We start from the raw sequence: 57671 nt of genomic DNA, 5'->3' as shown, positions 1-57671 counted from the left end.
TCTCGTGCGCGGCCGCCAAGATCGCATCGGCATTGAGGTACGAGCGGTCCAGTGCAGCGGGGCCGATGCAACAGCTCTCATCTGCCTCTGCGACGAACGGAGCCTCCCGGTCCGGCTCGGCCCATGCGGCCACCGTGCGCCAACCCAGCCGACGGGCGGTGGCGAATACCCGGCTCGCAATCTCTGCGCGGTTGGCTACCAGCAGCTTCACGTCATTGATCCTCGTGCCGATGCAGCTGGGCTACATCCGGTAGACGATGCCGCTGCCGGGAGCCGGGGCATCCTGGCGTGCCGCCAGCGCGAGGCACAGACCGAGCGTGTCGCGGGTATCGGCGGGGTCGATGAGCCCGTCGTCCCACAGGCGGGCAGTGGCGTAGTACGGGTCGCTCTGACGCTCGTACTGGTCGGCCACCTCGGCTCGCATGGCGGCGATCTCCTCCTCGGTGGTCTCGGTGCCGCGCATACCGGCCAGCCGGATGTCCACCAGCACGGTCTGGGCAGTCTCGGCCGACATCGTGGCGATGCGGCTGTTCGGCCAGGCGAACAGGAATCGGGGGTTGAAGCCCCGCCCGCACATGCCGTAGTTGCCGGCGCCGTAGGAGCCTCCGATGAGCACCGTGTAGCGGGGCACAGTGGCGTTGGCGACTGCGGAGACCATCTTCGCTCCGTGCTTGGCGATGCCCGCCGCTTCAGAGTCGCTGCCCACCATGTAGCCCGTCGTGTTCTGCAGGAACAGCAGCGGCACCCGGCGCTGCTCGCAGAGCTCGATGAAGTGCGTGGCCTTCAATGCGTCGGAGGAGAAGATGATCCCGTTGTTGGCGATGATGCCGACTTGGAAGCCCCAGATACGGGCGAAGCCGCAGGTGATGTGTTCGCCCCATTCGGGCTTGAACTCGCCGTAGCGGGAGCCGTCGACGAGCCGGGCGACGATCTCGCGGGCGTCGAAGCCGATGCGGTCGTCGGCGGATATCACGCCGTAGATCTCGTCCGGATCGAAATGCGGCGATCCCGGCTCGGTCCACGACAGCCAGTTCTCACGATGATCGACAGCTCGCTGGTTGGCGGCTGCGCACAGCTCCCGGAGCTTGCCGTAGGCAGACCGCTCATCGGGCGCCATGTAGTCGGACACACCCGAGATGCGCGTGTGCAGCGCTGCCCCGCCCAGGTCGTCGGGCTCGATGATCTCGCCCAGGGCAGCCTTCACGATCGGCGGGCCGCCGAGGTAGATGCGCCCGATGCCCGACACCATGATGACTTCGTCGCTCAGCGCCGGCACATACGCCCCGCCGGCAGTGCAGCCGCCGAGGACCACCGAGACCTGCGGCAAACCCTGGGCGGACAGGCGAGCCTGGCGGTAGAAGCTCCCGCCGAAATGGTCCTTGTCGGGGAAGATGTCGTCCTGCAACGGCAGGAACGCCCCGCCCGAGTCCACCAGGTAGATGACGCCGAGGCCGTTCTCGGCGGCGATGTCCTGGGCTCGCACGTGCTTCTTGATGCTGATCGGCAGCAGCGAGCCGCCCTTCACCGTGGCGTCGTTGGCGATGAACATCCACGGCACGCCATGGACCACGCCGATACCGGTGACGATGCCGGCGCCGGGGGCGCTGTTGTCGTACATGTCCCATCCCGCGAGCGTGGAGAGCTCCAAGAACGGCGTGTCGGCGTCGCACACCAGATCGATGCGCTCGCGCGGCAGGATCTTGCCGCGGCTGTGATGGCGCTCGATGGAGCGCTCGCGGCCCGCACCGCCCGAGATTGCGAACTGCTGGCGATCCCGCAGCGTCGCGAGCAAGTCGGCATAGGCAGCCGCGTTCTTCTCGAACTCGCTGCTGCCAGTATCGATACGGCTCTCGAACTGTCTCATCTGCGGGCGGTGTCCCTCAGCCGGGGCGTTTCCGTCGCCGAAGATCGTACGGGGCGCGCCGGTGCGCGTCCCCTTCTCCTAGAAGTTGGGATCGTTTGAGTCGAGGCCGAGGAGTACGCGGCCGGCGGTGTCCATCTGGTAGCTGCCGACCATGAAGTGGCCGGCGACGGCCCTCACGTCGTTCAGCAAGCCGCCGAGCGGCGACGAGGTGTAATTGGCGGTGCTGCCAGTGGCCGTCACCAGCGTCTCCACTGCAGCGATGCAGTTCTGCACGCTCCATGAGCACGCGAGGCGCGCACGGGCATGCTGCGCCGGCGTCACGTTGCCGCAGGCAGAAGCGGTCTCCCAGATCTCCGACAGCACCTCGGCAACGAATGCCCGGCCGGCACCGGCGAGTGCGGCGGCGCGGGCCATGGCCGTCTGGGCGTCGGGCCGATTGGCCAGCGCCGAGCGGTTGTACAGCGGGGTCTTGGCCGTGGCCAGGGCTGCGAATTCGTCGATCGCCCGATCCGCGATGCCCGATGCCACACCGGTCTTGGGGAACGGGAATCGCAATCCCGACGGCAGGCGGTAGTAGGGGTGCTCGTTGGGCTTGGGCAGCGAGTAATTCTCGACGACCGAGGCCCGCTCATCGGGCACGAAGTGCTCATTCAGCACGACGTCGTGGCTGCCGGTGCCCCGCAGGCCCACGGTGTGCCAGGTGTCGTCGATCAAGGCTGCATCGGCCGGAATGAGCACGAAGCACAAGTTCCTCGGCCGGGTGCCGTCGACGATGTTGGCCAGGATCCACCAGTCGGCGGCGGTGCATCCGCTGACGAATGGCCACCGGCCGTCCACGACCCAGCCGCCGTCTGCAGGCCGTGCCACTCCCTTGGGCACCCCGGAACCGGCGATGACTGCGCCTGGGTTGGTCGCGTAGAACCCAGTCACCGTGTCGGGCTCGAGGTAGGCGGCAAAGATCTCGGCTTCCTCATTGCAGGTCATGGCCACCCAGCCCGTTGACGGGTGCTCGTAGGCAACTCGACGGCTGAACTCGATGAACTCGGCGGGATGGCGCCCACCGCCTCCGAGCTCGGAGGGCACCAGCAATCGCATGAGGCCGAGCTGCCCCAACTCGGCGATGATCTCGGCGTCGGGGTTGCGCTCGGCGTCGCTCTGCTGGCCGCTGGCACGAACCCGCGCCAGCAACTCGTCGGTGAGTTCGGACGGAGGCGGGTGCCGCCACGGCGACGGGCTGTCGGCCATCTGGGCAAGCTAACCGCCGCGCAACAGCGAGCGCCTGCGTATCGTCGTACCGGCCCGCACTGCGCAGGACTCGTTCCGGCGCAGCGCCAGACACATCACGAGCGTGAGTTCAGGGACCCACATGACGGCACTCGAAGCCTCCCAGCACACGGCATCCACGCCGCTTGCGGGCATGACCGTTCTGGATCTCACCGATCACCGCGGCGAATTCGGGCCGTGGTTGCTGGGCGAGCTCGGCGCCGATGTGATCAAGGTCGAACCGCCCGGCGGCACTGCGGGCCGGGCGGCACTGCCTTTGCGGCCGCAGCAGGGGCCCGTCGGCGACCTGCGCAGCTGGCAGTTCTGCGCGTACAACTCCAACAAGCGCTCCATCGTGCTGGACTTGGACGACCCCGACGACCGGCAAGTGTTCGAGGGCTTGGTCACCCACAGCGACTTCATCTACGAGTCGGGTGTGCCGGGGGCGCTGGCTGCAGCCGGGTACGGCCACGGCGACCTCGCAACGCTGAACGAGCGGATCGTTCATGTTCAGGTCACTCCGTTCGGACTCGACGGACCTCGCAGCGGCGACCCGGCCTCAGAGCTGTCGCTGGCGGCACTCGGCGGACCGGCGAACATGCAGGGGATCTTCGAGCGGGCGCCCGTGAAGGCCTCGATCGCACAGGCGTGGCGTCATGCGGGTGCAGAATCCGCCGCGGCGGGGCTCATGGCCCAAGCCCGCATGCGCGTCACCGGTTCGGCACAGCACGTCGGCGTGTCGGCCCAGGCGGCGATGACCTGGACGCTGCTCAATGCCATGGAGACCCACGCGATCTGCGGGCGCGACTTCAAGCGCTCGGGCACGGTCGCGCAGCTGGCCGTGCCGCTCGAGATGCGCTACCGCACCCAGGACGGCTGGGCGATCGGTGTCGCCCGGGGCGTGGCGACGGGTCGGCTGCTCGACTGGTACATCGAAGAAGGCCTCGCAGACGAGAGCTGGCGAGCCGAGGAGTGGGACACCTACGACCTGCGTGCCGCGGCCGGCGAACCGATCAGCCGGACGTTCGACGAGCTCTACCAGGCGATGGTGGGGCTGTGCGAACGGCACACGAACGGCGCACTCCTGCAGCGTTCGATGGTGCTGAAGGAGACGATTGCGCCAGTCCACACCGTGGCCGACCTTGTCGAGTTCGAGCACCTGCGCGTGCGCGACTTCTGGCGGCCGATCCAAGAGGGGGACGCGGCGGGAGTCGAGCTTCCCGGCGGCCCTGCGACCATCGACGGTGTCCGTGTCGGCACGAAGCGGCAGCCGCCGCGCCTCGACGAGCACGGCGCCGAGATCAGGGCGCAACTCGCTGAGGTCAGCGCCGATCCCGTGCCGCCGGCCCAGGCGCCCGCTCAACCGACAGCGTGGAGCGTGGGTGATGCCGATCTGCCTTTCGCCGGCCTGCGCGTAGCGGACTTCAGCTGGATCGGCGTGGGGCCCATCACGGCGAAGGCGCTCGCCGATCACGGCGCGACCGTGGTGCGGATCGAATCCAGCTCTCGACTCGACGGCCTGCGCGCCAACCCGCCGTTCAAAGACGACGTCATCGACATCGACATGGCCCACTTCTTCGGCACGTTCAACACGTCGAAGCTGAGCATCGACATCGATCTCAAGACGGCTGCCGGCGTCGATATCGCCCGCCGGATGATCGCGTGGGCAGATGTGGTGGTGGAAGCATGGACACCGGGCACCTTTGCGCGCACCATCGCCAGCGACGAACTGATCGCCGAGCTGAACCCGAAGGCAATCGTGGTGCACACATCACTGCTGGCCAGCGGCGGGCCGATGTCGGCGCTCGGCGGATTCGGCTATCACGCGGCCGCCATCGCGGGCTTTTACCCGGTCGTGGGCTGGCCCGATCTGCCGCCCGACGGCCCCTACCTCGCCTACACCGACACCATCTCCCCGCGGATCATCACCACCACACTGCTGGCGGCGCTGGATCGCCGTCGCCGAACCGGCGAGGGCTGCGTCATCGAAGCAGCGCAGCTCGAGTGCGGCTTGCAGTTCCTGGCTCCCGAGCTGGCGGACTACGGGGAAAGCGGCACCGTGGCCACCCGCATGGGCAATCGCGACCCCGACATGGCCCCGCAGGGGGTGTACCGGTGTGCGGGGGAGGACCGGTGGTGCGCAATCACCATCGCCGACGATGAGCAATGGACAGCACTGGTGAAGCTCATGGATGCTCCGCAGTGGGCCCTCGCACCTGAGCTGTCGACGGTGGAAGGGCGCCTCGCAGCCCACGATGCGATCGACGATGAGATCGCGGCGTGGACCGCCGATCAGGATGCAGCCTCGCTGGAACGGCAACTGCTCGATGCCGGGATCGCGGCAGGCATGGTGCAGCGCAGCAGCGACCTGCTGGCCGACCCGCAGTATGCGCACCGCGGCTTCCATCGGTGGCTGGAGCATCCCCGGATGGGGAAAGTGCCCTATTCGGGCCACCAGTACAAGATCGCCGGGTACGACCATGGACCGAGGTTTGCGGCGCCCATGATCGGGCAGCACACCTACGACGTGCTCAGCGGCGAACTGGGCCTCAGCGATGACGAGATCGCAGAAGCCGCTGCAGCCGGCGCGCTGGGCTGACACCTCGGGCCACGGCTTCGCCCTGTGCTTCCCGCTCTTGTTCGCTTCGCTCACGGGCCGCTCGGGCCCGGGGCTCAGCCTCTTAGCCTGACGCCGTGAGTGCTGCGGAACCCCTGCCGTTGGGTGTGCTGGATCTGGCGACGGTGTCGCACGGGGCGACCAGTGCGCAGGCGCTGGCAGAGACCGCTGAACTGGCTCGGGCTGCAGACCGGCTGGGGTACCGGCGGTTCTGGGTCGCTGAGCATCACAACATGGACACGGTGGCGAGCACGTCTCCGGCCGTGCTGATTGCGCACCTGGCCGCGCAGACCGCCCAGATCAAGCTCGGTTCGGGCGGGGTGATGCTGCCCAATCACAGCCCAGCAGTCATCGCTGAGCAGTTCGCCATGCTCGAGGCACTGCATCCGGGCCGCATCGACCTCGGAATCGGCCGGGCGCCCGGCAGTGACAGGCTCAGCGCGGCCGCCGTGCGCTCGGGCGGCTCGCCCGCGGACGGGCCCGTGGCTGACCCGTGGCAGGTTGATGACTTCCCGTCCAATCTCATCGACCTGATGGGCTATCTGGGCGATGCGCGTACTACTGACGGCCCGTGGTCCGACTTCGCCGCCACGCCGGCCGCTGAGACCATGCCACAGGTGGTGTTGCTGGGTTCGAGCGGCTACTCGGCGCAGCTCGCTGGGTATCTCGGGCTGCCGTTCGCCTTTGCGAACCACTTCGGCGGCGGCGGAACGGCCCAAGCCGTCGAGCTGTACCGGCAGCGGTTCGAACCGTCGGCCGTGCTCGATGAGCCGTACGTCATCGTGAGCGTGGCGACGGTGGTGGCTGAAGACGCGGAGCGTGCCCGCTATCTGTCGGCACCGGGACGGCTGCGACGCTGGGGCATCCGCACCGGCCGCTTCTGGCCGCTGTACTCGCCCGAGGAGGCTCAGGCTCATCCCGAATGGGAGCGCGCAGCCGCCATGCCCGGCAACTCCGTGGTCGGCGATCCCGACGAGGCGGTTGCCGGGTTGGAGCAACTCGCTGCCGAGACCGGTGCAGCCGAGCTGATGGTGCACACCACCACGTTCGGTCTGCCCGAGCGCATCGAGAGCCTCGAACTGACGATGCAGGCATGGCAGCGGCGGGCAGTCGACGCAGCGGTGCGGGACGAAATGGCAGAGCCCGCCATCTCGGACGTCTCGGTCTCCGTCCCATGAGCAGGCAGGGCGGCGTAACGGCGCCCGACGTGCGCACGACGGCCATGGGGACGCACTTCGGGTCGTTCCTGGTCGACTCGCGCGACGGCGAAGTGGTGGCTGTGCGCGGCCATCCGACCGACCCCGAGCCGTCCCACCTGGGGGAGTCGCTGCGCCACTTCGCGGAGAACCGGGTGATGCGGCCCGCCGTGCGGCGGTCCTGGCTGGCCGACGGGCCCGGCGCGGCCACTCACCTGCGCGGTGAGGAACCTTTTGTCGAAGTCGACTGGGACACCGCACTCGACCTCGTCGCCGCCGAGCTGACCCGGGCGCGCGACAACCATGGCAATGCGTCGATATTCGGCGGTTCCTACGGGTGGGGTTCTGCAGGGCGATTCGGTCTGGCGTCGAGCCAGCAGCACCGCTTCATGCGCTTCTTCGGCGGCTGCACCGACCAGAAGGGGACGTACTCATCGGCCGCTGCCGAGGCGATCTTCCCCTACATGGTCGGCACGGGCTATCACGCCGGACTCGCACGGCAGACATCGTGGTCGGTGATCTGCGAGCACACGGACCTGTTCGTGTGCTTCGGCGGCATGCGTGCCAGCAACAGTCACGTGACCTACGGCGGTCAGGGACCGCACCATCACAACGACTGGGTCGCCCGTGCGAGCAGAGCAGGGGTGCAGTTCGTCAACGTCGGACCTCTGCGCGACGACTTCGACAAGTCGGCCGACGCTCGCTGGCTCCCCATCCGGCCCGGCACCGATGTCGCGCTGATGGCGGGAATCATCCACACGCTCGTCACCGATGGGCTCGCCGATGAGGACTTCCTGGCAAGCCACTGCGAGGGCTGGGACCGGCTGCGCGCTCACATTCTCGGCGAGGGCCTCGCCGCCGCCTGTGGCGACTGGCACGGCCCCACGCCGTGGGCCAGCGCCGTCGACTACGACACACCCAAATCGGCACAGTGGGCGGCAGAGGTGACCGGCATCGACGCCGATGACATCGTCTCGCTGGCGCACGAGATGGCCGCCAAGCGCGCGCTCGTCAACCTCTCCCTGTCCACCCAGCGGGCCCACCACGGCGAGCAGCCGTACTGGATGGCGCTGGCCCTGGCGTGCGTGCTCGGCCAGGTCGGCCTGCCCGGCGGGGGATACGCCTTCAGCTTCGGCACGCAGGGAAACACCGGCGCAGGGCAGACGCGGGCGCGCATCCCGGGCCTGCCGGTGCCGATGCGCCAGCCCGGGCCTCCCACCATTGCCGTCTCGCGCATCACCGAGATGCTGGAACGGCCACTCGAGCCGTACGACTTCGACGGTCGCAGGGGTCGCTTTCCCGACATCCGGCTCGTGTACTGGTCGGGAGGGAACCCTTTCCACCACCACCAGGACCTCAACCGCCTGATGCAGGCGTGGCAGCGGCCCGAGACCATCGTGGTGCAGGAACCGTTCTGGTCGCCGGTCGCCCGGAGGGCCGACATTGTGCTGCCAGCAACGACGCCGCTCGAGCGCAATGACATCGGCGGCGCCGAGACGATGCTGATCGCCATGGCGGCCGTGAGCGAACCGGTGGGGGAGTCTCGCGACGACTACTGGATCTTCGCCCGCCTCGCAGAGCGCCTCGGCTTTGGCGAGCAGTTCACCGAGGGACGCACGGCCGACGAGTGGATCGAAGTCATCTACGAGATTCACCGTGCTGCTGATCCACAGGCTCCGACGTACGAGGAGTTTCGCGCCGAGGGCTACGTGATGGCCCCCGGCAAAGTGCTCATGGGGGAGCCCACGCAGGTCTATCTCGAGGCGTTCCGCGCGGACCCGACAGCCAAGCCGCTGCGCACCCCGAGCGGGCGGATCGAGTTGTGGAGTGAGACAATCGCTGGCTACGGCTACGGCGACTGCCCGCCGCATCCGGCCTGGATGGAGCCCTTCGAGCGGCTGGGCGGTGCGCGAAGCGAGCGATGGCCATTGCACCTGGTGTCGAATCAGCCTCGAGCCCGCCTGCACAGCCAATACGACCACGCCGCGCCCAGCCAGGCGACGAAGGTGGCGGGCCGTGAGCCGGTGCGCATGCACCCGGTCACTGCCGCGGCCCGCGGCATCGCCGACGGTGATGTCGTACGGCTCTACAACGATCGTGGCGCATGCCTGGCAGGCGCGGTTCTCGACGACTCCGTCATGCCCGAGGCGGTTCAGCTCTCGACCGGTGCCTGGTACGACCCCGCACCCGACGGCACCTGCCGTGCCGGCAACCCCAACACGCTGACCGCCGATGTCGGGACCAGCCGATTGGCGCAGGGACCGTCGGCACACACGTGTCTCGTCGAGATTGAACGGTACGACGGCGAACCGCCTCCGGTGGAGTCGTATCTGCCGCCGGAGATCATCCCGCTCAACCAAGGCTGACTGCTGATCTAGAAGTCCAGTCCCACGGCCCCGCAGAGGAATGCCATGAGCGGGCGCGTCTCGTTGCACCATGCCGTGATCACCGATGGGAACTCTGGCTTGAGTGCCACATCGTGGTCGAAGTCGCGCACGGCGATGAAGCTCTTGCGCTTGAGATCCTCGATCATCGGGTGATCGGCGGACCAGTCACGGGGCGAGCGCTTGAGCCGCTCGCCTTCCATGCGCCAGCCATCGGACTGGCAGGTGTCCCGGGCACCGATCCACGCGGCAGATCGCTCGTCGATCGCAACCCGGTAGGCCGCCAGCGCGTCTCGGTCCGGCATCCAGCTGCCGGCACCGAAGAAGCAGTTCTCGGTGTCCAGATGCACGTAGTAACCAGGCGCGTGCACATCGCCGCCCCGCACATGGCGGAACTGGATGCCCACGTTGGTCTTGTAGGGCGTCCTGTCGGCGGAAAAGCGCGTGTCGCGGAAGACGCGCATCAGCGAGCCTCCGACCTTCGTGTCGCGTGCGGTCATGTGCGGTGAGATCTCGCCCAGCAAGGCGCCCATGGCACGGATGAAGTCGAACGCAGGCTCGCGCACTTCCTCCTCATAGCGCTCGCGGTTCTCGTTGAACCACTCCCGGTTATTGTTCGCTTCGAGCTCTTCGAGAAACTCGAACAGCTCGGGTCCGAAAATCCCCTCGTCGCTCATCGGTGTCCTTTCGGCTGCGGATGCCAACTGCCGGGTCCGCACCGTAGCGATCCAACGGGAGCGGGAGAGCCTGAATTGCCCGCAACGGCGCGGTCCGCCAAACGTACGCTGTGGCGATGAGCGACGAGACGGGTTCCGGACCGCCGGGCACGACGGCGCAGGAGTGGCTGGCGGGGTTTGCCGAAGTGATCGGTGCTCCTGCTCCGGGCGAGAACATCACCGAGGCGCTGCTGAACCTGGCTGGCGCGGCAGCCCACGACTCGGAGCGGATAGCGGCACCTATCGCCTGCTGGATGGCCGGCGTCGCCGGTGTGGGCCCGGCGGAGGCCCTCGAACGTGCTCGGCGGTACGTCGAGAGCCGGGCCGGCTAAGAGGCTTCCCACAGTTACTGCAGCGGCCGACCTCGGCGCGGGAGGCGCCCGTCGTAGGCTGCTCGCGATGAGCGACCACCAGTTCGGCTTCCGCACCCGCGCACTGCACGCGGGCGGCCGGCCCGACGCCACGACTGGGGCTCGTGCGGTCCCCGTGTACCAGTCCACGAGCTTCGTCTTCGAGGACGCGGCGGACGCTGCCGACCTGTTCGCCCTGCAGAAGTACGGAACCATCTACACCCGCATCTCGAATCCCACCGTCAACGCGTTCGAGGAGCGGGTGGCAAGCCTGGAAGGCGCGATCGGAGCGGTCGCAGCTGCCTCGGGAATGGCTGCTGAGTTTCTTACTGCCGCGGCGCTGTGCGAATCCGGCGACAACTTGGTCACGTCCTCGGCGCTGTACGGCGGCACACACACCATGTTCGACGTGACCCTTGGACGGTTCGGCATCGAGGCCCGCTTTGTGGACGGTGACAGCGTTGACGCATATGCCGCCGCCATCGACGACCGCACCAAGTTCTGCTACACCGAGATTGTCGGCAACCCGTCGGGATCCATCCCCGATCTGGCCGGCATCGCGGAAGTGGCGCACGCTCACGGACTCCCGCTGGTCGTCGATTCGACATTTGCTACGCCCTATCTGTGCCGGCCGATCGAGCACGGCGCGGACATCGTGATCCACTCCGCGACCAAGTTCATCGGCGGGCACGGCAACTCCATCGGCGGGGTCGTGAGCGAGTCGGGCCGCTTCGACTGGGGCAGCGGGCGTTTCCCGAACATGACCGAGCCCGTGGCCAGCTACAACGACCTCCGGTTCTGGGAGAACTTCGGCGAGTACGCCTTCTGCACCAAGCTGCGCGTCGAGCAGCTCAGGGACATCGGGGCCGCCATGTCCCCGCTCAATGCCTTCCTCCTGCTGCAAGGCCTCGAGACGCTGCCCCAGCGCATGGACGAACACGTCGCCAACGCGCAGGCCGTGGCCGAGCATCTCGAAGCCCATCCGGCCGTGAGCTGGATCAGCTATGCGGGCCTCGAGTCGTCCCCCTACCGGGAGCTCGCCCGCACCTACATGCCTCAGGGCCCCGGCGCCATCTTCACGTTCGGCGTCAAGGGCGGCCGGCAGGCCGGCGCCGACTTCATCGAGGCCCTCCAGATGATCAGCCACCTCGCGAACGTGGGGGATGCCCGCACGCTCGTCATTCACCCGGCCTCGACGACGCACCAGCAGCTGTCCGACGAAGCGCTGGCTGCGGGTGGCGTGAGCGCCGACATGATCCGGCTCTCGGTCGGCCTCGAAGACCTCGACGACATTCTCTGGGACCTGGACCAGGCCCTCGCGAAGGCGGTGCCCTCATGACCATCACCCATGAACCTGTCGACGGCTGGACCGAGCCCAGCGCAGCCGACCGGCTGGCGCTCATCCAGCGCACCAATACGGTGGCGATGGTGGGCGTCTCGGCCAATCCGGCTCGCCCATCCAATTTCGTCGCCACCTACCTGCTCAGCTCGAGCACCGATTTCGATGTGTACTTCGTGAACCCGGTGGCCGACGAGATCCTGGGCAGGCCGTGCTACCCGAGCCTCGCCGATCTGCCGGTGGTGCCCGATCTGGTGGATGTCTTCCGACGGCCAGCAGACCTGCCCGGTGTTGCTGAGGAGGTCATCGACATCGGCGCCAAGGCGTTCTGGGTGCAGCTCGGCTTGTGGAGCGCTGAAGCCGCACAGCTTGCGAACGACGCCGGCCTCGACGTTGTGATGGACCGCTGCCTCAAGATCGAGCACGCCAGGTTCCATGGCGGCCTGCATCTCGCCGGATTCGACACGGGCGTAGTGGACTCGCGCCGCACCGTAGGCAGTCGCTAGCCGGCGACCGGCCGGTACCGATGCAAGCATTCGAGCGGGGGACCGGCCGGCGACGGAGACGCGGCTTCGGCCTGCTCGCGGCACTCCTGCTAGCGGCCGCCTGCTCTTCGCCCGAGGTGAGCGAGCCGGCGACCGCGTCGAGTGAGGCCGCTGTGGCCGACGCTGATCCTGCAGCGGCGGTCGCGGCCACGGCCGACGACGACCAGGTTGCGACAACTGACGGAGCTGGAGACAGCGAGGAGACTGCCGTCGAGCCGGTCGAGTTGACCTTCGAGGGCGGCCCGGCGGCCCCAGAGTTCCCGGCCGGCTACGACTGGTTCAACGTGAGCCGGCCGCTGTCGATGAGCGGCGACCTGCGCGGCAAGATCGTGCTACTCGACTTCTGGACTCAGGGCTGCATCAACTGCATCCACATCATCCCGGATCTTCACCGGCTGGAGCAGGAGTATCCCGACGAAGTGGTGGTGATCGCAGTGCACTGGGCCAAGTTCCCCAGCGAGCGCGAATCCGAGGCGGTGCGAGAGGCATCGATCCGGTACGGCCGCCAGCACCCGATCGTGAACGACGATCAAGAACTGCTGCGCCGGGCGTACGGCATCAACGCCTGGCCGACCGTCGTCGCGATCGACCCGTTGGGCCGGGTGCTGGGTCCCGTTGCTGGCGAGGGCGTATACGAACGGCTGGCACCCGCGATCGGCGTCATGGCCGATGAGTACGGCCACAACGGCCTCATCGATCCGACGCCGCTCGGTGAGCTCCTTGAGATCGAGCCGGCGCTGCCGACCGTGTTGAGCTTCCCCGGCAAGGTGCTGGCCGACGAGGCCGGCGACCGGCTCTTCATCGCCGACACGGGCCGTCACCGGGTGCTCGTGGCCACGCTCGACGGCGAGCTGGTCGACGTGATCGGCACGGGCGCCGAAGGCCGGACCGACGGCGGCTTTGCCGAAGCGTCGTTCCGGCGCCCGCAGGGCATGGCCCTGGCGGGTGACGGCAACACCCTGTACATCGCCGACCGTGAGAACCATCTGATCCGGGCTGCAGATCTGCGCACTCGCGAGATCACCACGATCGCCGGGACCGGCGAACCGGTCACGGTCTTCCAGGCCGGGCCTGCTGCGCAGACCGCCATCGCCTCGCCGTGGGACCTGCACCTCGAAGGCGAGGTGCTGTACATCGCGGGAGCGGGCCGCCATCAGCTCTGGCTCATGAACACCGCGAGCGGGGTGCTCGACTTCTTCGCCGGAACGGGCGCCGAGGGCCTCGATGACGGCCATCGCCTCTCCGCCACGCTCTCGCAGCCCTCCGGGCTTGCGGCTGGGTACGGCGTGCTCTACTTCACCGATCCGGAGGCCAGCGCGGTACGGCAGGTCTCGCTCGGCCTCGACGGGCAGCTCGACACGCTGGTGGGCAAGCACCTGTTCGTGTGGGGCGACGAGGTGGGCAGCTTCGACGACACGCTGCTGCAGCACGCCGTGGGCATCGAGTTCGTGCCGGGTGCGCAGGGTGCAGGGCTGCTGTACGTCGCAGACACCTACAACCACCGGATCAAGGTGCTCGACCTCGACACGCAGACATCATCGGTGCTGGTGGGCGGCGGCACACCGGGACTGCAGGACGGCTTCGGCACCGACGCGCTGCTGGCCGAGCCGAGCGGGCTCAGTGCCACCGCCGACACGCTCTACGTGGCCGATACGAACAACCACCGCATCCGCACGCTGGATCTCGCCACCGGCGAGCTGACCACGCTGGCACTGTCGAATCTGGAGATCGCCACGGTGACGATGGCCGGTGTGATTGACGACAACGTGGTGCTGCTGCCCCAGCGAGTCGCCCCCGGGAATGTCGAGATCGTCCTCGATCTCAAGGTGCCTGAGGACTACAAGTTCAACACCGATGGGCTGTTCGAGTTCGAATGGTCTGCTGAGGGTGATCTGGTGAGTCCGGAAGGCGCCGCCCGCTACGAGGCTCGGGGGCCCGAGATGCCGGTCCGGCTGGTTGGCACGGTCGGCGCAGACAGCGGCACGGCGGTTCTGACGGCCACAGCGGTGGTGTTCTACTGCCCGGCGGTCGATGAGTCCTTCTGTCTGATCCGGGATGTGAACTTCACAGCACCGATCGAGGTCGACCCCGCCGGTGGGAACAGCATCCAGCTCACGCACCAACTGCTGTCTGCCGAGGAGTTGGAACAACGCCTGGGAACAGGTTGACGACCAACGGCGACAACCCGTCCGAGCCGCCGCGCGCGTCGCTGCGGTATAGGCGATCACGAATGAGACGGGTCATCTCGGCGTCGACGGCACTGCTGATCGCAGCCGGCTGGTTCGCAGTACTACCGGACGCGGCTGCACAGACATCCAGCGAGTCGGAGACCCCACCGCTCGTCACCGTCGCGCCCGACGGGGAGTCTGGGGATTCTGAGGGTGAGCCGTCCCTGCCTCGGGTCGTGGCCGTACTGCGCGGTCCAGGTGGGATCGGTTACTGGGTGATCGGCGTCGACGGCACGATCGAACCGGTCGGCACATCGATCCTGCCGATCGTGGGCGAGCGGCCTCAATTGACCGCCCAAGTTGTCGGCGCCCGTCTCGGGGCACCCGGGGCACTCGGGGTCTGGCTGCAGCTCGCGGACAACTCGGAGGTGGCCATCGGCGATCCGGGACCGACGGTCTTGACAGGAGAGGAGCGGCCCTTGGGTTGGCTCTCGGGAGTGGCGGTCCGTCAGCTGCTCTCAGGCGCGTGGTGGACCGATGTCGATCGGTGGTGCACCAGCGAGCTGACGCTGCCGGTACGGATAGGGCAGACGATCATGACGGCTCTCGGCGAACGCTCGCTCGGATTCGCTGTGGAGGAGGCACGTGACCGCCGGATCGCCGGCATCTTGGTGCAAGGGCCGGTGACCGAGCATGTCTGGCGCCGCATCGCCGAGCTGCAGGATTTTGCGGGCCGCGTTCCGCTGATCTTCGCCGTCGATGAGGAAGGCGGCCGCGTGCAGCGCCTCGCCGCGGTGGTGGGGCGCTTGCCCTCGGCCGCGGCCCAGACCGCCAAGTCGCCCGCTGAGGTAGCTGAGGTGGCCGCGGATCACGCTCGCAAGATGTACCGACTCGGTTTCACCATGAATTTCGCGCCGGTCATCGATGTCGGTGCAGGGGAAGGCATCGGGGATCGCTCATTCGGCAACGACCCGGCCACCGTCACCGAGTACGGCATGGCGACAGTGGAGGGTCTTAGCGCCGGGGGAGTGGTGCCGGTGGTGAAGCACTTCCCGGGCCATGGCGCGGCCACTGCGGACACCCACGACAAATTGGCCTCCACGGCCCCCCTTGACGAGCTGCGCCAGCGCGACCTGATCCCATTTGCAGCAGTCGTCGGGGCCACTGACGCGGCGGTCATGGTGGGGCATCTGAACGTCCCCGGCTTGACCGGGGGGATGCCTGCCTCGCTGTCGCCTGCGGCGATCGACGGGGTGTTGCGGAACGAACTCGGCCACTCGGGGCTGATCGTGACGGACTCGCTGGTCATGGGCGCGATCCGCAGCCAGTGGTCCGTGAGCGAGGCGGCGCTGCTGGCGGTGAGTGCGGGCGCGGATCTTGCGCTCGTCGGCGGCCTGGAGGACGCCGATGCAGCCTTTGCTGAGATCACCACAGCAGTTGCCGAGGGGCGATTGAGCCTGGATCGCATCGATGCCGCGGCAACCAACGTGTTCCGGGCCAAAGGCGTCTACGCCTGCACTCTCGTCGGCCGCGACGGCTTGGGCCGCCCAGTGCTGTACGACCCGACGCTGGTCGGCCGCTAGGCCGACAAATGAGACAGGGCCGCTAGGCCGAGCAGTGTGACGGTGGGCGCTAGGGGAGGGTGACGGTCACTTCGGGTTCAGGGGGCGGGGGGCCGGTCTCGAAGTTGCGGACCACCTGGCTCCAGGTGAGCTGCCATTCCTTCCAGTGGGCCCCCACATAGGCGGGATCGGGCCGGTATGGGTGCACGGTCACCCCGAACTCATTCCACTCAGGCGTGCTGACGATGTCGCTGCGGGCAGGTCTCGAGCCGAAGCGATCGCTGACGCCGAACTGGAACAGGGGCTCTCCCATGGCGTCGATGAGCCGACCCCCGAGAGAAGCGTTCTGCGCTCCCGCGACCACGCCCGCATAGAAGCCGATCCGGACGCAGTCATCGGTTACGACCGCTATGTCCAGTGACGGTGGCAGCCCTGGCTGGTACTGGGCGTACACCGACGGCAGTCCCGTCGTGCCCCAGGTCATCGGCAATCGCCCGCGCAACGATTCAAGTGTCACCGGATCAGGCTCGTCCTGGCTGATTGGTCGCTCAGCGGGCGGCTCCCCGCCGGCAAAACGTTCGAACGTGGCGAGCTCCCAGCTGGCGGCAAGCTCGACGTCCCACCTCAGCATCTGGTCGAGAACCTGGGGCCATGGCGTCGTTTCCTCGTCATCGCGCTCGGGATGCAGCCGCTCGAGCGCCACCAGCAAATACACGCCCATCCTGCTCGTTGCAGCATCCGGGATCACTGCGCTTCCCGCATGAGCCGGATCCCAGAGCGCATCCAAACCGCCAGGCACCGGCGGCGGCAAGAGCTCAGCGTCAGGCAGCTCATCGATGCGCCGTTCGGGCACGACGTAGAACGAGGGCAGGTAGTTCAGGCAGGCGTCGATGTAGCTGATGGGCGTCATCGCATGATCGCCCACCGCCAGATCCTCGACCAGCGGACCGGGTGCCAGCGGCACATACGGCTGAGTGAGCCCGCTGTCGATGACGTGTTGAAGGTCCAACGTGTCGACGCCGACCACCACGTCTGCGACCGGATGGGCTCGGCTGCGTTCGAGCAGATCGATCACGTCGTCAGGTGTGTCCTCCCGGTACACCACGATCTCGATGCCCGTCTCCTCGGTGAAGGCTTCCAGCGCGTCGACAGGCAGGTGAAAGTCACGATGAGTCAGAACGCGTACCGCGGCAGATCCCTGCCCGGTCTCGGTGCACCCGGCTGCCATGAGGGAAATCGCGCACACGACGGCGGCAAGCGGCAGCGCGATCAGGCGATTCACGAGCATGCGCGCATCGCTACGGAAGCGGCTTGCCATGTGTCTGCATCGCCAGCACGGTGCCCGATTGGACCCTGACGTGGGCCTCGGGTTCAGTGAGTTCGTTGCTCAGGCCGAGCGATGCCGCGCTGGCCAGCGGCGTTGCTCCTGTCAAGTTCCAGCGAAGCCCACTCGTGTGCAGGCTCGCGGTGCCGCCCACTGCCATCAGCGTCAGCAGGTTCCCGTCGTCGGCTGCCAATCTCATGTTCATGTCCGACGTTGCCGCCTGGACGACGCTCGCACCGATGTAGGCAGTGAGCGGCAGCGCGGCATACCGGGGCCGTGCCAGCATCGTCACCGAGATCATCATGTGGTCGAGCCGGCCGCCGCCACCGCCGGCCAACGCAATCTCGGCAGGGTCTAGCCCCCAGGCGAAGCTCAGCGCCAAGTCAAGATCACTGTGCGCTTTGTGTCGATCGTGTCGCTGGATCACCAGATCGGGCCACTGCTCGTGTGTCCGCTCGAGCGTCGCAGCGTCAACGGAGTCGAAGTCGCCGACCACAACGTGAGGCCGCAGCCCCAGCCGCAGCGTGTACGCCAAGCCACGATCCACCGCAATGACGCACGAAGGCTCGCCAGGCGGGAGCCGTCGAGGCGCCACAGGACCCCCATCGATGATCCAAACGCAACGCGCCTCAAGGTCCGCCACATCCGCGCTCACGCCACCAGTGTGACTCCAAGGCGCACGGAGCAGATGTCATAACGGGCGCACAGAGGCGCACGGCTCTGCCCGGTACCTTGCAGTTCAACGTGGACCTCGCCCGCCGGCTCGCCCGGCTGCCCCTGCTGGCCGTGATGATCGCGGTCTGCGCAGCCGTCGTGACGATCGGCGCCCGCGCCTCGGCGCCGCACGCAGCGCGCACGCTCGATGCGGTCGAACGAGACCGAGATCACATCACCATCGATCTGCGTCCCGGTGCCCAGCGAACCCAGGTCTTCGACTCCGACGGCAATCCGATCGGCATCCTGGTGAACGACGTCGACCGCGAGATCATCACGCTGGACCAGGTGCCCGATGACGTGATTGCCACCATCGTGGCGGTGGAGGACAGCAAGTTCTGGCTTCACAACGGTGTGGATCTGCGGGCGACGGCACGCGCCCTGGTCTCGAACGTGTCCGCTGGCGGGATCGCATCGGGCGGCTCCACGATCACCCAGCAGATCGTGAAACTGCGTGTGGTGGGCAGCGAGCGCAGTTTCAACCGCAAGATCCGCGAGGCGGTCATCGCTGCCCGACTCGAGGAAGACTTCACCAAGGAAGAGATCCTCGAGTTCTACGTCAACGAGGTGTATCTCGGGAACGGGGCGTACGGCCTGCAGGCCGGGGCCGAGACCTACTTCGGCAAGGACGTCTCGGCGCTCGACGTCGGCGATGCAGCTTTTCTCGCGAGCCTGATTCGCAGTCCCGGTTTGTTTGACGGGTTCGACCAGAACATCGACACGATGACGCGGCGCCGCAGCAGATCGCTGCAGCAGGCCGTCGACGCGGGGATTATCACCGAGACCCAGCGGGATGCCTTCGAGCGGAGACCGCTGCCGAGCCGCAACCTGTCACCGCGCCGCACCGACGTTGCGCTTCGGCGTGATTACTTCCTGGTCGAGGTGCGGAGGTCACTGCTGGCAAACCCGGCGCTCGGCGACACCTATCAAGCTCGCTTCAGCCAGGTGTTCGGCGGAGGTCTGCGGGTATGGACAACGCTGCGTCCCGAATTGCAGCGGGCTATGCGCACGTCGGTGGCAGAAGTCCTGCCGGAAGGCACAGGCGAGTTCGAGGTGTCCATCGTCAGCGTGGATCCGGCGACCGGAGCAGTGCATGCATTCATCGGCGGCCCTGCCTTCAGCGATTCCGAGTTCAACCTCGCTACCCAGGGACGGCGCCAGCCAGGGTCGTCGTTCAAGACGTACGTGCTCGCTGCAGCGATCGAACGCGCTGGTCTGTACCCGTTCGACACCGTCAGCGGACAGGGCCCGTGCGTGTTCCCCAATCCACCGCTCGACGATTACGAGGTGAGCAACTTTGCCAACAGCCCGGGCCGGGTGGCCACGCTGGAGGAACAGGCCACCGCCAGTTCCAACTGCGCGTTTGTCCGGTTGGGATTGATCACCGGTCTGAACGAGGTGGTCGGGATGGCGAACCGGCTGGTCGGGCGATCCGACGCAGACAGCTACCTGCCGTACCCGTCCATCTCGCTGGGAGCGCAGGAGATCACCCCGCTTGAGCAGGCTGTGGCATACGGCACCTTCGCCAACGGCGGCGTACGGATGGAGCCGTTCTATGTGACCCGCATCGAGAACAATTTCGGCGAGGTGCTCTACGAGCATGTGCCACACGGCCGGCGAGTGGTGTCGCAAACGACAGCCGACTGGGTGACATCGGTGCTGGAGGAGAACGTGCGGTCCGGAACCGGCACGCGTTCGGCGCTGGAGAGCGGTCAGGTCTCGGCAGGCAAGACCGGAACGACCCAGTCATTCCACGACGCCTGGTTCGTGGGCTTCACACCGCACATGTCGACCGCCGTGTGGATGGGCCATCCAGACGAGCAAGTGCCGATGGGAGAAATCCAGGAACGGCGGGCCACTGGCGGCTGGATACCGGCGCGCATCTGGTCTGCCTACATGGAGCGGGCGCTGACCGATGAGCCATTGCGAGGGTTCGCACCCGCGCCGCCGCCGCCACGGGCTAGCCAGTACCTCTTCCTGTCGGGGGACACCTGCTCGGTCGCCATCGCCGTGTCGCCCTCGGAGCCCCCGCTGGAGTTCAACCTGCCATGCAGCATGGTCCGCCCGACCGATGACAACGAGTTCGAGCCCCTGCCAGATGCGCTGTGCAAGGTTGCCGTCCCCGACACCGGCGGCGAGTCCAGGTTCGAATGGCTCCGCTGCACCCAGATCGCTACCGAGCTCGGGGCGCGGGCGACCGAACCCGTGGGCGATACTGACGAGTCCCTGCCGCCCGACAATGCGGACGAGACCGGTGAGGACAGCGGCGTGGACAGCACTGACGAGGACCAAACCTGAGCCCGATGCACGTTCACTCGACGGACAGACAGCAATGACGCCCGAGTCCGATGATTCTGCGCCTGGCCCCGTTTCCGGCGACGAAGTTCCCCGGACGAGCCCGCTCGAGGTTCTTGCCCAGATCGGCGATCTCGACGTGCGGCTGGACCAGATCATCCATCACGTCCGAAACCTGCCCGAACGCGAGATCCGGGCTGCTATCGAGGCCGAACTCGGCGTGCTGGCATCCGAAGCCAAGGTGCTCGACGCGCAGATCGCAGATCTGGAGCGCCAGCAGCGCAAGCATGAAGATGAAGTTGCGCGCATCGAGGCCAAGCGCGCCCACAATTCCGAGCGGCTGTACGGCAGCCACCTGACATCGCCCAAGGAAGCCGAAGCGCTCACGGCCGAGGCAGACGCCCTCGGGCGGCACCAAACCGACATCGAGGATCAGATCCTCGAGCTGATGGAGGAACTGGAGCCGCTCACTGACGCCCGGGCCGACCTCGCGCAGCGCCAATCCTCGGCCGCCGGGCGGATGGCCACCGTGGACGCCGCAATCGGGGCAGCTGAAAGCGAGGCGGGCGGCGAACGTGACGAGGTGCTCGACGAGCGGGCCGCGCTCGTTGCCTCAGCCGACCCTGCGTTGGTGTCGATCTACGAAGACCGCCTGGCTGCTGCCCGGGGCACACCCGTGCTCGGCCGGCTCATCGGCCTCACCTGCAGCGCGTGCCATCTCGAGATTCCCTCGGTCGACTACGAACGCATCACCAACCTCGATCCCGACGAACTTGCGGAGTGCCCCCATTGCGGGGCACTGCTCGTGCGCTGATCTGTTGGATCCGCCGGTGCGCTGGCGCAGGGGGCCGGGCTGATGCTGCTGTGGTTTGTGGCGACCTCGCTCGTGGCGATGCGCTGGTGCTTCGGAGATCCAGCGATCGATCATCGGCTCATCGTGGCGGGAGCCCTCCTGCCCGACGTGCTGCATGCCGCAACTGGCGGGGCACCGCTGGCTCACTCGCTGGCGCTGCCGGTGTGTGGCCTCGTTGCAGTGATGCTGCTGACCATCGGGCGCCGGCGGGCACGGCGCAGGTGGCTGGCGTTGCCGATCGGTGTTTTCTGGCACCAGGTGTTCGACGGCGCATGGACGCAGCCGGCGCTGTTTTGGTGGCCTTTCGCCGGCGATGCCGCCGAAGCAACGCTTCCGCTGGCCACACGAGGCATCTGGTTGATCTGCATCATGGAGCTCGCAGGTCTGCTTGGCTGCTGGTGGGTCTGGCGTTCCGCCGGCATGGCGCACAAGCCGCAGGTTCGAGCCGACTTCTGGCGAACTGGACGCTTGGCGTACGGTGCAGGCCCGCAGTACCGGCGAGAAGGCGGTTGATAATGGTTCTCGCAGCCGAGCGGCGGCCATGCTGATCCTCGTACGCCACGGGCGCCCATGCTGATCCTCGTACGCCACGGGCGGCCATGCTGATCCTCGTACGCCACGGGCGCCCATGCTGATCCTCGTACGCCACGGGCGCACGAGTGCCAACGCGGCGGGCTTGTTGCAAGGACGCGTCGACAACGAGCTCGACGAAGTAGGCGTGCAGCAAGCGAATCAGATCGCCGCAGCACTGGCCCGAGCCGATCAGCGTCTGGATCGGATCATCTCATCACCGCTGTTGCGAGCACATCAGACTGCCCAAGCCACCGCAGAGCTGACGGGGCTGGAGATCGCCATCGACGAACGCTGGGCCGAACTCGACTACGGCGAATGGGACGGAATCCCCATCTCGGAAGTACGAGCCTCTGACTGGCAGCACTGGCGTGCTGACACCGGCTTCGCGCCGCCCGGAGGCGAATCGCTGGCACAGCTCAACGACCGTGTCAACGCAGCGTGCAATGAACTGACCGCTGCGGCGGCGGGCCGGAATATCGCCATTTTCACCCACGTCTCACCGATCAAATCGGCAGTCAGATGGGCACTGGGAACCTTCGATGAGATCTCGTGGCACCTGCACGTGTCACAAGCACAGATCAGCACCATCGGTTTCCGGGGATCTGTGCCAAGACTCACGTCCTACAACGACACGTCCCACCTCGACGCCTGAGGCACCGAATCGACAGCAGCGCAGGCGGCACAAGCGGTGAGTCGGCCTGTAGGCGGGATTCTGTCCGTCGGCTGCTGCCGTCGGGGTGGCCATCCATCTGAGCGGCCTACCCGGGATCTTCGGACGGGCCGCCCGATCCCTGCTTGGCCTTGCTCCGGGAGGGGTTTGCCGATCCGCCGGAGTCGCCCCCGGCGATGGTGCGCTCTTACCGCACCGTTTCACCCTTGCCTGTGACCGGACACCGGGCCCAGCCCATCGGCGGTCTGCTCTCTGCTGCACTTTCCGTCGCCTCGCGGCGCCTGGTTGCGAGCCAGCTCCCTGCCCTGTGAAGTCCCGACCTTCCTCGAACTGCGCCTTTCGTACTGCTCCGCACGCTGCGGACAGCCGAAGCAACCCAATCCGCGGCCACCCGGCCGACTCACCGCAGGCTCGAATGCTACTTCTGGCGACGGACTGCTCGGTCAGGGCCGGCGGCGACGCGGCTCACGGGCATCCAGCAGCGACCGCCGTCGCCGCTGGGCGACGCCGGCCAAGATGCCGCCCAGCGTGGCCAGCGACGCTGCGAGGAGCATCACGAGGGGGAGACCAAGCGGCGCCACTGCGTCTCCCGAGCCGAAGCGGCGGATCAACTGCACCACAACGGCCAGGACCATCACCGGGCCCGAACTGAGGACTGCAGACAGCAGCTGGTGGTTCGTTGCCCGGGCTGCAGCAACAGCGCCTCCGGCAATCATTCCCGCGAACAGCAGGCCGTTGACGGCGTACGCCGCTGCAGTTCGCTCCGCCACCCAGCTCCCGGCTACGACACCCACCACCAGCGCGGTTCCGGTGGACACCAGCGCGCCGCCGATGACCGCCCGCCGTTCGACGGTTCGACCGAACACTTGCAACAAGCTGCGCATCACGCTCCATACTGAACGCTCAATAAGGTCTTGACAAACACCAGCGCATCGGCAAGATTGCGCGTCAGATGCCTCCTGTCACAGCACCGGCCCCCTCCGCCACGCGGACCGCGAGCCCACGTTCAACCGCTCCTGACCCCATCCGAGTTGTCATGGACCAGCACGGTGGGCTCTCCACGGATCTGCTCGCCTGGCAGCGTCATGCGGCGTGCCGGGGTCTGGAAGCCGAGATCTTCTACCCGCCCGACAGCGACGGCGATGACGAGGCTGCCTTCGAGGCGAAAGCGGTTTGCGCAGCGTGTGCCGTGTCTGGCGAGTGTCTGGAATACGCCATCGCAGTGCGGGAGAAGGAAGGCGTTTGGGGTGGGCAGACCGCGGCCGAGCGTGTGCGCATCATCCGCCGCCGCCGCCGCGCAGCTGCACGCGCCCGCAATGCTCAGGCGGCTGCCGCATCGAACTGATGGCCTACTCGATCTAATGGGACGGGCTGATCCTGACGAGGCTCATCCCCTCGAGCATTACGGCGGATGGAAGTCGGTCCTCACGGATCTGGTCGCGGGCATCGACTTGAGCCCGGAGGTGGCCCGGGCGGCGCTCGGCAGCATCCTCAGCGAACGCGCAACTGACGCCCAGCTGGCCGGTTTCATCATCGCCTTGGGCATGAAGGGCGGTTCGGTCCCCGAGCTCACGGGCCTCGTGGACGCCATGCACGATGCAGCAGTTCCTCTGAAGGCTCCCGATGGCGCCATCGACATCGTCGGCAGCGGCGGTGCTCCGGTCCGGCAGCGGCACGCGCTCAGCGTGTCCACCATGGCAGCCTTCGTGGCCGCGGCAGCCGGCGCCGTGATCTGCAAACACGGATCCGTCGCAGCCACTTCCTCGTCAGGTTCGTTCGACACCCTCGGAGCACTCGGCCTAGTGATCGACCTCGACGGACCGGACGTAGAGCGGTGCATTGCGGACATCGGCTTGGGATTCGCGTTCGCCAAGAAATTCCATCCGGCGATGCGCTTTGCGGGACCGGTGCGCACCGAGCTCGGCGTGCCCACGACGTTCAACTTTCTCGGGCCGCTGTCCAATCCGGCGCGCGTGAAACGGCAGGTACTGGGCGTGAGCGACCCGGTCATGGCGCCACGGGTCGCCGGTGTGCTTGCGGCCCGCGGCTCGGAACGGTCACTGGTCGTGCACGGTGCTGACCGGCTGGATGAGATCACGCTGACCGATCTCACGCGCATCTACGAAGTGCGCGATGGCGAGATTGTGAATGAGTACCAGTTCGATCCCACGTCGATCGGGTTGGAGCGCGTCAATCGAGCGGAGCTGTGGGGCGGAAGCCCGCAACGGAATGCGGAAATTCTGCACGCGATCGTCTCCGGAGACGAGACCGGGCCCCGAGCCCAGATCGTGGAACTGAATGCCGGCGCGGGATTGGTCGTGGCAGGGCTGGCGGAGGACTTCGCCGACGGCTTCGAGATGGCGCGTGACGCCGTGGCTGACGGACGTGCTGCGGCAAAGCTGGAAGCGGCAGTCAAGCTCACGAATGAGCTGGCCGCCGGCTCAGCCTCTTGACGTGGTTGTCGGTCTCTCCCTGCCGTTCGGGGTCGGCGACATCATCCGATTGGCAGACACCTCCGATGACCGCCGCGCCTCGCTGGTCGGCACTACCGGCACCGTCGTCGGGGTGCGCCCGGGGGATCGGCGCGTGATGGCGATCGTGGCCTTCGATGAGGGGCCGGCAGAGACGGTCCTGGTGTACGGGATCGATGAAGCCGAAGTAGTCGAGCGCTACCGCCATGGGGTCGATTGAGCTTGCTCCGCTATCGCCGCGGCACTACTCGGTTTAGGTGCGGCTGGTCAGCCTTCGCAGGAGACCTCGGCGTCGTTCGTTCTCGTGGGCGGGGATCTCTACGGTTGCCAGGGCGGCAGCGAGGTCGGCTCCGCTAGCGAAGCGTTCTTCGGGGGCCTTGGCCATGGCAGCCAGGATGATCTCGGCGAGCTCGGCGGAAACGCCTCGCTCTGCGGGGTCAGGCGGCGGCGTACGGACATGTGCGTGCAGCAGGTCGTTCCTTTCGCCGTAGAACGGCGCTGAGCCCACAGCGAGCGCGTACAGCGTGGATCCGAGCCCGTAGATGTCGGTGCGAGCATCCACCGGCTGCGCCAGTGCCTGTTCGGGCGATAGGTACATGGGTGATCCATAGACGCGGCCGGGCGGAGACGGGGGCCCGTCGAGATCGTGTGCCAGGCCGAAGTCGAAGAGCACTGCCCGATCGCTGCCGTCGGGCCGAGCATCGAGCATGATGTTCGACGGCTTGACATCGCGGTGGACGATCCGGTGCTCGTGGACGTGGTCGAGTGCTGCGCAGATCTGCTGGACAATGGCAATGCTCTCGGCGAGGCTCGGCGGGTGACGGCTGGAGCACCGGTCGGCCAAGGTCTCGCCCTCCACGATCTCCATCTCCATGAAGTGGGCCCCGCCGATGACGCCGGCGCCGTGGACAGCGAGGACGTTCGGATGGCCCAGCCGCGCCATGAGCTCGTATTCCTGCTCAAAGAGTGAGCGGATCTCCGCCCGTGCCTCGGCGAACGGCGTGAGCACCTTGAGCCCGACTTCGTCGCCTCTCAGCGTCATCGCCCGGTAGCAGTGCGCCACGGTGCCGCGGCCCAGCACCCCGGTGATCTTGTACGGGCCGTATTGGCGGCCAACCCAGACGTCAATTTGGTCTTCGTACATTGCACCGGCCGCGGCTCGAGCGCCGCTCCCAGCATAAAACGGAGGGAGAACAAGCGAGCCTCATCCTCACGGCACACTGGGGCGATGCCGTGGCCCGAGCGGCCCGTGAGCGTTAGCGAACTAGAGCGGGAAACGACAGGTGCGACAACGAGAAGGTTCACCCGACCGCGCAGCGGCTCAGCGAGCGAACCGGTTGCTGCTTGAGCAGATCCGACACGCTGCAGCGAGCGCCGGTCTCGATGCCGTCGGCGTAACCGACACGGCGCCATTCGCACAGGCGCGGCGAGCCATCGACGAGCGCAAGGCGGCCGGTCTGCACGCCGGCATGTGGTTCACCTACGGGCGGCCGGAGCGCTCGACCACTCCTGCCGGCATCCTGGCCGGTGCCCGCAGCATCGTGGTCTGCGCTCGCAGATACGATCCGCCGGATCCCCACATACCTGAAGGGTCTGGGACCGCCCACAGCGGCAGAGGGGCCGTGGCGGCATATGTGGCGAGCGATGCCTACGGGGAGTTGCGAGCTGGCCTCGAGCGAATCTGCGAGGTCCTGCAACGCAATGGTTTCGAGGCCGTGACCGTCTGCGATGACAATCGCTTGGTTGATCGAGCTGCTGCGGCCCGTGCCGGACTCGGATGGCTGGGTCACAACACCATGCTGCTTTCGCGAGAACTCGGCTCCTGGACCGTGCTGGGTTCGGTGGTCACCACTGCCGAGCTGCCGCGCTCAGACGACGTTCAAGCCGACGGCTGCGGCACCTGCCGCCGCTGCCAGACGGCCTGCCCGACGGGTGCGCTGGACACTGCGGGCGTGCTCGATGCAAACCGGTGCTTGGCGTGGCTGGTCCAGGCGCCGGGAGTCTTCCCGCCGGAATACCGCGTCGCCCTAGGCGATCGCCTCTACGGCTGTGACGACTGCCAGACCGTCTGCCCCGTCAACGACGGCGCAGCCGCACCAGCGCGCGGTCAGCCCGTCGAGCTCGGCATGCACAGCGACGGTGCTGCCCCTGGGAGCTCTATCGGTGTCGTCGAATTGCTCCAGATGACCGACGATGACCTCATGGCCGCCTTCGGGCATTGGTATGTCCCCAGGCGACGTCCCGAGTACTTGCGACGCAATGCCCTCGTTGTGCTCGGCAACGTGGGCGATCCTGGCTCGCGCGCCGTCGACGGTGTATTACGCAGGTCGCTCTCGTCATCTTCGGACGTGGTCGCAGCTCATGCCGTGTGGGCTGCTCGCCGGCTAGGGCGGGACGAACTGGTCGCCGAAGCACGATGCGCTGGGATGGGAAGCCACGACCCTGACGGCCTGGTGGCGGCTGAGCTCGCCCGCCCGGTGCCCACACGGCACGCGACGGCCTGATGCGCCGCCACCTCCTGGTCACCAACGACTTCCCGCCCAAGGTCGGCGGTATCCAGAGCTACCTGTGGGAGCTGTGGCGCCGCCTGCCGCCCGAGGCCACCACGGTGCTCACGACACCCCACCGCAACGCCGCTCCGTTCGACGCCGCGCAGCCCATGCGGATCGTGAGAACCCGGGATCGTGTGCTGCTGCCGCATCCGGGCTTAGTTAGGCAAATCCGTGCCCTGGCCGACGAGGTCGGCGCCGAGATCGTGCTGCTCGACCCGGCATTGCCACTCGGCGCGCTGGGACCATTGCTCGGAGTGCCCTACGGCGTGGTGCTCCACGGTGCGGAGGTGACGGTGCCGGCACGATTGCCCGGCCTGTCTGCAGTGCTGTCACGGGTGCTGCGAGATGCCTCGCTGGTGATCTCAGCCGGCGGGTACGCGGCCGGCGAGGCGGAGCGATGCGCATCTCGTGAGCTGCCCGTCACCGAGGTGCCCCCGGGGGTCGATACCGACAGGTTCGTGCCTCTCGGGGCCGAAGATCGGCTGCGCGCCCGCCGCAACTTCGGCCTGGAGCGGGGGCCGCTGGTGGTCTGTCTGAGCAGGTTGGTGCCGCGCAAGGGTTTCGATGCAGTCATCGACGCCGTCTCGCGTCTGAAGTCGAAACACGCCGGGTTGCAGCTGGCAATTGCGGGAGCCGGGCGCGATCGGCGACGGCTGGAGCGGCACGCCCGGCGCCTCGGCGTGCCCGTCGTCTTCTGCGGCCGCATCAGCGGCGATGACGTGCCGTTGTTCATAGCGATGGGAGATGTCTTCGCAGCTCCGTGCCGCAGCCGGTGGGGAGGGCTCGAGCAAGAAGGATTCGGCATCGTGTTCGTCGAGGCTGCTGCTTGCGGTGTGCCTGCGGTCGCCGGCCGATCAGGTGGAAGCCATGAAGCGGTGAACCACGGCCGGACCGGCTTGGTGGTGGAACGGCCAGCGGATGCGAGCGATGTCGCCACTGCCATCGATGACCTGCTGTCCTCGGAGCACGGACGGGCAGCGATGGGCAAAGCGGCGCGTGCATGGACAGAGGAGCAGTTCTCTTACGACGGGCTGGCAGCCAAGCTCGAAGCGGCCCTGTCCTGATGGCAGGTGCCGACGGCGGGAACAGCGGATGTCAGAACCGTGAAGATGCTGCGAATATGAGCCACTGCCGGCCGCGATCCTGAGACAATGGAAGCCGGCACACAGGATCCATGACACAGGACAGAGCACGCAACGATGATCGACGAGATGACGATGACCACGGTCGTGACCGCGTCGCCTGAAGACTGCTACGCGCTGATCTCCGACATCGAGCAGTACCCGGAATGGGCAACCGACGTTTCTTCGGCCACGGTGATCGAGAGCGATCCGGACGGGCGGGCTGCCCAGGCCTCGTTCCGCGTCGAGGCACTGGGACGGTCAGCGAGATACACGCTCGCCTACGACCACGGCGGGGCACCTCACCGCCTCTCGTGGAAGCTCGTCGACGGCGATGTCGTCAAGCAGCTCGACGGCAGGTACGAGTTCAACCCGGCAGCGGAGCCCGGTCGCACCGAGGTGCTCTACCAGCTCGCCTTGGAGCTGGCGGTGCCGCTGCCCGGCTTCGTCAAGCGCCGTGCGGAACGGCGCATCGCTCATACCGCGCTGGCCGACTTCGCGGCGCGTCTCGAATCGGGTCCCGCGAGCTAGGGCGCCGAGGACCGCCGCCAGCGCTATGGAATTCCGCCGGATCGGTGGCCTGCCGCCGTATGTGTTCACGATCATCGACACGCTGAAGATCGAGCGTCGGCGCGCCGGCGCTGACGTCATCGATCTGGGCTTCGGCAATCCCGACCTGCCGTCGCCCGAGCGTGCCGTGAAGAAGCTGGCGGAGGCTGCTCTCAACGCCCGGAACCACCGGTACTCAGCCAGCCGGGGCATTCCGAAGCTGCGGGCCGCAGTCGGCGACCTGTACCGGCGCAAATGGAACGTCGAGCTCGATCCCGACACCGAGATCATCAACACGATCGGTGCGAAGGAGGGTTTCTCGCACTTGATGTGGACGCTGCTGGCGCCCGGCGATGCCTGCTTGGTGCCGGCGCCGTCCTACCCGATTCACATCTTCGGTCCGCTCTTCACGGGCGCGAGCGTGCGAGAGGTGCCGCTCGACACCGGCGACACCTTCTTTGAACGCCTGGTGGAACGCTTCGAGTACTCCTGGCCGCGGCCGCGGGTGATCGTGCTGTCATTCCCGCACAACCCCACGACCGCCTGCGTAGACCTGGAGTTCATGCAGCGCATCGTGGACTTCGCGCGTGAACGTGAGGTGCTGCTCGTTCACGACTTCGCCTACGCGGACTTGGGTTTCGACGGCTACGAACCGCCGTCGATCCTGCAGGCCGAGGGTGCCAAGGACGTGGCAGTGGAGTTCTACAGCCTCACGAAGTCGTTCTCGATGGCGGGCTGGCGGGTTGCGTTCTGCTTGGGCAACGCCGAGGTGATCGCGGCGCTCGCGAAGCTCAAGAGCTATCTCGACTACGGCACGTTCCAGCCCATTCAGATCGCCGCCACGGTGGTCATGAATGAAGAGCAGGACTACCCCCGCGAGGTGCGGGAGACCTACCGCAACCGGCGAGATGTCCTGGTGCGCGGGCTGGGCCGCATCGGCTGGGAGCTCCCGCCGCCGAAGGGGACCATGTTCGCCTGGGCCAAGATCCCCGAGCCGTACCGGCACATGGGGTCGGTCGACTTCTGCAGGCTGCTCGTGTCGGAGGCGAACGTCGCACTGTCCCCGGGGGTCGGCTTCGGCCCAGGAGGCGAGGGCCACGTGCGGTTTGCGCTGGTCGAGAACGAGCATCGGATCCGCCAGGCCATCAGCCAGCTCCGCGGTGCCCTCGACCAACTGACACAGCCCGACTGACGCCTATTGATTGCCTTCGTCGGGCGACCAGCGCAGCGTCCGTTCGAGTGCTCGCCGCCACTGCGCATGAAGTCGATCAGCTTCGGCTGTGTCTCCTGACGGCTCGAAGCGCCGGTCCAGCCGCCATACGGACGCTGCATCGGCAGGAGACGACCACACACCCTCCGCCAGTCCGGCCAGCATCGCCGCCCCCAAGGCGGTGGTCTCGGTCACCACCGGCCGGCTCACCGGCGCCCCCAGCTGGTCGGCCTGGATGCTGCACAGCAGGTTGTTCACTGCTGCGCCTCCGTCGATCCTGAGCTCGGCGATCCTGCGCCCGGCAGACGCGCTCATCGCCTCGACGACGTCGCGGGTCTGCAGCGCCATGGACTCGATCGTGGCCCGCGCGATATGCGCCGGCGTGGACGCGAACGTGAGGCCCATGACCGCCCCCCGCGCCGTCGGATCCCACCATGGGCTGCCCAAGCCGGCGAACGCCGGCACGACTACAACGCCGGCGCTTCCGGGCACGCTTCCGGCCAGGATCTCGATCGCTGCAGCGTCAGTGGCCCCATCCAGGATCTCGGTGAGCCAACCCACCGCGGAGCCCGTCGCGAAGATCGAGCCCTCCAGCGCGAATGTGGGTCCAGACCCAAGATCCCAGGCCACGGTGGTGAGCAGCCCGTCGACCGGCTCGGGGCATCGGTCACCGACATTCATCAAGACGAACGACCCCGTTCCGTAGGTGTTCTTGGCCATGCCGACTTCGTGGCAGCCTTGGCCGAACAGCGCAGCCTGCTGGTCTCCGGCCACACCGCTGACAGCGATGCCCGGACCCAGTGCGGTGGTGTCCGCGGTGACGCAGAAGCGCCCGGCTGACGGGCGTATCTCCGCCAGCGCCCGCATCGGCACCGAGAGCAGATCGCACATCGGCTCCGACCAGTCACCGTCGTTGATGTCATAGAGCAGTGTGCGCGAGGCATTCGTGGGGTCGGTGACGAACGCGGCCCCGCCGCTGAGCTTCCACATCAGCCAGCTGTCGACGGTGCCCAGAGCCAGCGCTGCACTTGCCGGAACGCCGCCATGGCGCAACAGCCACTCGGCTTTGGTGCCGCTGAAATAGGGGCTGAGCACGAGGCCGGTCCGTTGCCGCACTTCTGGCAGGTGACCGGCGGCCTGCAGCTCCTCGCAGCGCGACGCTGTGCGTACGTCCTGCCAGACGAGAGCCCGTGCAAGCGGCTGCGATGAGCGACGATCCCATGCCACGACGGTCTCGCGCTGGTTGGTGATGCCGATCGCTGCCACTGTGGGCATCTGCCCGTCTCCGAGTGCCCGGAGGCTGGCGCAGAGCTCGTCGAGGGTGGCGACCGTGGCATCCCAGATCTCGTCCGGGTCGTGCTCGACCAGGCCGGGCGCCGGATAATGCTGGGGAAACGACCGGTAGGCGTACGCCACCTCGCTGCCGGTCTCGTTCACCGCCATCGAGCGCACGCCGGTGGTGCCTGCATCGATCGCTATCACGAGCGCCATGGAGCCTCCCGCCTCATGATGACTTCTCAATCCGGTGCCCCGAAGTAGGGTCGCCCATTGTGAGGATTCTCGTGGTGGGGGCCGGCGAGGTCGGAAGCTACATCGCCGAGCGCCTCAGCCGTGAGGGCAACGATGTGATCGTCATCGACCAGCACTCGCGGCGCCTCGATGCGCTCGCCTCCGAAGTCGACCTGCTTACCGTGAACGGGAGCGGCACCAATCCCAGCGTGCTGACCGAAGCCGGTCTTGAACGCGCTGAGGTCGCGGTGGCCGTCACCGATTCCGACGAGGTCAACCTGCTTGTGTGCATGCAGGCGAAGCAGGCAGGCGTGCCGGCGACGGTCGCACGGCTGCAGGACGGCGACTTGCGCGGCACGCCGGGTCGCAGCCTGCGCAACGCGATCGGCGTCGATCTGGTGCTCGACCCCGATGAGCAGACAGCCGATGCCATCATGGACCTGCTCGTGTACCACGGCGTGACCGACATCAACGAGCTCGCGAACGGCGAAGTGCTGGTCGTGGGTGCGCGCCTGGCGGAAGATGCCCCGCTGGTCGGCAAGACCATGGCCGAGATCGGTGCGTACTACGAGCCGGAATGGGACTTCATCTTCGGCGCGCTGTCGCGAGGCGGCGATGTCACCGTCATGCGCCGCGAGACCACGCTGCAGCCCCACGACCTCCTCAGAGTGGTGTGCCGGCGCCAGGGGCGGCGTGAGCTCATGGAGATCATGGGGCTGAGCCGCTCAGAACTGCGCCGCGTGATGATCCTGGGCGGGGGGCGCACAGCTGGCCTGCTGGCCGGTCGGCTGCTCGAGCGCCATATCGAAGTCGTCATCATCGAGCAGCACCACGAACGCTGCCTCGAGCTGAGCGAGCGCCATGCGGGCGCGCTCGTGCTGCATGGCGACATCACCGACATCGACGTGCTCGCACGCGAGGGCGTCGGCAGCTTCGACGCTGTGGTGGCGGTGACCGGAGAGGACGATGCCAACGTCTTGGCCTGCCTGTATGCCAAGTCCGAAGGAGCCACCGAGACCATCGCCGTCGTGCATCGCCTGTCCTTGCTTCCGTTGCTGGAGCAGGTGGGCATCGACGCGGCGCTGTCGCCCCGCACAGCCAGCGCCAACATGGTCCTGCGGATGGTCCGGGGGGACGTCACTGCCGTGGCGACCTTCCTCGAAGGCGATGTCGAAGTGCTCGAGTTCGAAGTGGGTGCGGGTTCGAGTGCTGATGGCTCGTTCGTTCGGGAACTTCACCTGCCCGGCCAGATGCTGCTCGCAGCGATCGTGCGGGACGGCAAGGCCCGCATTGCCCGGGGCCGGAGCGAGCTGAGGGCGCGGGACCACGTGGTCGCCTTCGTGACGCCTGACTGCGTGGACGAGGTCAAGCAGGCCTTTCGGTGACGCCCCGTCCGGCTCGCCGGGCTCGAGAGCGCGAGAGGCTTCGCCGTTTGGTGGTGCGAGCGGTGCGGGCCGCCGACGGCCTGCTGCACAGGTGGGCACGCGGACCGTACGAATCGACTCTTGCCATCACGGCGCTGGTCGTGCTGGCCGCCGCCGCGCCCGTGTTTGCGGCTTGCGCCGTATTCGACTGGCTGTTCGGCGGACGGGTTGCTGCGAGCGGGGAGTTCGGGACTGACTCAGTCCCGCTGCTGCTCGCGGGAGCTGCGATCGCGCTGTTCGCCCTAGGCCTCCTGCGACTGTGCCGGTTCGAGCGGCGTATCACCGAGCGCCAGACCCTGACGGCGCTGGTGCTCGGATCGTTCGCGGCCGTGGCCGCCGTCGCGGTCGCTCACCTCGCGACCGGTGCAGTGGAACCCTCTGCGTTGGCAACGGCATTTGCCGAGGCCGCCGCCACGATCACCGGCACCAACAGCACGACGATCGCAGGATCCGACCTCGGCGGCGGGATGCTGGCACTGCGAGCCGTGGGGCAGTGGCTGGGCGGAGCAGCATTCATCGTCGTGCTCGTCCGCGTGCTGCCCCATCTGGGCGTCGGCGGCTTGGACACGGACGGGGGAGTGGCAACCCGGTCGGCTCGCAGGCTGGCACCCCGCAGCGCCGGCACGATGGGTCGCCTCCTGCTGCTGTACGGCGCGCTCACGGTGCTGGTTGCGGTCGGCTTTGCACTAGCCGGCATGCCGCTGCTGCAGAGCGGGCTGCACGCATTGACCACAGCCTCGACCGGCGGCTTCTCCACGCAGGCGGATTCGCTGGGCGCGTTCGACTCGGCAGCCATCGAATGGGTGGCAATCTTCGGCATGGTGGCAGGAGGCGTGAGCCTGCCGCTCATGTTCTTGGCGATCCGGCGTCGTGACCCGGCCCGGTTCATTCGCAGCTACGAGTTCCGGCTGTACATCACGCTGATCGTCTTCGCCACGGTGGCGGTAGCGCTGTTGCCACGTGACGGCGTCGGCTGGACGCACCTCCTGCGCCCGGATCACATCCGTGAGTCGCTGTTCGCGGTGGTGTCGGTGATCTCGACAACCGGCTTCGAGACCACATCGCTCGTAGACCTGTCGACGGGCAGCCAGGCACTGCTGATGGTGCTCATGCTGATCGGCGGCATGAGCGCGTCGATGGCCGGTGGTTTCAAGGTGGTGCGCCTGCTGACGCTGGCGTCTTTCATCGGGCGGGAGCTGCGTCGCGCCATCTACCCGTCGCTGGCCGAACGACTGCGCCTGGGTCGCTCGACCATCTCCGAAACGACGATCAGCCGCATCACGGGCGAACTGCTGCTCGCAGCGCTGCTGATCATCCCTGCCTCCATCGTTCTCGGCGCCAGCGGGTTGAACATCGTCGACGCGCTGACCTATGCCGTGTCCACGCTGTCGAACGTCGGGCCAGCCATGGCACTCGCGGACTCGACCGGGCATCTGGCTGTTGAGGGCTCGAACGGCCATCTTGACGCAGCCAACTGGTTAGGTCGCATCACCGCCGGGCTGCTCATGATGTGCGGGCGTATGTCGGTGACCGCGGCAGCTGTGGCGCTGAGCGTTGCGGCCTATCCGGCGGTGGCGGCCGTGCGGCACGGGCAGTGGCGCCGGCGCCGCCCTCACGGAGTGCGAGTGCGATGAGCGCGACAGTGCCGGGGGGACGACGCTTCGAGTCCACGCCAGTGCACATCAGCGGGGTGGCGCTGATGTTCGTGGCGATCGGTATGGCGGTCTCCGCGTGCGTCGCACTCATCGATGGCGGGGGAGGTGCGTTCGCGCTAGGGGCTTCAGCAGCAATCACCGCAGGCGTGGGCAGCGCCATGATGGGCAGCACGACGGCGTCGGACCGGGCGGATTCCCCGCTGGCGTTCGCCTCGGTGGCATGGGCATGGCTGGCGGTCTCGATAGCCGGCACGATGCCGTACCTGTTCAGCGGTGTGATCGGATGGAGCGAGGCCGACAACGCACTGTTCGAGTCCATCTCAGGATTCACCTGCACCGGTGCCACGGTCCTGGCCGACATCGACGGGGTTGCCCACGGGATCCTCTTCTTCCGCAGCATGACTCAATGGTTCGGCGGCATGGGCTTGATCGTGCTTGCCGTGAGCGTGCTGCCCGCACTGAAGGTGGGCGGCTTGGAGCTCATCGCCAACGAGGCGCCCGGACCGACTGCTGATCGCTTCACGCCCCGCATCGCCGCTACGGCCCGACGACTGTGGATGCTGTACGGGGGATTCACGCTGGCGGTGGCGCTCGCCCTGCTGGCAGCGGGAACGAGCCTGTTCGACGCGGTGGCGCACGCTTTCACCACAGTGGCCACCGGGGGCTTCTCGACTCACTCGGATTCGATCGACTACTTCGACTCGGTGGCTGTCGAGCTGGTGTTGATCGCGGGCATGATCACCTGCGGCGCCAGCTTCTCGATCCACTGGCACCTGATCACGCGCACCAAATCGCAGCGCCGGAGCTACTCGGAGTTGCGCTGGTATCTAGCGCTCATCGGCGGTGCCGCCGTCGGGCTGCTGGTGCTGAATTCCGGCAAGCTCGGTCTCGGCGACAACCTCCGGGAGGCGGCGTTCTACGCAGCGTCGCTGGGGTCGAATACCGGTTATGGCCTCACCGATTATGCCCACGAGCAATTCTGGACACCCTCGGCACAGCTTGTGCTGCTGGCGCTGTTCGTCATTGGCGGCATGACAGGTTCGACCGCAGGCGGCATCAAGGTGCTGCGCCTGCAGATCGTGGCCCGTTACGCGATCCGGGAGGTCATCCGTGCCCGCCACCGCAGGGCCGTGCTGCCGATGCGCCTCGGTGACACCACCGTCGCCGAAGACGTCGCAGCCCGGGCGCTGGGCTTCGTGCTGCTGTATCTGGGCCTTGCTCTGGCAGGCGGTGTGCTGATGACTGCGCTGGGCAACGATCTCGAGACGGGATTCTCCGGTGCAGTCTCGGCTATCGGCACCGTGGGCCCGGCGCTGGGCGAGGCCGGGCCGACGAACTCGGCCCTGGCGTTCGAGCGCGCCTCGCGGCCAGTGATGATGGTGCTCATGCTGTTCGGTCGGCTCGAGGTGTTCCCCACGATGCTGATGTTTGTGGCGGCGGTGCGTGCCGGCACCCGCTCGCGCTACCAGCGGCCGACCAACACGCGCGGAACGCGCCGGCTCACCCGGCTCCCCGCGCGCGAAGGGGGTTGATCATGACGAGACCGAGCGCAGCGGGGTCAGCGGCATCAGCTCGCTGAAGTCGTCAACCCGCAGCACGCGGGGCAGTTCACCGGGCCGTACTTGAGCAATGGTGCCAGCGCCATCGGGAAGCGACTGCGCCACCCCGTCGAGAAAGAACAGCACGCCCTGGCTGTCACGTGCGAGCGCCGAGGCGGTGAGCACCAACTGCGCCACGGCGCGTATTCGCTGTGCTCCCTCGACTTCGAAGAAGACCTCATTGAGGTGGATCGACACGACGTTGTTGCGCAGGAGCTGCACGTCTACGACCTCGGTGCCGGCCGGGATCGCTGACTCGAGCCCGTTCTCGGCTTCGGTCGGCGTCGGGCCGGCGAGCAGGTTGTTGAGCGGGGCATCGAGGAAGACAGGGGCTGCGAGTGGCCGCTGTAGCTCCACGAGCAGGCCGTCACGCAGGAAATAGACAGCGTGCAGGGATGTGGTAGGCGTGTCAGGTTCCGCACCCACCACTGGTTCGTTCCGGTCGGGAAACACTCCTGCAGGCACTTCGATGTGAGTGGGCGCGTCATCAGTGGGCAGACCGCACGCAGCGGCTGCGAGCGCGCACACCATCGACGCGCTGAAGCGTCCCAGCGCGCGCCTGCCCAGCATGCGCCGATGCCACTTGCGGCTGGGGTGTCTCACCGGTGCCCCGCAATGGGCAGCTCGACCACGAAACGGGCGCCGCGCTGGCCGTCATGCCGTGACTCGACGCGCACTGAGCCGCCGTGACGCCGGGTGTGCTCGTACACGAGGGCCAGACCGAGGCCGGCACCGGTACCCGCTCCCCGCTTGCGCGCTGCGGCCCCGCGTGTGAATCGCTCGAAGACCAGATCGCGCTCGGACGGCGTCACGCCGGGCCCGTCGTCCTCAACGGCCACGCGCACCAGGTTGCCCGGCCGTGAGATCCCCACCCGGGTGACACCGCCGCCGTGCTTTTCGGCATTGCGCAGCAAGTTGTCGAAGACCTGTGCCAGCCCTCGCTTGTCGCCGATCACCACGGCATCGGTTGCAGCAGCACTGATGTTCAGCTCTACATCGGGCCCGAGTGTGCCGACGCGATGCTGGACCAGCTCGGTGATGTTGACGAGACCGCGTTCGAAGACCGATCCGTCGGCGTCGGGTCGGGAGATCTCCAGGAGATCCTGCACGAGCTGCTGGAATCTGTCGACTTCGGCTGCGAGCAGATCCAGTGCCGTGGCCCCTTGAGCGGATAGCTCATCGCGGTGACCGTTCAGATAATCGATCGAACTTCGCAGGGTCTGCAGCGGCGATCGCAGCTCATGGCTGACATCGGACGCGAACCGCGCGTCGCGCGCAATACGACGCTCCATGGCATCAGCCATGTCGTTGAAGGATTCCACGATCACCGCGAGGTCGGGGTCATCGCTGCGCTCGACTCGCGTGTCGAATCGGCCGTGCGCGATCGAGTTCGCAGCATCGGACACGGTCGCGAGCGGCCGCAGCAGGCGCCCCCCGGCCCAGGCTCCGACGGCCACACCGATCAGTACCGTCAGCGCCGCTCCGACGCCCAGGATCAGTCGCAAACTGGCAAGCGTGGCCTCGATCTCCGAGAGCGGGACAACTTCGAAATACAGCGTCTCGCTGAGCTGCGAGACCGCAGCCGGGCGCAGACGCAGGCCGAGAGCGAGCTGTGGGACGCCGTCGAGCCGGTACCGCATCGCATGGGCCTGATCAGATCGCTCGACTGCCTCCACGAGTTCATCCGGAAGGTCGCTAGGCACGAGGGACGGTGACCGCCAGATATCGGGCCCGGTTCGGACGATCGAACGGCTGCCGCTGAGGCTCGGAAGCGATTCGAGCAGCACGGCGAAATCAGGGCTCTCCGCACGCAGCGAGCCCTGCACTTGGGTCGCATTTGCGAAGAACTGAGCCTCAGAGGAGTCCTGGCGCAAACCCAGCATGGAACCCCGGGAGAGGCTGTAGGTCATCACCACCAGCAGGAACGCCGCCAGCATCGCGCCGAGGGTGAAGGCGCCCACAACGCGGGCGCGAAGCGGCAACCGACGCAAGGGACGCGGCCAGCGCAGCCTCATGTCACGCCTGAAGTCCGGTTGCCGCCATCAGGCACATCAACCGGCGCAGGGGCCGCGGCCAGCGCAGCCTCATATCAGGCCCGCAGCTTGTAACCCAGGCCGCGAGCCGTCGCCACGTAGCGCGGGCTGGCCGGATCGTCCTCGATCTTGAGGCGCAGCCGGCGGACGTGCACGTCCACCAGGCGGCCATCGCCGAAGTAGTCGTAGCCCCAGACTCGTTCGAGCAGCTGCTCGCGACTCATCACCTTGCCGGGATTGTCGGACAGCTCGCAGAGCAGCCGGAACTCGGTCTTGGTCAGGTGCAACTCGTCGCCGCCTTTGGTCACGACGCCCTCGTCGGGATAGATCTCGAGGTCGCCGACGGTTCGTGGCAGGCCGCTGCCGTCCACCGTCCTGCTTCGCCGCAGCAAGGCCCTGATGCGCGCCGACAACTCCTTTGGTGCGAAGGGCTTGGTGAGATAGTCGTCCGCGCCGGCTTCAAGTCCTGCAACGACGTCGTGTGTGTCGTCGCGAGCGGTCACCATGATGATCGGCACATGGCTGATCCGCCTGATGGAGCGGCACAGCTCGAACCCGTCGAGACCGGGCAGCATGATGTCCACGAGCACGACATCAGTGCTCTCAGGCGTGAATCGCTCGAGGGCTTCTTCGCACGACTCGGCCTCGCTGACCTGCCAGCCCTCGTCCTCGAGCGCGAGACGCAGCGCCGTGCGGATCCGCTCGTCGTCTTCGACTGCGAGAACATTGGTGGTCAACGCCGTGCTCCCTTCTTGCGGACTTGTGCCGAGGCTTGGTCGGCCCATTCGCTCATGGAGCGCAGCACGAGGGCCGCGAGCGCAGCCACGCCTGCCGCGGCCGCCAGGGCGCCGATTGCCGTCCCGCCCAGCGCCGGCCCGACGCATCCTCCGCTGCACTGCAGGGCGCTCGTCGCATAGCCCGCGAGGCCGCCGCACACTGCCGCAACGACAATTGCAGCGAAAGCCAAGGCCCTGGCCAGAACCGAAGGCAGCGCGGTGGGCGCCGCAGTGAGCCCAACACTGTCGCCGTCGTCGTGCATGCTCACCCGCGCCATGGTACGGCCAGGCGTACAGCACATCGTCAATCGCCCATTATTCCCGTTCATGTTCCCCGTCTCCGCTCGGTACGGGTTCACGGGCCGATCAAGCGCGGAGCTCAGCCTCGCGCCTTGCGTGGCAGACTGCGCCAATGTCGGCTGACGTGCATCGATGGGCTGTCGCCGGCGGCATCCTCGCGCATGGTGATGCCGTGCTCATGGTCAACAACCGTCGACGCAACGGCAGCACCGACTGGAGCACGCCGGGCGGTGTGGTCGATCCGGGCGAGACCGTGCTCGGAGCATTGACGCGAGAGGTAGCCGAAGAAACCGGCCTGCAGGTTTCGGCCTGGGACGGCCCGCTGTACACCGTCGAGGCAGATGGCAGCGACGGGCCCGGCTGGTTCCTGACGGTCGAGGTGCACGGGGCCGAGCAATGGAGCGGCGATCTGGATATCGCTGATCCCGACGGCATCGTCTTCGATGCCCGGTGGGTACGCGTCACCGAACTCGAAGATCTGCTCACCGGCCAATACGCATGGATGGCTGAGCCATTGCTGAAGTACCTCGCAGGCGGAGCTCCGCGAGGCCATGTGTTCCGGTACACGGTGACCGGGGATCATCGCGACGGATTGGTGGTGACGCCGGCAACCTCATGAGCCAGCCACAGCGTCGACCGCCCGATGAGGCTGAAACCGGCGAGCTGCCGATCCTTCATGTCGACATGGACGCGTTCTACGTGGAAGTCGAGCGCATGCGCGATCCATCGCTGATCGGGCGACCCGTGATCGTCGGGGGATCCGGAAGGAGAGGTGTCGTTGCATCCGCCAGCTACGAAGCCCGGGCTGCAGGCGTGCACGCAGCCATGCCGACAGCGCAAGCACGTCGCCTCTGTCCGTCCGCCGTCGTGGTCACGTCAGACTTCTCCGGCTACATCGAAGCCTCATCGGCGATTGCGGAGGTCTTCGAGTCAGTCACTCCCCACGTGGAGCCCATCGCACTGGATGAGGCCTTCCTGGATGTCTCCGGTGCCCACCGGCTGTTTGGTTCATCGTCGGACATCGCCTGGCACTTGCGCAACGCCGTGCGGGAAGCGGTGGCGCTGGATTGTTCCGTGGGCGTTGCGTCGAACAAGACCCTGGCGAAGCTCGCGTCGGTCGCGGCAAAGCCGGCAGTGCACCCCGATGGACCCCGGCCAGGGCTCGGCGTCTGTGTGGTCAGTGTCGCGGAGGAACTGCATTTCTTGCAGGCTCATCGTGTGGAGGCGTTGTGGGGGGTCGGCCCCGTAACGCTCCGCCGGCTGAACGAGATCGACGTCTACACCGTGGGCGACCTGGCGGCTGTGCCGCTGAACCAGCTGGTTTCGACTGTCGGTGCAGCGCACGGCGCGCATCTCGCAACGTTGGCGCAGGGAATTGACGATCGGCCGGTCCATCGGGGCGGGCTCCCGCGTTCGGTGAGCCACGAGCAGACGTTCGAGACCGATCTGACCGGTGTCGAACGCGTCCGGAGCGAAGCGGTACGCCTCGCCGATGCCGTCGCATCACGCCTGCGCGCCAACGGGCTGTCGGGACGAACGGTGACCGTGAAGGTCAAGCATCCCGACTTCTCGTTGCGGACGCGAGCACACACGCTTCCCGAACCGATCCAGACCGGACATGCGCTCGCCCATGTCGCGCAGAAGCTGATCGGAACGCTCGCCCTCGACGGAGGAATCCGTTTGCTGGGAGTTGCAGTGTCGAACTTGGAAGAATCGTCGTCTGCGGAGATGGCGCGTTCGACGGGGTCGCTCGACGAGCGCGATGCTGCTTCAGCACAGCCTCACCAGCTGGCTTTCAGCCTGGACCTGCCGCCTGATACTGCGACTGAGTCCGGTGACGAGGCGGTGTGGGGCCCGACGGGTGACACCGAACTCGATCTCAGGCTCGCTGATGCCCTCGATGCCATTCGAGACCGTTTCGGCCGATCCGTGATCGCCCACGGCTCGGCAGCTCTGCGTGATGGCACCCCGGGCGAGCGCCGTTGGGGCCGCTGAATGGTGCCGTACATCGGGGGTGCGTGGAAGTAGTGCCGGGCGCGGTCCTACACTGGCAGCAACATCGGCAATACAGCATTTGGAGCCTGTGCGTGCCGCTATCGGAAGACGAACAACGCATCCTGCTCGAGATCGAGAAGGACTTCTACGACACCGATCCGGAATTCGCGCGGGAGGTGTCGGAGACCACGCTGACCCGCCATGCGCTGCGCAACATCCGCTGGGCAGTGCTCGGCGGAATCCTCGGATTGGTTGGCATCGGCTTGGGTCTGCAAGTGCACTTTGCGCTGTCGTTCGTCGCGTTCCTCGTGGTCTTCGCCAGCGCGGTGGTGATCGAGCGCAATGTCCGCAAGATGGGCAAGCTCGGGCTCGAGAAGGTCTCAGACTCGATCGCTAAGCGCTCGCGGCCGAGTAACCCGGATTCCTTCGGCGACCGCATGCGGCGCCGCTTCCGCAACGACCCCAGCTAACCCCTGCCGTTCAGCCCGACTCGGTGCCGACGGCGCGAGCGGGGTCCTGCTGTCAGCGCGGACGGGCGGCATGCAGTCCCGATGCGGTCCCAGCGGCTGCGCGCAGACCGGATGCGCCCTTCGAGATGCTGTGCATCCAGCTTGGCTTCGCTGACCGTCTGCGGTGTCGGGGGCTCGGCCGCGTAAGCAGCCTGCTGAGCGGCAGCCGCCAATGAGCGCATCTCGCCTGAATCGATGCGCAGCCGACGGTCGACGCGATCGGCAAATTCGGCATGCGTCTCGACCGCGCGCTGGTCGAAACCGAGGTTGAACAGCGTTTCAGCAACGTCATCCCATGCGGCACTGACCGCGGCGCGCGCGTCGTGACGGGCGCGCCGATGGTGCAATGCCCGACGGACTCGCACGGCCGACGGCACCATGATGAGCCAGCCAATCCCGACTGCCAGCACCGCATAGAACGGCACAACGAGCCACTCCGACCAGTTCCCCGTCGGTGCCTGCGAGCCTTCGAAGTCAAGGACATCCACGAAGCCTTCGAGATCGCCTGAAAGGCCTTCCAGATCCTCAAGGCCCAGCTCGCCGATGAATCCCGAGCCCGCTTCGCCGGCCGCCTCGGGATCGCCCGGCACCACCTGCTGGGGGGCCACACCGGTGTAGACGACAGCCCCGGGGGCACCTCGCCCCGGAGTCGGCTCGAAGTACACCCAGCGTCCCGCAATCCAGACCTCGGGCCAAGCGTGGTAGTGCTCGCCCCTGACCACATAGACGCCGTCGATCAGTTCGCCGGGCGTGAAACCCACCGCCACGCGCGAAGGCAAGCCGATCGCCCGGGCCATCGCAGCGTAGGTGCCAGCGAATTGCTCGCAATAGCCGCGCCGTTCTTCGAACAGGAACTGTTCCATGCGTTCGGCATCGTGGCCGCTGGGCACTCTCAATGCGTAGACGAAGTTCTCGAGGAAGAAGTTCTGCAGCGCCAGGGCCTTCGCGTACGGGCCGGCTGCGTCGGCTGTGATGTCGGCCGCGAGGCCAACCACGCGCTGGTTGAAGTCTGATGGCAAGTCCAAGTAGTTCTCGGCGATGTCTGAGGGCACGTCCCCGCTGGCGGCCACGAGCCCTGCGACTGAGGGAACATTGACATTCGAGTTGACCGTGTAGGTCATGCCCGACTCCAGCTCGCTGCTGTGCTCGGTGACCAACGTGCCGGTCTCCGGGTCGTACAGCGCATCGGGGCCGTCGTAGGCGACTGGCTCGTATGCGGCGGGCAGCCAGATGCTGTCGAGTGCTCCGATGGTGAATTGCTGGGTGAGCGATTCGTCGCTGGCTCGCCCATCCAGGTGCCCGGATGCATCCCCATAGAGCTGCTCGGATCCCCAGAACGTTCCGTCGAAACGGCTGAGGCCTGAAACCCTCCAATATGCCGGGGCATCTGCCTCAACTCGGAACAACTCGGCACCCGAGGTGCCCACCAGGCGACCTTGGGCGTTGACCAGGGGGCTGATCGTCACCCTCGACGCAGGCGAGCTGCCATCGAGGTCTTTCCACGAGACGATCGCCGGAGCGTCGCTGCCAGGCAGCAACGGCACCAGCAGCGCAGCGCCAAGCGCTGCGAGGATTCCCAAGCGCAGCGCCGTGCGCATAGGCACGGCTGCACGCCGCCTGTCAGTCGCGCCCACCGATGTACGGTCGCCGGTGTGGTGGATGCCGTGTGCGGCCACGAACGCTGCTGCACAGACGACCATCGCAGCGGCACTGCGGATTCGCCATGCATCCGTGCCCAATGCCGCCACGAATGCGAGCACGCCGAAGGCGGGAAGCAGCCCTTCTCCTACTGATTGCGCGCGCAGTGCCAGTGCGTCGGCGACAAAAGCGGCGAGCCAGATGACGGCGCCGCCGACCAGCAGGAAGCCCGCGGTGGCCGGCGTCGGTGCTTCCACTATGCCGAAGGCATCCCAGGCCGCAGTCACGTCGGCCGCCGCTTGCCGCAGCGTCTCCGCTGTGGGAAGCAAGCGCAGCCAGAGTGTGTCGGAGTACAGGGCCAGTCCTTCGACGATGATCAGCATCACCGCCGATGCCGTCGCGGCCGCCGCGAATGGCCAGCGCTGGCGCCGCGTGACTGCAGCCGAGGCATGACCGCCCAACGCCATCATGAGCCACAGCGGCGCGTAATCCCAAGCGTCGAACAGGCGGCGAGCAGTGAGAACCGAGAGCAGGGTCAGCAGCCAGAGCGAGACCTCCACCTGCCACAGGCTGCGCCCCTTCATGTGCGCACCGCGTTCGTTTGGGACGATGTCTGCGCTGCAGCCCACTTGGGTCCGAGGTCGGCGAGCGTGCTGATGTCGACAACTCCCGGGCCACCCGCCGGCAGGGCATCACCAGAGCTGCACACGCGGATGACGGTCATCGACGACGTGCGCGAGCCCGCCGCCGAGATTGCTTCGGCATCTCGCGCCGCATCGAATGCGGTGCCTCCGAGCACCACGACCACTGCGCCTACGGCCGTCGCGGCGGCTGCCGCAAGCGTGCTGCGCAGGGATCCCTGCGCAGATGTGGAGACATCGGCGAGATGATCGAACAGCTGCGCCAAGCCTTCCCCGGAGGTCACGAAGCCGGTATCTGCGCCCGCCACCGTCAGCAGTCGCAGCGGGTCATGCCGAGTAGCGCTGGCAAGCACGACGCTCGCGGCGGCAGATACGGCAAGCTCGAAGCGCCCATCGGCGAGCGGGTCAGCGTCAAAAGCGGTGCTGCGAGTGTCGAGCACCACCGTGACCCGGCTCCGGCGGGGCACCTCGTCTTCCCGCACCATCGGGCGGCCGAGACGCGCCGTCGAGGGCCAGTGGATGCGGCGAACATCGTCGCCGGCGGTGTAGTCGCGCAGCGCGTAGAAATCCTCGCCGATGCGCTGCAAGGTGTGGACATCTGCGGCAAGGCCCAACGGCTCAGGCCCGCGAGCCAGGCGCGGCGGCACCAGAGTCTGCGTCGCCGGATAGACGACCAGCATCGTCCGCGGGCCGTCTCCGACGGAGGTACGGGCCAGACCGAGCGGATCGACGATATCGACCTCTGCTGGTCCGATCTCCAAACGGCCACGGCGTTGAGTGGGCAGCAGGTACGACGTACTCAGACGCTCGGCGGCAAGCAGCGGGCCGACTCGCAGGCGCGCGCCGAGCGTGCCGGTCACCGGATCGGTGAGCTGGAGCACGGGGGCATGTCCGCCCAAGTTGGTGAGGACGAGCTGCACCCGTGCCTTGCCTCCGGCATGGACACGCGCAGGCTGGACCGAACGCTGGATCCTGAGACGGATCCGTCGCGTCCGGGTCCACACCACCGCACCCGAGATCAGTGCGATCCCCGCCAATGCGAGCACTAAGAGCTCACCCATGCCGAACAGCCGACCGGCCCCGGCGGCGACTGCTGAGCCGATCCCGACGGACCAGCCCCGTCGCGTCAGCATTCGGCCCAGCCTCTTAGCCGGCGGCGGTGGGGACAGCGACAGCGTCGAAGACGTCGCGCAGGGCCGTCTGGGGGGTCAAGCCCTGCAGTTGCGCATCAGCACTCAAGCGGATCCGGTGACCGAGCACCGGCTCAGCGACGGCCTTCACATCGTCGGGCACCACGTAGCTCCGGCCGGCGGCGAGTGCGCGTGCCTGTGCAACACGCTGAAGGTCGAGCGTGGCGCGTGGGCTGATGCCCAGCGTGATCGTGCCGCGCTGCCGCGAGGCATCCGCCACAGCGACGATGTAGCGGCGCAGCACCGGGGCAACGTGGACTTCGGTGACAGTGCGAGTCATTGCCAGCACCTCGCTGGCAGTGGCAACAGGCTCGAGCGTGATCTCGCTGGTGCCGTCGTGGAGATCGAGCACCTCGACGGCCGAATCTGCATCCGGGTAGCCGATGCTGACGCGCATCAGGAACCTGTCGAGTTGAGACTCGGGCAAGGGGTACGTGCCTTCGTGCTCGATCGGGTTCTGCGTCGCAATCACCATGAACGGCTGACCGAGCGGTCGTGTGGTGCGATCGGTCGTGACCTGGCGTTCCTGCATTGCTTCGAGCAATGCGGCTTGCGTCTTCGGCGAAGCCCGGTTGATCTCGTCGACCAGCACGATGCTGGAGAAGAGCGCGCCAGGACGGAACTCGAAGGTGCGCTCACGTTCATCCCAGACGTTCACGCCGATGACGTCAGACGGCAGCACGTCAGGTGTGAATTGAATCCGGCCGAACGGTGCGTCAATCGATGCTGCCAGTGACTTGGCGAGACTGGTTTTGCCGACTCCCGGGACGTCTTCGATCAGCAAGTGTCCGTCGCACAGCAGGCACAGCAGCGAGAGCCCGACCGCGTCGGGCTTGCCGCGAATGACCCGCTCCACGTTCGCAGAGATGCGCTCGAACGTCTGCCGGAATGTCTCGGCATCGGCCACGTGCGTTTGCGGGGCAGTGTGATTGCGCACGGCGTCTGGCTTTCGGGGCTGGAGAATTCCGTGTCGCCGGCCTCTGGGCCGGGACTCGGAGAACGCTGTGAGGCTACTCAGCATCACTTCACCCTCACCGTCGCCTCCCGCTGCGTCACGATTGCTTCCCGCTCTTGTTCGCTACGCTCACGGGCCGCTCGGGCCACGGCTTCGCACTGCACTTCCGCTCTTGTTCGCTGCGCTCACGGGCCGCTGAGGCCCGGTGCTCAGCCTCTAGGGTGGCCCGGTGCGCCGATCACGGACTCCACGCGGCCCCCGTATCGGGGCGGCTCTCGCGGCCGTGGCAATGCGCCCGCGGCTGTGGCTCACCGCTGGGCGAGCCATGAGGCGGCTCATCCCGCCGCGATGGTGGATGCGCCCTCCGTTCTTGCCGGTGCCTCACCGCGACTATGTGCGATTCCGGCTGTTGACCGCCGTCGGCTCTGACGGAAGTGCGGCAGCCGAACCTGTTGATCTGATCCAATGGCTGGAATGGTGCCGACGCTGGCCTTCCGCTGCTGCGGTACACCCGTCGCATGAAGCGCGTGGCCCTGAGCCGGCGCCCCTGAGGCCGTGACATGACTCCCGTTCGAACCATCGCTCACGCGCCGCAGCCTGTCAACGATGCGGCGAACGGGAACGGTGCAATCAACGGTCATGCGGTCCTTCGTGATGGGAAGGTCTCGCGGCCCCGCACCGTGCTGTCGGAACGGACACTGGTGCTCAACGTCACCTACCAGCCACTGTCGATCACGACCGTGCGGCGCGCCCTGCTGCTGGTGCTGGCAGGAAAGGCTGATGTCGTTCACACCAAGCCCGGCAGCATTCGCTCGCCGCGTCTGACGATGTCGGTGCCTTCGGTCGTGCGCCTGAACTATCACGCACGGGCGCCGTACCGGAGGCGCGCCCCACTCCACCGGCGGGCCGTGTTCGCGCGCGACGCCTACCGCTGCCAATACTGCGGGAACCGGGCCGAGTGCATCGATCATGTCCACCCGCGCAGCCGCGGTGGCGAACACACGTGGGAGAACGTGGTGGCCTGCTGCCGGGCTTGCAACGTGGGCAAGGGGGATTCGTTGCTGTCGGAGAGCCGGTTCCGGCTGCGCCAGACTCCCTACGCACCCGAGCCGCTCGCCGTGGTGGCCGCGATGCGTGGCGATAGCCCGACTGAGTGGACCGACTACCTCGGCGACCTGCGACCTCAACTCGTCTGAGCCGCGCGATCCGACGGCAGGGACACCGTCTGCCATCGTGTGCCTGTGGCCGCATGGGTACGCGACGAATGGCACGCAAGCGCCGAATTGCTGCACGCCCGTCCAATGCCGCGCGACGGCCGACGTCGTATCTCCTGGTTGCGCCCGACCGCATCGGCAGTGATCCTGGGTTCAGCCAGCCCTGACCCCTTTGTCGGCAGACGAGATGATCTCGTCCGGCGGCACAGCGGCGGGGGACTGGTGTGGCTGGATCCTGAGATGAGCACATGGCTGGACTTGTTCGTCCCGGCTGGCGATCCCCTCTGGCATTCTGATGTCGGCAAGGCCTTTCATTGGCTGGGCCGCGCGCTGGCCGCGGCTTTCTCGGGTGCCGGTGTGCCCGCCAGCGTCCATTCCGGCCCGTACGAAGCTGGGCCGTCAGATGGCCTGGTGTGCTTTGCATCGCTCGGCCCAGGCGAGGTGGTGGTAGGCGGCCAGAAACTGGTCGGCATCTCCCAGCGTCGTACACGTGAGGGCAGCCGTTTCCAGTGCATCGCCTATGACCGCTTCGAGCTCGGACCCCTCGCATCCGTCGTGGATTCCGCTACGGCCGCTCAGGTCCGCGACCGAGCAGTGGGCTGGGCCGATTTCGGCATCACAGCCTCACCCACCGACATGGCAGAACACATGGTGAGATTCATCACCACCCACTACATCGAGTAGCGCCCCCGCCCTCCGCAGTGGGCGCGGCACATCTAGGGGTGGACAGTGTGGGTGCTTTGCCCATAAAGTGGTGCAAAGTGGTTTGCAAGGGCAGAGATGCCCACGCGAATCAGGTTCCCATTCGGACGCTGCGGAGGCCCTGCGGTGGAGAGTCTGTTCGTCGGTCAGCACGAGCACTCGCTCGATGCCAAGGGCCGCATCGTGCTCCCGGCGAGCTTCCGCAGCGCATTTGAGCCGTCCGGCTTCCTGATCAAGCACAGCGAGGGCTGCCTCGCACTCATGACGCCAGACCGATTCGGTGAGATCGCCGGCCGGATGTCCGAGCGCTCCCAGTCCGGCGGACCGCACGGTCGCGCAGCCAAACGCTCATTCGGAGCAGGTGCCGCCCGTGTCCTGCCCGACAAGCAGGGCCGCATAGCGGTTCCTGAGGAACTGCGCCGCTTCGCCGGCCTGCAGCGCGAATGCGTCGTGATCGGCGCGATCGACGAAGTCGAGATCTGGGACGCGGGGCGCTGGCACGAGATGAACGCCCAGGGCGAATCGCTCCTGGCGGCACCAGAGAGCGGCATCGAAGCAGCGGAGCAGGCGTGAGCGTGTCCACCGCTGCCCGTTCCTTCCACGAGCCTGTCATGGTTGACGAGATCGCCGAAGTGTTCGCCCCTGTAGCCGGTGGGCTGTTCGTGGACGCGACCTTGGGTGGCGGCGGTCACGCCGAGGTGCTCTTGCGGCAGCATCCTGAGCGACAACTGCTCGGCATCGATCGCGATCCCGAGGCAATTGCAGCAGCACAGGAACGGCTTGCGGCCTTCGGAGACCGAGTCACGCTGCGCTGCGAGCGGTTCGACCGACTCGGCGAGCTGGTCGATGCGGCTGCGGGAGGCCCGCTCACTGGTGTTCTGTTCGACTTCGGCGTCAGCAGTCATCAACTGGATTCGGGTGAGCGCGGTTTCTCCCACCGTCACGACGCCCCGCTGGATATGCGCATGGACTCCCGCTCGAGACTCGATGCGGGCGTCGTCGTCAATACCTACGAGTTCGCTGAACTGCGAGATCTGCTGCGGCACCACGCCGACGAGCGCTACGCCAACCGCATCGCTGCGGCGATTGTGGCCGCCAGACCGCTGGGCACAACCCGCCAACTGGCCGACACCGTCAAGGCCGCGGTGCCAGCTGCAGCTCGGCGCGGCCGCCGTCATCCGGCGATGCGCACGTTCGCGGCAATCCGCATCGAAGTCAACGACGAACTGAATCTCATCGAACCCGCCATGCGAGCAGCGCTCGCGCGCCTGCAGCCTCGTGGGCGCCTCGCAACGCTCGCCTATCACTCAGGAGAAGACAGCATCGTGAAGATCATTCTGCGAGAAGCGGCCGACGGCGTGTGCGAATGCCCGTCGACGTTGCCATGCATCTGCGGCGCCGCGCCCACCGTTCGCCTGCTGCGCCGCAAGGTCACACGGCCCAGCACTGCAGAGGTCGAACGGAACCCGCGCGCCGCCAGCGCCGTGATGCGCGCAGCAGAACGCCTCGAGCCTGCCCGCCGCTGATTCCAGCGCCCCCAGAGAACCGAGCTTCGCCCGATGGCCCTCGCAACTGCCCACTTCACCGTCGCGGATACCCCGCCGGGACTGGTACAGGCGCCGGTGGGTCGCGCCGTGGGGTTGCGTCTCGTCGGCGTCACTGCGCTGCTGGCGGCCGCTGCCATCACCGTGCTCGCAGGTCTCGCGGTGTTTCACTCGATGCTGGCTGCGGGGCAGTACCGGCTGTCGGAGCTGGAGTCGGAGATCGCTGCAGAGCGAGAGCGCCTGATCGATCTTCGCTACGAGCTTCAGACGCTCCATGGTCCCGCGGAGATCGAATTGATGGGGGTGGGGGCGCTCGGCCTGGTGAGCGCGACGGATCCTGTCGATGTGCGGATCGAGCCTCGGCATATTGCTGCCGTCGACCCACCGCAGCGAAGCATCCATGAAGGTGGGGACTGGCTCTCGATCAAGACGCTGCTGACCGACGCGTCCACAGCGCATGACCGACGTTCTTGAGCACTCCGAGCGCCATACAGCTCCGGCGCCATGGCACCCGTCGATGGGTGCTCCGCCGGGGCTGCGATCGCCAGCTGCCCGCTCGCGGTCCGCGTCGCGTGCCGGTCAGGCATCGCGTGTGGGCGCAACGGCAGCTCGACAGGCTGATACGGCGAACGCGCGCGGGTGGCATCCGTCGTCGGGAGCGAAGGGACCGTCTGGCGAACTGGGGACAGCATCTGCCACGGAGCGGACCGAACGCGGCGCGCGCCGGCGCACGGCTCGCGCCGGACCGCCGCGCCGACGGGCGCTGCTGCTGATCATCGCCTCAGGCGTGGCGCTGGCCACCTTGGGTGCGCGCCTGGTTCAGGTGCAGGTGCTCGACCGCAACACCTATGCCGCTCTCGGCGAGCGTCAGGGAACCGCACAGTGGGAGCTCGAATCGGTCCGCGGTGCGATCCTGGATCGAAATCTGAATCTGCTCGCGGTGTCGGACAACTTGCCCACGGTCTGGGCCGATCCACGCCTGGTGACCGACCCGTACCAGACGGCTGCTGTGCTGGCGTCAGTGCTGGACATAGACGCTGACGTCATCGCCGAACGGCTCGCGAGCGACCGTCACTTCGTCTACGTGGCGCGTCAAGTGAGCCCCGAAGACGGGCTGGCAGTGCAGGAAATGCAGCTGGCTGGCATCGGCGTACGGGGCGAGTCCTCACGGCTGCGACCGAACGGGGACGACTTCGCGCGCGGGCTGCTCGGCGCCACCGACATTGATCAGAACCCGCTGGGCGGTGCTGAGAAGCAGTTCACGGAGGTGCTCGACGGGACAGACGGCCGTGAGGTCGCTCGCATCGCCCAGAGCGGGATGCCGTTGCCGACCGGGACCGAACTCTTTGAACCTGTCAGTCATGGCGACGACGTGGTGCTCACGCTGCACACCCAGATGCAGTGGGTTGCGGAGCGATCTATCAGCGAAGCTGTCAAGGCGACCAGTGCCAAGGGCGGCATGGTGGTAGTGATGCAAACCGATACCGGCGATGTCATGGCGTTGGCGGCGGTCGCCCGCGATCGGGACACGGATGAGGTCAGGCCGGTGGCATACAACCCGGCATATACGGACGCATTCGAGCCAGGCTCGGTTGCCAAGAGCTTCACGGTCGCCACGGCACTGGAAGCAGGACTTACCACGCCGGTCGAGGTGCATTCGACGCCGGCCGCGTACACATTCGCCGACAAAGAATTCATCGAGCCGTATTCCAAGCCCAGCGCCGACATGACGACCTCGGAGGTCCTCGTTCATTCATCGAACATCGGGACCATCAAGCTTGCCGAACGGATTGGCGCCACTGAATTGCAGCGTTCCCTGCGATCATTCGGCTTCGGCCGCCTGACCGGAAGCGATGACGCGCCGGCGTTGCCGGGCGAGAGCAGAGGAATCCTGCGTGCTGCGAAGCAGTGGCGCGGCACCGACCTCGCCACGATCGCGTTCGGCCAAGGCATCGCCATCACTGCGATTCAGCTCACCGCTGCGTACAACGCCATCGCCAACGACGGCGTCTACGTCACGCCGCGCCTCGTGCTGGGCAGCGTGGGAAGCAACGGTGCACTGCAACCCGCGGACAGCATCCCGACACGCCGGGTGCTGTCCGAGCAGACCGCGCAGCAGATGCAGACCATCCTGGCTGAAGTAGTCCGATCGGGAACGGGCAAGCGGGCCGCCATCGACGGCTATCAAGTGGCAGGCAAGACCGGCACTGCGCAAAAGCCCAGCCCTGACGGCGGTTACTCCTCCGACGCATACACCAGCTCCTTCGCAGGATTCCTCCCTGCTGACCGACCTGAGCTCACCGTGGTCGTGGTGCTCGACGAGCCGGATGAATACCGGGCCGCCATCGTTGCCGCGCCGGTATTCGCGGAGGTCGCCGAGTACGCCCTGCGCATGCTCCAGGTGTCGCCAGATGCCTGAGCAGCGCAGCAGCTCGCCGGCAATGCCGATATCGGTGGAGGAACTGGCTGCGGCAATCGGAGGCACCTGCGTGCTGCCCGCGAACCGACGAAGCGGTCAAGCCACGGATTCCGCTGTCGTCGTGCGCGGCATCACCCACGACAGCCGTTCAGTCACGCCCAGCACGCTGTTCGCCTGCGTCGTAGGAAAGCACCACGACGGCCACCACTTCGCTGCAGACGCGCTGCACGCAGGCGCTGCGGCGCTGCTGGTGTCACAGGTGCTCGATGTCGACGTGCCTCAGATCGTGGTGGCCGACGTGCGAGCGGTACTCGGGTCTGCATCAGCTGTGGTCTGGGGGCACCCATGGCGCCGCTTCCCGGTCGTGGGCGTCACCGGGACTTCCGGCAAGACCACGGTCACGCACGCAGTCGCCGCCATCGCGAGCGCGTGCGGTACCACTTGTGAGGTCATGGGCACGCTGGACGGAACCCACACCACGCCCGAGGCACCCGAACTGTGCCGGCGTCTCAGCCAGGCTGCCGATGCGGGAACCGGGATGGTCGTGCTCGAGGTGTCGTCTCACGCGCTCGCCCAAGGCAGGGTCAATGGCGCCAGCTTCGCTGCCGGGGTGTTTACGAACCTCAGCCATGAGCATCTCGACTTCCACGAGTCGATGGAGGAGTACTTCAACGCCAAGGCGCGCTTGTTCGACGGTCGCAGCCAGATAGCGGTGTTGAACGTTGCCGACACATGGGGTCGCCGCTTGGCATCGATGGCCGCCGGCACAACGGCCGAAGTGGTCGAATGGCAGCCTTCCGACATCGACCAGGTCGTCGTGAGCACAGAGGGCCTCAGCGGCCGATGGCGCGACCGAGCCGTGCACTGCGGGCTGCTGGGCCGTTTCAACGCCGCGAACGTGGCCGCTGCAGCAGCAACCGCCAGCGCCCTCGGATTCGACGACGACGCGATTGCCGGAGCGATTGCTGCGGTGTCCCCGGTACGCGGCCGACTGTGGCCCGTCAGCGGTCCGGCTGATGACATCACTGTCTTGGTCGACTACGCCCACAAACCCGATGCACTTGCTGCCGCATTGGCCGGCGCGCGGGAGCTCGGCGCCGCAGGCGGCCGTCTGTGGGCAGTGTTCGGAGCGGGCGGTGATCGGGATCAGTCGAAGCGGGCCCTTATGGGCGCTGCAGCGGACCGCCATGCCGATGTGCTCGTCCTGACCTCCGACAATCCCCGCAGCGAGGATCCTGCTCGGATCGCATCCGATATTGCCGCAGGCGTGGTCAGTCGACGCGACGCAGACGACGGTTTGTACGTGGAACTGGACAGGTCGAGCGCCATCTCCTACGCCGTCAGGAACGCTCAGGCCGGCGATGTCCTCGTAGTCGCAGGAAAAGGCCACGAGACCGTGCAGGTGACTGCGGGGCATTCCGTACCTTTCGATGACGCAGTCGTTGCGACCGAGCATCTGCGACAGCGCAGGAGCGCACAAACATGATTGCGCTCCTCATCGCCGCCAGTTCGGCCATGTTCGTGTCGCTGGTGGGCACTCGTTACCTCATTCCCTGGCTGCAAGCGCGCGGCGTCGGTCAGCCCGTCCGCCTCGACGGCCCGCGAGGTCACATCACCAAGGCGGGTACGCCGACGATGGGCGGCGTCGCAGTCGTCACGGCAGCCGTCGTGGGATACGTCGTCAGCCACCTGCGGGCCGAGACCGTCATCACCCGGTCGGGCATCGTGCTGCTGGCAGCCGTCTGCGCTGCAGGCCTGGTCGGCTTGGCCGACGACTGGATCAAGGTCAGCCGCGAGCGCAATCTGGGGTTGAACAAGCGAGCCAAGCTGATCGGGTTGATTGCCGTGGGCATCGGTTTTGCCGTCGCGTTGGTGTGGTGGGTGAACTTCGATACCGCAGTCGGCTTCACACGGCTGGACGGCAACTCACTGCGGCTTCCTGCCGCCGTGTGGATTCTGTGGGCAGTCATCATCGTCCTCGGCACGTCCAACGCAGTGAACCTGACAGATGGCCTGGACGGCCTTGCCGCAGGAGCTGCTGCGGTGGCGTTCGCTGCCTTTGTCGTGATCGGCTACTGGGCGTTCCGTCACCCCATCTCCTACGACGTCAAGCACCCGCTGGACCTCGCCATCGTCGCTGCCGCAATGGCCGGAGCGTGTGCAGGGTTCCTGTGGTGGAACGCCCCCCCGGCGCGGATCTTCATGGGCGATACCGGTTCACTGGCCATCGGCACCGCGATGGCCGGCCTCGCGATGCTGCTGCACGTCGATCTCCTGCTGCCTGTCATAGGCGGCCTCTATGTCATCGAAACAGCGTCGGTGATCATCCAGGTCGGCTCGTTCAGGCTCTTCGGCCGGCGCCTGTTTCGGATGGCGCCGATGCACCACCATCTCGAGTTGGGCGGCTGGCCGGAAACCACCGTGCTCATCCGTCTCTGGGTCGTCAACAGCCTGCTGGTCGCGCTGGCGCTGGGCATGTACTACGCGGATTTTCTGAGCCTGGATCTTGTCGAGATCCCGGCAGGTTCGTTGTGAGCGCGCCGGCTGCCCAGGAACCGGCGTGCGACGACGTCACGCCCGCAGACGGGCCGGTCGTCGTGGTGGGCATGGGAGTGACCGGATGGGCAGTGGCCTCCGCGCTCGCAGCACGCGGTCACCAGGTGATCGCTGCGGATGACCGACCCGGCGAGGCGGCGCGCAGAGGGGCGGGGGCAGATGTTGCATTCGGCGAGATCCACGACTCCACTGATGCGACCCTGCTCAGGGACCTGATCTCGGACGCCGCAGCCGTCGTGCCAGCTCCGGGAGTGCCGCCGCGACACCCCACTTACACGCTGGCAGCAGCGACCGGAGTGCCGGTGCTCAGCGAACTGGATCTGGCAGCGCAGTGGGACAGTCGACCCCTCGCAGCGATTACTGGCACCAATGGCAAGACGACGGTCACGGTCCTCACGGAGCGAATGCTGAACCGGAGCGGAATCTCCGCTGTCGGCGCAGGCAACACCGACATCGCTCTGGTGGACGCGATCGACCGTGAGGTATCCACGTTTGTGGTGGAGGCGTCATCATTCAGGCTGCACCGGGCGCGCCGATTCGCTCCCGCAGTCGCTGCGTGGCTGAATCTGGCCCCAGATCATCTCGACTGGCATCCTGACCTGCGCGACTATGCCGCTTCCAAAGCGAGGATCTGGGCGGCGCAGGGTCCCGACGATGTTGCGGTGGTTCCATTTGGCGACACCGATGTCGAACCGTGGACCTCCGGGATCCGTTCGCGACGTGTGACCTTCGCGACGCCCCAACAGCTTGAGGCGCCATGCGATGTGCGCTACGAGCGCGGCATTCTGGTCGCGCATAGTGACAGCATCGTGGCGGCGGCGGAACTGCCCCGACGGCGTCCCCACGATTTGTCGAATGCCGCCGCTGCAACGGCTGTTGCGCTGGAGATGGGTGCATCGGTCGAATCGGTGGCAGCAGAGCTGCATTCGTTCGATGGGCTGCCTCACCGGCTCGCGTTCGCGGGCCACATCGACGGCGTGAGCTTCTATGACGACAGCAAGGCGACAGCGCCGCACGCGACGGTCGCGGCGCTGCGGGGCTTCTCCGATGCGGTGCTGATCGCGGGCGGTCGGAACAAGGGCCTCGATCTCGGGGAGCTGGTTGCTGTTGCCGAGCATGTTCATGGCGTCGTGGCAATCGGTGAGGCCGCCGGCGACGTGCTCGACTGCTTCAGTCAGCCTGCATGCGGCCAGATCGAGCTCGTCCGTGCCGATTCGATGACCGAAGCTGTGGAGGCTGCCCACCGGATGGCGCAACCCGACCGCGACGTGGTGCTGTCGCCCGGATGCGCGTCCTTCGACTGGTACTCGAGCTACGGCCAGCGAGGCGAGCACTTCAGCAGGGCTGTGGCTGAGCTCGCTGAGCGAATCCGCTCAGGGGTGCCGAACGGGGGACAGCAATGAGCAAGCTGGATCTCCCACGCACTCCTTCAGGTCGACCTCCATCGGGCCCGTCGGTGCGCTACGCCGCACTCCTGTCTGCGGTGTTCCTGCTGCTGCTCACCGGCGTCGTATTGGTGCTGTCGGCTACGTCGGCGACCGGAATCGAGTCGTCCGACCGTCCTTTGCAGTACTTCACCCGGCACCTGTGGTCGGTCGGGATCGCTGTTGCCGTGCTGCTCGTCACGCTTGGCGTTGACTACCGGCACTGGCGGCGCATGGCACTGCCCCTCGCAGCAGCGAGCGTGACCTTGTTGGTGATCGTGCTCGCGGTCGGGAAGCGCTCCGGCGGTGCTCGTCGCTGGATTGAAGTCGGCCAATTCAGCGTTCAGCCGTCGGAGATAGCGAAACTGGCGCTCATCGTTGCGTTGGCTGCTTTTTTGGATGCCCGCAAAGATCAGATCGAGCGTCCCGACCGGATCCTGCGGCCCGCGATGCTCCTGCTCACTGCCGGGTGCTCGCTGGTATTGCTGCAGCCGGATCTGGGAACCACCCTCATCCTGGCAGGCATCGGCGTCGGCATGCTCTTCGTCGCGGGCCTGCCAGGCCGCGATCTGGGGAAGATCGCTGTCATGGTCGTAGTGGCAGCACCGTTGCTGGCGTACGCGGCGCCGTACCGCCGCGCACGGCTTGCGGGCTTCCTGGATCCGATCTCTGAGCGAGCCTCGAGCGGCTACCAGACGTTCCAGAGCCTGGTGGGTCTGGCACAGGGAGGGCTGCGGGGCACTGGACTGGGGGCGGGCCAGGCCAAATGGGGCTGGGTGCCCAATGCACCCACCGACTTCATCTTCGTCATCGTCGGCGAGGAGATGGGGCTCCTCGGCGCCCTCGGGCTCCTGACACTGCTGGGGGTCGTCGGCATCGGAGGGCTCCGAACGAGCCAGAAGGCGCCAGACCTGTTCGGTTCCCTGCTCGCAGCCGGAATCGCGATCTGGTTCGTGCTCCAGACACTGGTCAACGTCGGCGGTGTGGTTGGATTGCTGCCGGTGACTGGTGTGACACTGCCATTCCTGTCCTTCGGCGGTTCGTCACTTGTAGTGACAGCAGCGGCCGCAGGTCTGCTGCTGAATGTGACGCGGCGATCCGGTTGAGCCGTGGCGACACCCGGCAGCGCCGCTGACGCTCCCAGCGTTCTGATCGCGGGGGGCGGCACCGCGGGGCACCTGATGCCCGGCTTGGCGGTGGCCTCCGCCCTGACCGAGCGTGGCTGGCCAGCGGAAGGCATCCATTTCGTCGGC

The 57671-nt window shown here is 67.0% G+C and carries 52 protein-coding genes and 1 other RNA gene (2 of these 53 only partly in view); 36 read left to right on the top strand and 17 right to left on the bottom strand.

Going from position 1 to position 57671, the window contains the following annotated elements; translation table 11 throughout:
• The 3 genes from ACOGXD_RS14425 to ACOGXD_RS14415 form a co-directional block, all read right to left on the bottom strand.
• A protein-coding gene (locus ACOGXD_RS14425; protein WP_419915711.1) for an acetyl/propionyl/methylcrotonyl-CoA carboxylase subunit alpha crosses the window boundary here: on the bottom strand, positions 1-211 show its 5' portion. The gene continues 1706 nt to the left of window position 1, outside the view; the window shows 211 of its 1917 coding nt (coding positions 1-211); its start codon is at positions 209-211; its stop codon lies beyond the left edge, outside the window.
• Between the two features lie 30 nt (positions 212-241).
• Complete coding sequence (locus ACOGXD_RS14420) at positions 242-1864, bottom strand: carboxyl transferase domain-containing protein (RefSeq protein WP_419915710.1); 1623 nt, start codon at positions 1862-1864, stop codon at positions 242-244.
• A 78-nt stretch (positions 1865-1942) separates the two neighbouring features.
• Positions 1943-3109, bottom strand: a complete 1167-nt coding sequence (locus ACOGXD_RS14415) for a hypothetical protein (RefSeq protein ID WP_419915709.1) — start codon at positions 3107-3109, stop codon at positions 1943-1945.
• 103 nt (positions 3110-3212) lie between these two features.
• Here ACOGXD_RS14415 and ACOGXD_RS14410 point away from each other — a divergent pair, with 103 nt between their 5' ends.
• The 3 genes from ACOGXD_RS14410 (at position 3213) to ACOGXD_RS14400 (ending at position 9306) form a co-directional block, all read left to right on the top strand.
• Positions 3213-5726, top strand: coding sequence for a CoA transferase (locus ACOGXD_RS14410; protein ID WP_419915708.1), 2514 nt, complete (start codon positions 3213-3215; stop codon positions 5724-5726).
• A 95-nt stretch (positions 5727-5821) separates the two neighbouring features.
• A complete protein-coding gene (locus ACOGXD_RS14405) occupies positions 5822-6922 on the top strand; it encodes an LLM class flavin-dependent oxidoreductase (RefSeq protein ID WP_419915707.1) in 1101 nt (366 codons plus the stop codon).
• Complete coding sequence (locus ACOGXD_RS14400; RefSeq protein ID WP_419915706.1) at positions 6919-9306, top strand: molybdopterin-dependent oxidoreductase; 2388 nt, start codon at positions 6919-6921, stop codon at positions 9304-9306. Before ACOGXD_RS14405 ends, ACOGXD_RS14400 begins: the two co-directional genes overlap by 4 nt.
• Before the next feature lie 8 nt (positions 9307-9314).
• Here ACOGXD_RS14400 and ACOGXD_RS14395 read toward each other — a convergent pair whose 3' ends face one another.
• Positions 9315-10001: a TIGR02453 family protein gene (locus ACOGXD_RS14395; RefSeq protein WP_419915705.1), complete on the bottom strand. Its 687-nt coding sequence runs from the start codon at positions 9999-10001 to the stop codon at positions 9315-9317.
• 116 nt (positions 10002-10117) lie between these two features.
• On the opposite strand from ACOGXD_RS14395, the gene ACOGXD_RS14390 reads away from it, so the two are divergent.
• From ACOGXD_RS14390 to ACOGXD_RS14370, 5 genes are all read left to right on the top strand, one after another.
• Positions 10118-10372: a DUF6457 domain-containing protein gene (locus ACOGXD_RS14390; protein WP_419915704.1), complete on the top strand. Its 255-nt coding sequence runs from the start codon at positions 10118-10120 to the stop codon at positions 10370-10372.
• A gap of 67 nt (positions 10373-10439) precedes the next feature.
• Positions 10440-11729 (top strand): O-acetylhomoserine aminocarboxypropyltransferase/cysteine synthase family protein, encoded by a 1290-nt coding sequence (locus tag ACOGXD_RS14385; RefSeq protein WP_419915703.1) that lies wholly within the window; start codon positions 10440-10442, stop codon positions 11727-11729.
• Complete coding sequence (locus tag ACOGXD_RS14380; protein ID WP_419915702.1) at positions 11726-12235, top strand: CoA-binding protein; 510 nt, start codon at positions 11726-11728, stop codon at positions 12233-12235. The genes ACOGXD_RS14385 and ACOGXD_RS14380 overlap by 4 nt, the downstream gene beginning before the upstream one ends.
• A gap of 116 nt (positions 12236-12351) precedes the next feature.
• Positions 12352-14442: a thioredoxin-like domain-containing protein gene (locus ACOGXD_RS14375; protein ID WP_419915701.1), complete on the top strand. Its 2091-nt coding sequence runs from the start codon at positions 12352-12354 to the stop codon at positions 14440-14442.
• Positions 14443-14504: 62 nt separating this feature from the next.
• Positions 14505-16025: a glycoside hydrolase family 3 N-terminal domain-containing protein gene (locus ACOGXD_RS14370; RefSeq protein ID WP_419915700.1), complete on the top strand. Its 1521-nt coding sequence runs from the start codon at positions 14505-14507 to the stop codon at positions 16023-16025.
• A 49-nt stretch (positions 16026-16074) separates the two neighbouring features.
• Here the strand turns inward: ACOGXD_RS14370 and ACOGXD_RS14365 are convergent, their stop codons facing one another.
• Together ACOGXD_RS14365 and ACOGXD_RS14360 are read right to left on the bottom strand one after the other, a co-directional pair.
• Positions 16075-17292: a hypothetical protein gene (locus tag ACOGXD_RS14365; RefSeq protein ID WP_419915699.1), complete on the bottom strand. Its 1218-nt coding sequence runs from the start codon at positions 17290-17292 to the stop codon at positions 16075-16077.
• A gap of 10 nt (positions 17293-17302) precedes the next feature.
• A complete protein-coding gene (locus ACOGXD_RS14360) occupies positions 17303-17983 on the bottom strand; it encodes a thiamine diphosphokinase (protein WP_419915698.1) in 681 nt (226 codons plus the stop codon).
• A gap of 89 nt (positions 17984-18072) precedes the next feature.
• On the opposite strand from ACOGXD_RS14360, the gene ACOGXD_RS14355 reads away from it, so the two are divergent.
• The 4 genes from ACOGXD_RS14355 to ACOGXD_RS14340 all read left to right on the top strand — a co-directional run bounded on the left by ACOGXD_RS14355 (position 18073) and on the right by ACOGXD_RS14340 (position 22415).
• A complete protein-coding gene (locus ACOGXD_RS14355) occupies positions 18073-20340 on the top strand; it encodes a transglycosylase domain-containing protein (protein WP_419915697.1) in 2268 nt (755 codons plus the stop codon).
• Positions 20341-20374: 34 nt separating this feature from the next.
• On the top strand, positions 20375-21151 hold the full coding sequence (locus tag ACOGXD_RS14350; RefSeq protein WP_419915696.1) for a zinc ribbon domain-containing protein: 777 nt from the start codon (positions 20375-20377) through the stop codon (positions 21149-21151).
• Positions 21152-21193: 42 nt separating this feature from the next.
• The gene (locus ACOGXD_RS14345) at positions 21194-21703 is read left to right on the top strand and encodes a hypothetical protein (protein WP_419915695.1); all 510 of its coding nucleotides are present in this window, start codon (positions 21194-21196) and stop codon (positions 21701-21703) included.
• Positions 21704-21818: 115 nt separating this feature from the next.
• Positions 21819-22415 carry a histidine phosphatase family protein gene (locus tag ACOGXD_RS14340; protein ID WP_419915694.1) on the top strand — a complete coding sequence of 199 codons (597 nt, stop codon included), beginning with the start codon at positions 21819-21821 and terminating at the stop codon, positions 22413-22415.
• Between the two features lie 33 nt (positions 22416-22448).
• Here the strand turns inward: ACOGXD_RS14340 and rnpB are convergent.
• Together rnpB and ACOGXD_RS14330 are read right to left on the bottom strand one after the other, a co-directional pair.
• Positions 22449-22836, bottom strand: an RNA gene (rnpB, locus tag ACOGXD_RS14335) — RNase P RNA component class A.
• Between the two features lie 40 nt (positions 22837-22876).
• On the bottom strand, positions 22877-23317 hold the full coding sequence (locus ACOGXD_RS14330) for a hypothetical protein (protein ID WP_419915693.1): 441 nt from the start codon (positions 23315-23317) through the stop codon (positions 22877-22879).
• A 152-nt stretch (positions 23318-23469) separates the two neighbouring features.
• On the opposite strand from ACOGXD_RS14330, the gene ACOGXD_RS14325 reads away from it, so the two are divergent.
• The 3 genes from ACOGXD_RS14325 to ACOGXD_RS14315 are packed head-to-tail and all read left to right on the top strand — an operon-like array spanning position 23470 to position 25124.
• Entirely contained in the window at positions 23470-23778 is a 309-nt protein-coding gene (locus ACOGXD_RS14325) for a WhiB family transcriptional regulator (RefSeq protein ID WP_419915692.1), read from the top strand.
• 16 nt (positions 23779-23794) lie between these two features.
• A complete protein-coding gene (gene trpD, locus ACOGXD_RS14320; protein ID WP_419915691.1) occupies positions 23795-24886 on the top strand; it encodes an anthranilate phosphoribosyltransferase in 1092 nt (363 codons plus the stop codon).
• A 1-nt stretch (position 24887) separates the two neighbouring features.
• Positions 24888-25124, top strand: coding sequence for a hypothetical protein (locus ACOGXD_RS14315; protein ID WP_419915690.1), 237 nt, complete (start codon positions 24888-24890; stop codon positions 25122-25124).
• A 33-nt stretch (positions 25125-25157) separates the two neighbouring features.
• On the opposite strand, the gene ACOGXD_RS14310 is transcribed toward ACOGXD_RS14315, so the two are convergent.
• On the bottom strand, positions 25158-26048 hold the full coding sequence (locus tag ACOGXD_RS14310) for a serine/threonine-protein kinase (protein ID WP_419915689.1): 891 nt from the start codon (positions 26046-26048) through the stop codon (positions 25158-25160).
• A gap of 139 nt (positions 26049-26187) precedes the next feature.
• Between ACOGXD_RS14310 and queG the strand changes: the two genes are divergently transcribed.
• From queG to ACOGXD_RS14290, 4 genes are all read left to right on the top strand, one after another.
• On the top strand, positions 26188-27408 hold the full coding sequence (gene queG, locus ACOGXD_RS14305) for a tRNA epoxyqueuosine(34) reductase QueG (protein WP_419915688.1): 1221 nt from the start codon (positions 26188-26190) through the stop codon (positions 27406-27408).
• The gene (locus ACOGXD_RS14300) at positions 27408-28520 is read left to right on the top strand and encodes a glycosyltransferase family 4 protein (RefSeq protein ID WP_419915687.1); all 1113 of its coding nucleotides are present in this window, start codon (positions 27408-27410) and stop codon (positions 28518-28520) included. Before queG ends, ACOGXD_RS14300 begins: the two co-directional genes overlap by 1 nt.
• Before the next feature lie 135 nt (positions 28521-28655).
• Positions 28656-29108: an SRPBCC family protein gene (locus ACOGXD_RS14295; RefSeq protein WP_419915686.1), complete on the top strand. Its 453-nt coding sequence runs from the start codon at positions 28656-28658 to the stop codon at positions 29106-29108.
• A 25-nt stretch (positions 29109-29133) separates the two neighbouring features.
• Positions 29134-30318, top strand: a complete 1185-nt coding sequence (locus ACOGXD_RS14290; RefSeq protein WP_419915685.1) for an aminotransferase class I/II-fold pyridoxal phosphate-dependent enzyme — start codon at positions 29134-29136, stop codon at positions 30316-30318.
• Between the two features lie 3 nt (positions 30319-30321).
• Here ACOGXD_RS14290 and ACOGXD_RS14285 read toward each other — a convergent pair whose 3' ends face one another.
• Positions 30322-31827 (bottom strand): FGGY family carbohydrate kinase, encoded by a 1506-nt coding sequence (locus ACOGXD_RS14285; RefSeq protein WP_419915684.1) that lies wholly within the window; start codon positions 31825-31827, stop codon positions 30322-30324.
• 59 nt (positions 31828-31886) lie between these two features.
• Here ACOGXD_RS14285 and trkA point away from each other — a divergent pair, with 59 nt between their 5' ends.
• Genes trkA through ACOGXD_RS14270 form a run of 3 tightly spaced genes read left to right on the top strand, consistent with a single transcriptional unit; the run spans position 31887 to position 36456 of the window.
• Entirely contained in the window at positions 31887-33230 is a 1344-nt protein-coding gene (gene trkA / locus ACOGXD_RS14280) for a Trk system potassium transporter TrkA (RefSeq protein WP_419915683.1), read from the top strand.
• 50 nt (positions 33231-33280) lie between these two features.
• Positions 33281-34903, top strand: a complete 1623-nt coding sequence (locus ACOGXD_RS14275) for a TrkH family potassium uptake protein (RefSeq protein WP_419917415.1) — start codon at positions 33281-33283, stop codon at positions 34901-34903.
• Positions 34900-36456 (top strand): TrkH family potassium uptake protein, encoded by a 1557-nt coding sequence (locus ACOGXD_RS14270; RefSeq protein WP_419915682.1) that lies wholly within the window; start codon positions 34900-34902, stop codon positions 36454-36456. Before ACOGXD_RS14275 ends, ACOGXD_RS14270 begins: the two co-directional genes overlap by 4 nt.
• Here ACOGXD_RS14270 and ACOGXD_RS14265 read toward each other — a convergent pair whose 3' ends face one another.
• The 4 genes from ACOGXD_RS14265 to ACOGXD_RS14250 form a co-directional block, all read right to left on the bottom strand.
• Positions 36457-37092, bottom strand: coding sequence for a GerMN domain-containing protein (locus tag ACOGXD_RS14265; RefSeq protein WP_419915681.1), 636 nt, complete (start codon positions 37090-37092; stop codon positions 36457-36459).
• A 29-nt stretch (positions 37093-37121) separates the two neighbouring features.
• A complete protein-coding gene (locus ACOGXD_RS14260) occupies positions 37122-38459 on the bottom strand; it encodes a sensor histidine kinase (RefSeq protein WP_419915680.1) in 1338 nt (445 codons plus the stop codon).
• A gap of 152 nt (positions 38460-38611) precedes the next feature.
• On the bottom strand, positions 38612-39292 hold the full coding sequence (locus tag ACOGXD_RS14255) for a response regulator (protein WP_419915679.1): 681 nt from the start codon (positions 39290-39292) through the stop codon (positions 38612-38614).
• Positions 39289-39600, bottom strand: coding sequence for a hypothetical protein (locus ACOGXD_RS14250; protein ID WP_419915678.1), 312 nt, complete (start codon positions 39598-39600; stop codon positions 39289-39291). Before ACOGXD_RS14250 ends, ACOGXD_RS14255 begins: the two co-directional genes overlap by 4 nt.
• A 143-nt stretch (positions 39601-39743) precedes the next feature.
• On the opposite strand from ACOGXD_RS14250, the gene ACOGXD_RS14245 reads away from it, so the two are divergent.
• Genes ACOGXD_RS14245 through ACOGXD_RS14235 form a run of 3 tightly spaced genes read left to right on the top strand, consistent with a single transcriptional unit; the run spans position 39744 to position 42096 of the window.
• On the top strand, positions 39744-40250 hold the full coding sequence (locus ACOGXD_RS14245; RefSeq protein ID WP_419915677.1) for an NUDIX hydrolase: 507 nt from the start codon (positions 39744-39746) through the stop codon (positions 40248-40250).
• A complete protein-coding gene (dinB, locus tag ACOGXD_RS14240) occupies positions 40247-41626 on the top strand; it encodes a DNA polymerase IV (RefSeq protein WP_419915676.1) in 1380 nt (459 codons plus the stop codon). The genes ACOGXD_RS14245 and dinB overlap by 4 nt, the downstream gene beginning before the upstream one ends.
• 23 nt (positions 41627-41649) lie before the next feature.
• The gene (locus ACOGXD_RS14235) at positions 41650-42096 is read left to right on the top strand and encodes a DUF3040 domain-containing protein (RefSeq protein WP_419915675.1); all 447 of its coding nucleotides are present in this window, start codon (positions 41650-41652) and stop codon (positions 42094-42096) included.
• Here ACOGXD_RS14235 and ACOGXD_RS14230 read toward each other — a convergent pair.
• Genes ACOGXD_RS14230 through ACOGXD_RS14220 form a run of 3 tightly spaced genes read right to left on the bottom strand, consistent with a single transcriptional unit; the run spans position 42093 to position 46541 of the window.
• A complete protein-coding gene (locus ACOGXD_RS14230) occupies positions 42093-44357 on the bottom strand; it encodes a transglutaminaseTgpA domain-containing protein (protein ID WP_419915674.1) in 2265 nt (754 codons plus the stop codon). The genes ACOGXD_RS14235 and ACOGXD_RS14230 overlap by 4 nt on opposite strands.
• On the bottom strand, positions 44354-45547 hold the full coding sequence (locus tag ACOGXD_RS14225; protein WP_419915673.1) for a DUF58 domain-containing protein: 1194 nt from the start codon (positions 45545-45547) through the stop codon (positions 44354-44356). The genes ACOGXD_RS14230 and ACOGXD_RS14225 overlap by 4 nt, the downstream gene beginning before the upstream one ends.
• A 13-nt stretch (positions 45548-45560) precedes the next feature.
• Positions 45561-46541, bottom strand: a complete 981-nt coding sequence (locus ACOGXD_RS14220) for an AAA family ATPase (RefSeq protein WP_419915672.1) — start codon at positions 46539-46541, stop codon at positions 45561-45563.
• A gap of 578 nt (positions 46542-47119) precedes the next feature.
• Here ACOGXD_RS14220 and ACOGXD_RS14215 point away from each other — a divergent pair.
• The 11 genes from ACOGXD_RS14215 to ACOGXD_RS14165 all read left to right on the top strand — a co-directional run.
• Positions 47120-47755, top strand: coding sequence for an HNH endonuclease (locus ACOGXD_RS14215; protein WP_419915671.1), 636 nt, complete (start codon positions 47120-47122; stop codon positions 47753-47755).
• Between the two features lie 258 nt (positions 47756-48013).
• The gene (locus ACOGXD_RS14210) at positions 48014-48457 is read left to right on the top strand and encodes a hypothetical protein (protein ID WP_419915670.1); all 444 of its coding nucleotides are present in this window, start codon (positions 48014-48016) and stop codon (positions 48455-48457) included.
• A gap of 144 nt (positions 48458-48601) precedes the next feature.
• Positions 48602-49048: a division/cell wall cluster transcriptional repressor MraZ gene (locus ACOGXD_RS14205; protein ID WP_419915669.1), complete on the top strand. Its 447-nt coding sequence runs from the start codon at positions 48602-48604 to the stop codon at positions 49046-49048.
• Positions 49045-50001 carry a 16S rRNA (cytosine(1402)-N(4))-methyltransferase RsmH gene (rsmH, locus tag ACOGXD_RS14200; RefSeq protein WP_419915668.1) on the top strand — a complete coding sequence of 319 codons (957 nt, stop codon included), beginning with the start codon at positions 49045-49047 and terminating at the stop codon, positions 49999-50001. Before ACOGXD_RS14205 ends, rsmH begins: the two co-directional genes overlap by 4 nt.
• Before the next feature lie 33 nt (positions 50002-50034).
• A complete protein-coding gene (locus tag ACOGXD_RS14195) occupies positions 50035-50493 on the top strand; it encodes a hypothetical protein (RefSeq protein ID WP_419915667.1) in 459 nt (152 codons plus the stop codon).
• Between the two features lie 313 nt (positions 50494-50806).
• Positions 50807-52438, top strand: a complete 1632-nt coding sequence (locus tag ACOGXD_RS14190) for a peptidoglycan D,D-transpeptidase FtsI family protein (protein WP_419915666.1) — start codon at positions 50807-50809, stop codon at positions 52436-52438.
• Complete coding sequence (locus ACOGXD_RS14185) at positions 52431-53924, top strand: UDP-N-acetylmuramoyl-L-alanyl-D-glutamate--2,6-diaminopimelate ligase (protein ID WP_419915665.1); 1494 nt, start codon at positions 52431-52433, stop codon at positions 53922-53924. Before ACOGXD_RS14190 ends, ACOGXD_RS14185 begins: the two co-directional genes overlap by 8 nt.
• On the top strand, positions 53921-54973 hold the full coding sequence (gene mraY / locus ACOGXD_RS14180) for a phospho-N-acetylmuramoyl-pentapeptide-transferase (RefSeq protein ID WP_419915664.1): 1053 nt from the start codon (positions 53921-53923) through the stop codon (positions 54971-54973). The genes ACOGXD_RS14185 and mraY overlap by 4 nt, the downstream gene beginning before the upstream one ends.
• Complete coding sequence (gene murD, locus ACOGXD_RS14175) at positions 54970-56397, top strand: UDP-N-acetylmuramoyl-L-alanine--D-glutamate ligase (protein ID WP_419915663.1); 1428 nt, start codon at positions 54970-54972, stop codon at positions 56395-56397. The genes mraY and murD overlap by 4 nt, the downstream gene beginning before the upstream one ends.
• The gene (gene ftsW, locus ACOGXD_RS14170; RefSeq protein WP_419915662.1) at positions 56394-57524 is read left to right on the top strand and encodes a putative lipid II flippase FtsW; all 1131 of its coding nucleotides are present in this window, start codon (positions 56394-56396) and stop codon (positions 57522-57524) included. Before murD ends, ftsW begins: the two co-directional genes overlap by 4 nt.
• Positions 57525-57527: 3 nt before the next feature.
• Positions 57528-57671: the beginning of a UDP-N-acetylglucosamine--N-acetylmuramyl-(pentapeptide) pyrophosphoryl-undecaprenol N-acetylglucosamine transferase gene (locus tag ACOGXD_RS14165; RefSeq protein WP_419915661.1), read on the top strand. Its footprint extends 1047 nt past the window's final position; the window shows 144 of its 1191 coding nt (coding positions 1-144); the start codon lies at positions 57528-57530; its stop codon lies off the right edge, out of view.

It is taken from the genome of Candidatus Poriferisodalis sp. (assembly GCF_965204125.1).
In the GTDB taxonomy this organism is placed as follows: Bacteria; Actinomycetota; Acidimicrobiia; order Acidimicrobiales; family Poriferisodalaceae; genus Poriferisodalis.
Note: the sequence above shows the minus strand (reverse complement) of the source record. Positions and strands in the feature narration are given on the sequence as shown.

Bases quoted from the DNA above. Each gene is read 5' to 3' on its own strand.
- ACOGXD_RS14370 (WP_419915700.1), top strand. From the start codon at position 14,505: ATGAGACGGGTCATCTCGGCGTCGACGGCACTGCTGATCGCAGCCGGC.
- ftsW (WP_419915662.1), top strand. From the start codon at position 56,394: ATGAGCAAGCTGGATCTCCCACGCACTCCTTCAGGTCGACCTCCATCG.
- ACOGXD_RS14260 (WP_419915680.1), bottom strand. From the start codon at position 38,459: ATGCTGGCGGCGTTCCTGCTGGTGGTGATGACCTACAGCCTCTCCCGG.
- ACOGXD_RS14345 (WP_419915695.1), top strand. From the start codon at position 21,194: ATGCTGCTGTGGTTTGTGGCGACCTCGCTCGTGGCGATGCGCTGGTGC.
- ACOGXD_RS14270 (WP_419915682.1), top strand. From the start codon at position 34,900: ATGAGCGCGACAGTGCCGGGGGGACGACGCTTCGAGTCCACGCCAGTG.
- ACOGXD_RS14245 (WP_419915677.1), top strand. From the start codon at position 39,744: ATGTCGGCTGACGTGCATCGATGGGCTGTCGCCGGCGGCATCCTCGCG.
- ACOGXD_RS14395 (WP_419915705.1), bottom strand. From the start codon at position 10,001: ATGAGCGACGAGGGGATTTTCGGACCCGAGCTGTTCGAGTTTCTCGAA.
- ACOGXD_RS14365 (WP_419915699.1), bottom strand. From the start codon at position 17,292: ATGCTCGTGAATCGCCTGATCGCGCTGCCGCTTGCCGCCGTCGTGTGC.
- ACOGXD_RS14295 (WP_419915686.1), top strand. From the start codon at position 28,656: ATGATCGACGAGATGACGATGACCACGGTCGTGACCGCGTCGCCTGAA.
- ACOGXD_RS14310 (WP_419915689.1), bottom strand. From the start codon at position 26,048: ATGTACGAAGACCAAATTGACGTCTGGGTTGGCCGCCAATACGGCCCG.
- ACOGXD_RS14390 (WP_419915704.1), top strand. From the start codon at position 10,118: ATGAGCGACGAGACGGGTTCCGGACCGCCGGGCACGACGGCGCAGGAG.
- ACOGXD_RS14185 (WP_419915665.1), top strand. From the start codon at position 52,431: ATGCCTGAGCAGCGCAGCAGCTCGCCGGCAATGCCGATATCGGTGGAG.
- ACOGXD_RS14380 (WP_419915702.1), top strand. From the start codon at position 11,726: ATGACCATCACCCATGAACCTGTCGACGGCTGGACCGAGCCCAGCGCA.
- dinB (WP_419915676.1), top strand. From the start codon at position 40,247: ATGAGCCAGCCACAGCGTCGACCGCCCGATGAGGCTGAAACCGGCGAG.
- ACOGXD_RS14420 (WP_419915710.1), bottom strand. From the start codon at position 1,864: ATGAGACAGTTCGAGAGCCGTATCGATACTGGCAGCAGCGAGTTCGAG.
- ACOGXD_RS14300 (WP_419915687.1), top strand. From the start codon at position 27,408: ATGCGCCGCCACCTCCTGGTCACCAACGACTTCCCGCCCAAGGTCGGC.
- ACOGXD_RS14225 (WP_419915673.1), bottom strand. From the start codon at position 45,547: ATGCTGACGCGACGGGGCTGGTCCGTCGGGATCGGCTCAGCAGTCGCC.
- ACOGXD_RS14285 (WP_419915684.1), bottom strand. From the start codon at position 31,827: ATGGCGCTCGTGATAGCGATCGATGCAGGCACCACCGGCGTGCGCTCG.
- ACOGXD_RS14215 (WP_419915671.1), top strand. From the start codon at position 47,120: ATGACTCCCGTTCGAACCATCGCTCACGCGCCGCAGCCTGTCAACGAT.
- ACOGXD_RS14210 (WP_419915670.1), top strand. From the start codon at position 48,014: ATGAGCACATGGCTGGACTTGTTCGTCCCGGCTGGCGATCCCCTCTGG.
- ACOGXD_RS14290 (WP_419915685.1), top strand. From the start codon at position 29,134: ATGGAATTCCGCCGGATCGGTGGCCTGCCGCCGTATGTGTTCACGATC.
- ACOGXD_RS14330 (WP_419915693.1), bottom strand. From the start codon at position 23,317: ATGCGCAGCTTGTTGCAAGTGTTCGGTCGAACCGTCGAACGGCGGGCG.
- ACOGXD_RS14230 (WP_419915674.1), bottom strand. From the start codon at position 44,357: ATGAAGGGGCGCAGCCTGTGGCAGGTGGAGGTCTCGCTCTGGCTGCTG.
- ACOGXD_RS14415 (WP_419915709.1), bottom strand. From the start codon at position 3,109: ATGGCCGACAGCCCGTCGCCGTGGCGGCACCCGCCTCCGTCCGAACTC.
- ACOGXD_RS14325 (WP_419915692.1), top strand. From the start codon at position 23,470: ATGGACCAGCACGGTGGGCTCTCCACGGATCTGCTCGCCTGGCAGCGT.
- ACOGXD_RS14400 (WP_419915706.1), top strand. From the start codon at position 6,919: ATGAGCAGGCAGGGCGGCGTAACGGCGCCCGACGTGCGCACGACGGCC.
- trpD (WP_419915691.1), top strand. From the start codon at position 23,795: ATGGGACGGGCTGATCCTGACGAGGCTCATCCCCTCGAGCATTACGGC.
- ACOGXD_RS14350 (WP_419915696.1), top strand. From the start codon at position 20,375: ATGACGCCCGAGTCCGATGATTCTGCGCCTGGCCCCGTTTCCGGCGAC.
- mraY (WP_419915664.1), top strand. From the start codon at position 53,921: ATGATTGCGCTCCTCATCGCCGCCAGTTCGGCCATGTTCGTGTCGCTG.
- ACOGXD_RS14195 (WP_419915667.1), top strand. From the start codon at position 50,035: ATGGCCCTCGCAACTGCCCACTTCACCGTCGCGGATACCCCGCCGGGA.
- ACOGXD_RS14385 (WP_419915703.1), top strand. From the start codon at position 10,440: ATGAGCGACCACCAGTTCGGCTTCCGCACCCGCGCACTGCACGCGGGC.
- ACOGXD_RS14340 (WP_419915694.1), top strand. From the start codon at position 21,819: ATGCTGATCCTCGTACGCCACGGGCGCACGAGTGCCAACGCGGCGGGC.
- ACOGXD_RS14265 (WP_419915681.1), bottom strand. From the start codon at position 37,092: ATGCTGGGCAGGCGCGCGCTGGGACGCTTCAGCGCGTCGATGGTGTGC.